The organism is Marinobacterium sp. YM272 (assembly GCF_050908845.1).
In the GTDB taxonomy this organism is placed as follows: Bacteria; Pseudomonadota; Gammaproteobacteria; order Pseudomonadales; family Balneatricaceae; genus Marinobacterium_D.
The window spans coordinates 840,001-897,671 of record NZ_CP194171.1 but is presented as its reverse complement, the minus strand read 5'-3'; the positions used below and the strand labels follow the sequence as shown (position 1 = coordinate 897,671).

Genomic DNA, 57,671 nt, shown 5'->3' with positions numbered 1-57,671 from the left:
GGCGCCTTGTCGCCTCCGGGTAACCAGTCGAGCTGAAAGCGGACCTTGTCCGCCGCCTGGGCATGCAGAGTCAGGCCCAGTAGACCGGCCGCGAGAGTCCCTCTCAGCAGTGTTTTTCCCAGCGCTTTCGGCATACGCATAGTGTTTTTCATGATCTTCGCTCCAACGCACTTGTGACATGAGTGACCGCCAAACCAGAAGGCAGGCAGTGGCAACAGCGACAGCACCGGGGTTGGACGAAGCGGAAAGGGCGAGAGGGACTGGGTACACAGGTACTGTTAAAACGGACCTGTCACTTCCCTTTCGACGCTCCACCACGGGGCCGCCGACGGGCAGTGAGCAATGTCCTTGCAGCAACGACTGGCGCCACCACATCACAGCTTCTACTCAATGCACCTGCACACCTGCCTGTTAGCAACTGGCAATTGCGGTGTGCCCGCTGAACAAAGCAAATGGTGGGCCAGCAAAGCCAAAGTACAGGAAGCATGGGGTCTGTGGGATACACAGGGCGCAAACATAGAATCCTTTGCCGCGAGACCCGCCCAATTTATGGGCACAAAAAATACATTTGCACCACAACTATTCACAAACCATATGAGTGAAACGAATGAATCACAGAGACTATCGCTAACGCCAGGGTTTGGAACACTCTTTGCTGCACAGGAGAGATCCCCGCAGGGATAACCTTATCGAACCCTAGAGTTTCAAGAGTAGAAGCGGTTTGCGCCCCCAGGGCCAGGACATTGCTCTTTGTATTCCGACGTCACAAGGAGCTTCAGATGCCAACCTCACAGGCACCCGCCGTTCTTATCCGTAATGCCAGCGCCATTCACTTTCCGGCCGGCGCCGATCAGAGCCAAGCCAGCGACCTGCGCCTGCGCGATGGCAAAATCAGTGAGATCGGTACCGGCCTGCTAGCCGCTGCCGATGAACAGATTATCGACGCCAGTAACTGCGTGATCTATCCCGGCGCCGTAAACACCCACCATCACCTGGCCCAGTCGATCCTCAAGGGGATTCCCGCCGGACTGAACCAGCCGCTGGGCGAATGGCTGGCCAGCGTCCCCTACCGCTTCTGGCCCGAAATCGATGCGCAGCTGATGTACGATGCCGCCCGGCTCGGCCTATACGAGCAGCTGCGATCCGGCGCTACCACCTGTGCCGATCACCACTACCTCTACCACGCCAACACCTCAGCGGAAGTGGAGGACGCCCTCTGGCAGGCGGCTGACGAGCTGGGTATCCGCCTGGTGCTTTGCCGGGGAGCTGCCACGGCAACCGGTAGCCACAAGGGGATGCAGGAACGCAATATCCAGCCGGAGACGCTGGAGCAGGCGCTTTCTCGCCTAGAGCAGAGCTACAGCCGCTACCACGACCCGGACCCCTTCTCCATGCGCCGACTGGTCGTAGCCCCCACCAGCCTGGTGCACACCTCGCCGCGCGAACATCTGCTGGCGTTCGCCCACTGGGCCCGGGAACGTGACCTTAAGTTGCACTCTCACCTGCTGGAAGTGAGCTTCGATGAGGAAAGCGCCCGTGCCAAGTACAGCATGAGTGCCGTGGACTATGCCGATAGCTGCGAACTGCTGGGTGAGGATGTCTGGTTCGCGCACCTGGTCAAGGCCGATGCCACAGCGATCGAAAAACTGGCGCGCAGTGGCACCGCAATCGCCCACTGCCCTACCTCCAACTGCCGCCTGGGCAGTGGCATCGCTCCGGTGATGGCGATGCGCGATGCCGGTATGCGGATCACCCTGGGCGTGGATGGTTCCGCCTCCAGCGAGTCCGCCTCGATGATGCAGGAGATGAACCTGGCCTGGCTTCTTCACCGCAGCCAGGCGGGTGCCGATGCCACCAGGGTAGAAGAGGTGATCGACTGGGGCAGCCGCAATGGCGCCGGGCTGCTGGGACTGAACACCGGGCGTATCGCGACCGGCTGTGCTGCCGACCTGGCGATATACAGTCTCGATTCCTTGCGCTTCAGCGGTATGCATTCAGCGCTAGAAACACCCCTGATGTGCGCTGAGCCGGTGAACCTCAAATACAGCTTCGTCAACGGGCGGATGGTCGTGAGCGACAACCAGGTACTGGGTGTCGATGAACAGGCGCTGCGGGCTTCGGTTCAGCAGGGAATCAGCAAGCTGCTGGCGCGGGCACCGCGGCACTGATACTGGCGCGGACTGAGGGGGCAGACTACCTTGCAAGGGTCGGATCGGTGCAGTTGCGACTCTCACCCAATCTGTATGTAACCCAACAGCATGCAAGGATATGGACGTTTGACTATGAAAAAACTACTCGCCATAACAGGACTCGCCGCCCTCCTGAGCACCAGCGCTTTTGCAGCCTCGTCACCGGAAGGGGCCGCGGCCTACATCATCTCGCCCAGCGATGGTGCCACCGTGCCGGCCACCTTCAAGGTTATCTTTGGCCTCAAGGGCATGGGCGTCGCACCTGCCGGCACAGACAAGGAAAACACCGGCCATCATCATCTGCTGGTCGATGGCGAGCTGCCTCCGATGGATACCCCCATGACCGACCAGGTAAAACATTTCGGTGGCGGCCAGACCGAAACCGAACTGACCCTGGAACCGGGTACCCACACGCTGCAACTGATTCTCGGCGATATGGCGCATCAGCCCCACGATCCGCCCGTGGTCTCGGACCAGATAACGATTACCGTGGAATAAGCACTACTGAAACGACTGAGACCCTATCGCCGCGGAAAAACAAACAGCCCGTCAGATCAGTGATGGGCTGTTTACGTTTGAAGCGGGGATGACGGCTCTGGCAGCGATGCACTCAACGGCTCGGTTTGGCCAGGCAGACCTGATCGCCGTAGTAGTTATCGCTGTAGTTGCAGCCGCTGCACTGAACTTCGGCGGGCGCGGCAGACGCGGTTGTTTCCCGGGCGGAAACGACTGATACGTAGCGGAAGATGTGATCCATGACTGTTCTCCTCATATCTGTTCACAGCCTCAGATTAATCAGTTTCAGCCAGCGCCGGAAATTGCATATCCCTCTGGATGCTATAGCTGACAACTATTAAACATGGTTAGGCTAAAGGCAGAGACAATCACTAAGGATCAGTCCGACAGATAATACTCCACCGTGGAGACGACCCTGAGTTTCTTGATCTGTGGATTGTTGGTGTCCCGGGCGCTGATGCTGAACTGGCCCTGGGAGGCCTTGCGGATCTTGCCCAGCGTGCTTTGCGAATCCTCGGCGAACTTTTCCGCCACTTCCCGGGCGTTGCGGGTGGCCTCTTCGATCATCGCCGGCTTCACCTCGTTGAGCCGGGTGAACAGGTACTGCGGTGTGACACCGTAGCCCATACCGGTAAACACTATGCCCTGCTTGCCCAGCTCAGAGATCGAATTCATCACCGCCCTGACCTGGTCGATCTGGTCCGAGTAGACGGTCACGCTCTGCTGTGCGGTATAGCGGAATTCGGCGTTACTGCTGTTGCCATAGGCCTGGGCTGACTTATCCATCAGTGAGGGCGGCGACGAGGAGATCGCCGCTTCGCTGATCCCCTGTGCCATGAGGAATTCACGAATCATGCGTGTATTCCGGTCGATCTCGTCGTACAGCGGCTGGAGCTGGTTACCGGCCACCGAAAACTGGATCGGCCAGATCACGATATCGGCGGGATACTCCCGCTCCGACAGACCTTTGACCACCACGGTACGATCAAGCTGCTTATAGCTGATCGCAGCCTGGCCCAACTGATAACCCAGGGCGGAAAACCCCAGCAAAATGCCGACGCCAAGCAGTAATGCCGCCAGTCGATTATTTCCCTGCATGCTGATCTCCCCGGGTCTGCAAAGTCTGAGGTTCAGCCGATACTGCAGCGCCGAACCTTAACCCTGGCTGATCGCCACCACCCTCAGAGTGCAGGCAGGGTCCAGTGGAAAATACCGGACTGTTTGCGCAGTATGCGGGCCGCAATGTGCTCATCGCAGGCTCGGCCAGCCATGCCGTAACAGACATGAATCGGCAGCAGATGTTCCTCGCGCGGGTGGCAGAAGCGTGCGTGGGGCGCCTTTTCCCAGCTCAGCAGACGCTGGTAGCGCTGCTCTTCACTGAGCTCTGCGCTGGCGGTGGTTTCCTCCAGCCAGTCCTCGAAGCCCTGGTTGGCCGCCTTGATCTCCTCCGTTTCCGGCGCGAAGAAGGCACGCATGTTGTGGAACGAGAAGCCGGAGCCGATCACCAGCAGATTGTCATAGTCCAGCGCCTGCAGCGCCTGACCGATCTTCAGATGCGTGTCCGGGTCCAGGCTGTTGACCAGCGACAGCTGCACACAGGGAATATCCGCCTGTGGATACATCAGCTTCAGCGGTACAAACAGGCCATGGTCGAAACCGCGCTGCTCATCCAGCTTCACCGGCAGTCCGGCCTCCTTCAGCGCAGCGTGGATCTGCTGCGCCAGCGCCGGCTCACCGGGAGCAGGGTACTGAATCTCGTAGGATTCCGGCGGAAAGCCGTAGTAATCGTAAATCAGTTCAGGGTTGGCGCCGGCGGTGACCGTTGCCACGGACTCTTCCCAGTGTGCACTGATCACCAGAATGGCAGACGGTTTTTTCAGCTTGCCAGCGATCTCTACCAGCCGGTCGACCATCTCCTTGTGGTCCGGATCACCGAGCAGCGGCATCGGACCACCACCGTGGGAGATATAGAGAATATCGGTTGCAGTGCTCATGAGTGTTTCTCCTGTATCGGCGACCAAACCTGTCGCACACCCTATCCTGTTAAATTTCCTGAGGCCCGACCGGTACTATGCCGCCCGGGTTCAGCGCCTTGACTGAATAGTAACCCGCCTTGATATGGTCCAGACGCACCGTGTCGGCAATCCCGTCCAGCGCCAGGACCCGATGCATATAAGCCTGGAGTCGGGGCATCGATTTCAGGGTATTGCGGTTGCATTTGAACAGACCATGATAGGCGGCATCAAAGCGCACCAGTGTTACAAAAAGCCGAATATCGGTTTCGGTCAGGCGCTCACCGAACAGGAAAACCCGTCCGTCGGACAGCCGCGATTCCAGCTCATCCAACACGCCGAACACGTTAGCGTAGGCTTCCTCGTAGGCCTGCTGGCTGGAAGCAAAGCCTGCCTGATAGACGCCGTTATTCAGGTTGGCATAAATATAGTCGTTAAGCGCATCGATCTCCCCGGCCAGATCCGCCGGATACAGGTCAGGCCCCTGATCAACGAGACCGGAGAAAGCACTGTTCAGCATACGCAGGATATCCGCCGACTCGTTGTTGACGATGCTGCCGGTGCGCTTGTCCCAGAGCACCGGGACCGTAGCGCGTCCGGAGATCTGAGGATCGGCGCGGGTATACAGCTCATGCATATAGCGGGCGCCATTGAGGCTGTCTTCATCGGCACCGGGGTAGCCACCAAACTGCCAGCCCTGATCGGTCATGACCGGGTTTACCACTGTCACATCGATCAGTCCCTCAAGCCCTTTCAGCTTGCGCACCATCAGCGCCCGGGAAGCCCAGGGGCAGATGTAGGCGACATAAAGATGATAACGTCCGGCTTCCGCCTTGAAGCCACCCTCACCGGTAGTGCCAGGCGAGCCATCCGGGGTTATCCAGTTGCGAAATGAGGAGGTCTGGCGAATAAACCGCCCCTGTTCATCCTTGGCCTGCACCGGCTGCCAGTTCTCTTGCCAAATACCGTTGACCAACATCTGCGTATACCTCCTCGGTTATTTCTGCCAAAGGGCGCAGGGGGCTTTGGAGCCACCCCGCCCGGACTACTCCGCTATCACCAGAGACGCTTGCTCAGCATGCTGTCCAGGGAGAAGCGGCCGCCGCCCTGAATCGCCAGCGCAGCGGTCATGGCAAACAGGGAAAGCGCGAACTCGTAACCGTTGTTGGACATGAACAGGCCGTTACCGATATGCACACTGAAGATCGCCACCAGCATGGCAAAGGCGGTGACCACAGCGGCCGGACGGGTCAGCAGACCAAGCACCAGCGCGATACCGCCGAAGAACTCGGCACTACCGGCCAGAAGCGCCATCAGGAAACCCGGCTCCAGGCCGATGCTCGCCAGCCACTGACCGGTGCCTTCCAGGCCGTAACCACCGAACCAACCGAAGAGCTTCTGAGAACCGTGAGCGGCCAGGATGATGCCTGTGGGCACACGCAGTACCAGAGAACCAAAGCCGCCGGTGGAGTTGAACAGGATTTTGGAAAGAGTTGCGTTCATGAATCTGTACCTCATAGGGAATTAACTGGATGCCGCTGAAGCGCATCGCTTCAAGTGATGAGGCCAGTCTACTATCATCAATAAGACAGATTAACCAAGCTAATATTGCGATAATATAAACACTATATTGATAATAAGATCGCAACACCGCTTTCAGGAGATCCAGATGGACCGTATCGATGCCATGCGCGCTTTCGTCACTGTTGCCGGCGAGGGTAGCTTCACCCGCGCCGCCGAGCGGCTGGAGATGTCGCCGCAGCTGGTCAGTAAATATGTCTCCCAGCTGGAGCAGCACCTCGGCACGCGACTGCTGAATCGTACAACCCGCCGGGTGCATCTCACCGAAGCGGGCACACGCTACTGGCAAGGCGCCCAGCAGATACTCGATGAGATCGATGATATGGAAAATCAGCTGGGGGATATGCACGAAAGTGCCCAGGGAAGGCTCAGGGTCAGTGCGCCGGTCTCCTTTGCCGCACGCCACGTGGCACCGCTATTGAGCGAGTTCCAGAAACACAACCCGGGCGTCAGCATCGACCTGCAGCTTAACGACCGCAAGGTCGATATTGTTGAAGAAGGCTTCGATGTGGCTCTGCGCATCGGCCACCTGCGCAGTTCCTCTCTGATCGCCAAGCGTATTGCGCCAGTGCGACTGGTGACGGTTGCTTCGCCCGCCTATCTGAAGGAGCACGGTGTTCCGACAACACTTGAGGAGCTGAGTGAACACCGCTACCTGCGTTACAGCTATGTGGAGAACGATGCCACCCTGCCGATGCACCGCTGGCTGAGAGAAAAGGGAAACTCACCCAAGGGTGAGATCGCCTGCAACAACGGCGACGTGCTGGTCCAGGCGGCGATTGAAGGCGCCGGTATTGCCGTTCAGCCCACCTTTATTGCCGGCCCGGCAATAAAGGTGGGGAAGCTGCAAGTGCTGCTTAAAGAATACGAGCCGGAACCTATGGGTCTCTACGCGGTGTATGCACATCGGCAGCTGATGGCCAGCAAGGTACGCCACTTTATCGATTTTCTCGATGGTTACTACGGCGAAGTCCCCTATTGGGACAAGTTCAGCGAATAAAGCCTGGGCCGCTAACGCCCGCCTGCCACCTCCAGAATGGCGCCGGTAACATAGGACGCCTGGTCCGACAGCAGCCAGGCGATGGCGTTGGCAACCTCTTCCGCGGTGCCACCCCTTTGCATCGGCAGCGTTGGCCCCAGGCGGTCGACCCGGCCCGGCTCGCCCCCATCGGCATGGATATCGGTATAGATCAGCCCGGGGCTGACCGCGTTGACGCGAATCCCCTCGGCCGCCAGCTCCTTGGCCAGTCCTTTGGTGAGCGAGTTTACCGCCCCCTTGGCGGCCGCGTAGTCCACGTACTCGAAAGGAGCCCCCAGTTGAGCCGCTATCGAGGACAGGTTAACGATGGCACCACCGGGCTGCATCCGCCGTGCGGCCTCGCGACAACAGAGAAAACAGCTGGTGGTGTTGGCCAGCATCACCCGGTTGAAGCGCTCCAGATCCATATCCACCAGGCGCGATTGGGTAAACAGCGCACCGGCATTGTTCACCAGGTGGGTCACCGGACCGAGTCGCTGCTCGATCTCATCGAACAGCCGTACCACCTCGGTTTCAATCGACACATCCGCCTGCACTGCAAGGGCCCGACCGCCGCTCTGCTCAATCTCTCCAACCACCCTGGCGGCAGATTCCGCCCGCAACCGGTAGTTGACGCCGACCGCGTATCCCTGGCGGGCCAGCAGCTTAGCTGTCGCAGCACCGATCCCCCTGCTGCCGCCAGTCACCAGTGCAACCCCTTTCATGACGTACCTCTCTGCCTTGGCTCAAATTCCTCGTTGCGTAAAGCATAAGACTGCCAGCCCAAAGGCGCACCTCAATAACTAACCGATCGGTCAGGATAGATGAATAAAACTTCATCAAATGGATATTTTTTATACTTTGATATTGCCTATAAAAACCGGGATCATCCACCGCATACAGATCCATAAAGCAGCACTAATAGCTGCATATAAAGCGATATACATAAAATATCGCCAATTATTTATAGAAAGGCCTCTCAAATGTCCACATTCGACCTGAATATCAGTGCGAGCGGTTTACAACATCCGTTCGATACCCAGTCCCAAAGTCCGTTCAGCCGCTTTCAGCAGGCGTTTTCCCTGCGATTTGCAGAGTGGAAACATCGCAGAACGCTGGTAAAACTCCTCGACCTGGAGGATGCGATCCTCGAAGATATGGGTACCCGACGCGCTGATCTGTTCGCCGCCCTGGAACTGCCGCTGTCACAGAGTGCCAGCAAAGCCCTGGCTCAATGGCATGCAGAACGCAAGGTCACCGGCTAAGTCACTGTGCGAAAAAGCCACCTGCCGGTTAAACCGGCAGGAACGAAAAAGGCCCAGCTCCTTGGGGAGCTGGGCCTTTTCTTTGCTCGATTCACAGCCTAGGGAAGCTATGAACAAGTTCATGGCATCTCAGGCTTACAGGCTGGTTCACTATCAAGGCGGGCTTTTGCAGGCGTAGTGTCGCTACGGCAAAAAAGTCCAACGCAGAGAGTGGACCAGCCTGTAAGCCCCGAAGGGCGCGGCATGAAGCACCCATCTACTGCGTTGAGCTTTTTGCCAAGGGCTACGGCCATTGGCTGCAAAACTCGCCTTGTATCTGGGCACATCATGCCACGCTGAGACGCTATAGACTTAATCATAGCTTCCCTAGGGGTGCAATCGACGCGCTCTATTCCCTGCGGGGAGCGCACCGCTTGCAGCGGTACTAGCTGCCGGCCCGCGCTGCGTGCAGCTTCTTGTAGCTTTCAATCAGGCGCAGGTGACGGTCCAGTCCTTCCAGTTTCATGCTGGTCGGTGTCAGACCGTGGAAGCGCACTTCACCACCGACCGAGCCGACAACCGCAGCCATAGTCTCCTCACCGAACATCCGGCTCAGGTTGGGCAGGAAGTCATCCAGTTCAAGCTCATCGTCCAGCACGATCTCCAGCACCGCGTTAACCGCCTGGTAGAACAGGCCGCGCTCGACGGTGTTGTCGTTGTACTGCAGGAAGGCTTCAACCAGCTCCAGCGCTTCGTCATGGCGCTCAAGCGCCAGGTAGATCAGCAGCTTCAGTTCAAGAATAGTGAGCTGACCCCAGACGGTGTTTTCATCAAACTCGATGCCGATCAGGGTTTTGATATCGGTATAGTTATCCAGCTGACTCTCTTCCAGGCGCTCCACCAGGTCCGCCAGAGCATCATCGTCCAGGCGGTGCAGATTGAGGATATCCTCGCGGTAATCCAGCGCCTTGTTGGTGTTGTCCCAGACCAGATCCTCCACCGGATAGACCTCGGAGAAACCCGGCACCAGAATACGGCAGGCCGGCGCGCCCAGCTCTTCGAAGGTAGCCATGTAGGCCTCCTTGCCGAGGGATTCGAGGATCCCGTACAGGATGGCGGTTTCATGCTCGTTATCGCCCGACTCTTTATCTCCAGACTCTTTATCTCCGGTAAAGTCCCATTCACAGAACTCGAAATCGGCTTTGGCGCTGAAGAAGCGCCAGGAGACCACACCGGTGGAATCGATAAAGTGCTCGACGAAGTTGTTCGGCTCGGTCACCGCCATGGAGTTGAATGTCGGCGGTGGCACATCGTTCAAACCTTCAAAGCTACGCCCCTGCAGCAGCTCGGTGAGGCTGCGCTCCAGCGCCACATGGAAGCTCGGGTGCGCACCGAAAGAGGCGAACACACCGCCGGTGCGCGGGTTCATCAGGGTGACGCAGGCCACCGGGAACTGGCCGCCGAGAGAGGCGTCCTTCACCAGTACCGGGAAGCCCTGGGCCTCCAGCGCTTCGATACCCTCGACAATACCGGGATATTTCGCCAGCACTTCGGCGGGTACGTCCGGCAGCGCCAGCTCCTGCTCCAGGATTTCGCGCTTCACCGCCCGCTCGAAGATCTCCGACAGACACTGCACCTCAGCTTCGTACAGGGTGTTGCCGGCGCTCATGCCGTTGCTGAGAAACAGGTTCTCGATCAGGTTGGACGGAAAGTAAACCGTCTCGCCATCGGACTGGCGCACGAACGGCAGTGAGCAGATACCGCGATCGATGCGCCCGGAATTGGTATCGATCAGGTTGGAGCCGAACAGCTCCCCTTCCGGGTTATAGATCTCCAGGCAGTGCTCATCGAGAATCTCCGCCGGCAGCTCGTCATTGGGGCCGGGCTGGAACCACTTCTCGTTCGGGTAGTGTACGAACTCGGCGTTGGCGATCTCCTCGCCGAAGAACTGATCGTTATAGAAGAAGTTGCAGCTCAAGCGCTCGATAAACTCACCCAGTGCCGAGCAGAGCGCGCTCTCCTTGGTGGCGCCCTTGCCGTTGGTAAAACACATAGGAGAAGCCGCATCGCGGATATGCAGGGACCAGACATGGGGCACGATATTGCGCCAGGAGGCGATCTCGATCTTCATCCCCAGATCCTGAAGGATGCCGGTCATATTGGCGATGGTCTGCTCCAGCGGCAGATCCTTGCCCTCGATCCAGGTCGCCTCCCCCCCTTCACTCTGGCCGATCAGCAGCGCCTGGGCGTCCTCGTCGAGGTTTTCCACCACCTCAATCTGAAACTCCGGCCCGGTTTGCACCACCTTTTTCACCGTGCAGCGATCGATGGAACGGATAATCCCCTGGCGGTCCTTGTCGGAGATATCCTCCGGCAGCTCCACCTGGATCTTGAAGATCTGGTTATAGCGGTCATTCGGGTCGACGATATTGTTCTGCGACAGGCGGATATTTTCGGTCGGAATATCCCGCGCGTTGCAGTACACCTTGACGAAATACGCCGCGCACATGGCGGAAGAAGCCAGGAAGTAATCAAACGGACCCGGTGCGGAGCCATCGCCCTTGTAACGGATCGGCTGATCGGCGATGACGGTGAAGTCATCAAACTTGGCTTCCAGGCGGAGGTTGTCGAGGAAGTTGACCTTGATTTCCATGGATGGTGTACCGGATTGGGTGGATTGCAGCGGGGCTGGCGTTGAAGGACGCTATTATCCAGATTTTTGGACTCTTCGTCTTGAGTGTCCGCGGTTAATCGCATGACACGCGGTAATGAATCCTGGCGCCGATGGATGCCCGTCTATTGGGGATTTAACGGTCGCCATCGATCTGCTTGTGGATATCCTTGAGCTCCTGAATCAGCCTCTGGTTTGCGACACGCTGCTCGAAAAGCTCCGCATCACACTGCTCGAATTTACTTTTCAGGCTGGCAAGTTCGGCCCTGTGCTTCTCAATCTCCTTTTTCTGCAGTTCGATCCGCTCCTGTAACTCACTGATAAAACTGTACTCACCGCCTCCTTCACTGGCCTGTCTTGCGGCTCTGTCCGCGGCTTCCGAACTCCCAAGCTCAGTGAGGATGTGGCTGTAAAGCGCTTTAAGATCACGTTTTTCACGATCACTGTAGCCAACACAACACTCGACCACCCGGTGAGCGCTGGCCGCCCCAATGGCACCGGAGAGCCGCGCTTCAAGCAACCGGTGAAACTCGACCAGTTCGATAATGGTGATACTGTCCTTCTCCTGCCCCTGCAGCAGACTCACAATCTGATCGACCTCATAGGCGGCCTTGTGCTCCGGCAGATAACGGCCAAGCAGCCGGACCGCCTCTCTGCGCCTCTCCGGGAAGGGAATATAGGCTTCCAGCCCCGCGGGACGGCCTGAATGAATCTGACCGCCGCCCGCCAGGGCGCGGAAGAACTCCACCAGCTGCATACGCTCTTCCTTGCCCGGGGAGTGAAGCCAGGATCCGGCGATAAAGAACAGCAGGTTAAGCCCCAGCGACCAGAAAACGCTATGGCTCAGTGGCGACAGCGTATCGATCTCCAACAGTGCCTCCGGCTTCAGCCAGCTGATCTGCCAGGGTCCATAGATCAATATCTCATCAGCCCCCCACCCCTGCCGGACAAGCGCCGGAATCACCAGTGTGTAGAACCAGGTCAGCAGACCGGCCAGAAGCCCGGCAACAGCGCCATAACGATTGGCACGACGCCAGAAGATGCCGCCAAACATCGGCGGGGCAAACTGTATAACCGCCACAAAAGCAAAGGTTCCCATCGCAATAAGCATATAGCTGTCACTGAAAATCCAGGCGACCAGGTAGCTGCAGAAGATGATCAGCGCGATCAGCAGCCAGCGCAGCTGCAACAGGTAGTGGCGAAGAAAGTTAAACGCGCGCACCTCTTCGATAACGGGCAGCATCAGGTGGTTTGTCAGCATGGTCGACAGGGTCATGGTGCTGATGATGATCATGCCGCTTGCCGCGGAGAAGCCGCCTATGAACACCAGCAGCGTCAACCAGGATTCACCGGCGATATGGGGCAGGAGCAAAACAAACTCGTCGGCCTGCTCCGGTGGCAGCCCCTGGAGCAGGCCGGCGGCCGCGATCGGTATCACGAACAGGTCAAAAACCAGGTAATAGATCAGGAACAGCCAGACCGCCTTCACTATATCGCGCTCATGAGAGTTCTCCACCACCAGCAGATGAAACTGCCGCGGCAGACATTGAACGGCGACCATCCCCAGAATGATCAACGCCATCCACTCAGCCGTGAGAGACCCCGTGGGGTTGCTGGCCGAGGTCAGGTGATCCAGGCCCGCCGCCTCGATGCGATCAAAAAGAGCGCCAAAGCCATCGTACTGGACATAGGTGATAAAAATGCCTATCGCCAGGATAGCGCCGAGTTTGACCAGCCCCTGCAGAGCCAGTACCACAAGAACCCCCGGATGACGTTCGGTCGGGTCCAGGCGCCGGGCTCCAAACAAGACGGTAAACAGCACCATCGCCAGCATCATGATCAGCCCCATGCCTGACCAGTCCTCTTCAGGTAGCGGCAGAACAATGCTGATAGTGGCAACAATCGCCTTAAGCTGCAGTGCGATATAGGGAACGACGCCGCACAGGGCAGTCAGAGTGACCAACGCAGCAACCGTCTGGGAGCGGTTGTAACGTGCCGAGATAAAATCAGCGATGTTGGTGATGCGGTAGCGCTCTTTGACTCTGACGATACGCTTGATGGTGTACCACCAGAAGATAATAGCCAGAACCGAGCCGATCTCCGTGCCGAGATAGAGCAGCCCTGACTCGGCAGCAAAGCCGACATTGCCGTAGAAGCCCCAGGAGGTGAAGTAAACAGTCAGGGAAAGCGCGTAGACATACGGAGTGAAAACAGACCTGCCGACCGGGCGTTTCTCGGCCACCTGCGCCGCGATAAACAGGAACGCCATGTACAACGTCAGGGTGACGATAACCAGGCTGGTACTGAACATGATGATAACTGCCTACCAGCATTGATTTTTTTGCCGGACTAAATTCGTTATAGACAGCTAAACGGGAGTTGGTCAAACCACGGAGGCTCGCCGGCAAGCGATCTCCGAAGTTAAACAGGGTGTTGATACAGGCGGGAAAACAGCTGCCGGGCTTGCGCGCTTTGCAGCTGAAACGTGCAAGCCCCGGATACAGACAGGGGGCGGAGCCGCCCCCTGCGAATAAATGGATCAGTAACGGTACTGCCAGGCCAGGCCTACGATATCCTGGGACATGGTCAGATCTGCATCACCACCACCGAAGTTGGCGGGGATTGAATGCTTACCCTTCACGGTTTCCTCGAGCGCGTGGGTATAGGAAACGGTGACGCTCTGTTCGGAGCTGATGTCCCAGCTCGCCCCAATACTGACATGGTCCTGAATCACGCCCGGCGCGAGAATATTCAGGAAGGTCTGGCTGGCCGGGATCGGCTGTTCCGCGTGGCTGACACCCGCGCGCAGGGTCAGGCGCGGGCTTGCCGCATAGATCACGCCCAGCTTGTAGACATCGATATCGTCCCAGCCAAAACCGGCACCGTTATCGGCACCCAGCGGCGCGTTCAGGGAGAGTGAATTCCCTACCGAGCGCACTTCGCTGTATTCGATACGCTCCCAGTCACCGGCCAGGGTCCACTGCGGGTTGATCTGCCAGGCGAAGCCCAGACCGTAACTTTCCGGCACGTCGAAACCGCCCTGCTCGGCGAACAGTCCGCTGTAACGGTTGAACTCGTCCATGTGAACACGGGATGACCAGCTCGCGCCCAGTGTCAGTGCATCGGTCACCTGGCCCTGCCAGCCCAGCTTCAGCCCCCAGCCATTACTGCTGTCGTGGCCATTGTTGCTGACGGCACCACTGTCGCTGCTCATGCCCGCGAAATTCTGAATACCTTTGGCCTCAAAGCGCTGGTAAACGTAGGTCACGCCCAGACCCAGGCTGTTTGTCTCATTGAGCTTGTAGGCGACGGAGCCGGTCAGAAACGCCTGAGACAGATCGACACCCGCCTCGCCTGAACCGAATACCATCGGAGCCACATCGTAGGAGGTATTCATACCACCGTTGGCGTAGAACGCCAGGCCGTAGGCAATACGGTCGGAATACATGTGCGAAAAGCCGCCTTCGGGCAGCCAGAAATCGCGCTCGCCGTTGCCATTGTAGTGGCCATCCAGGCTGTATCCGTTGCCCAGGTCATTACCACTGATATCAGCGCTACGTTCCGGCTTGAAGTAGGTCAGGCCCAGATCGTACTGGCTCCCCAGCGCAATCAGTGAAGCCGGGTTACTGGCGGCCTTGATGCTGTCGTGAGCCAATGCAAAGCTGACGCCGGCCATACCCTGTGCTTTCACGCTGCTGCCGTGCATGAAATAGCCGTTGGTAGCCTGGGCTGCCAATGGGAAAGCGGCGAGTGCGAGAGTCAGGGCGGTGCGGGTCTTGGGAGTCATTTTGGCTCTTTTTTAAACAGTTGATGCATATTTGAGCCGCGCATATTAGAGCAACAAAATATAAAAATTAACTAACTTATAGTAATTAAGATATAACTAATTAAGATCTTTGCGTTTATTCCGCCGGGGAAGGATAATCCCAGACCTCAGTTACACCTCTCAGTTAAAGGTCTACGGGACTCATGACAATCGTTAACTTCACTCCAGTGCCAGCCCTGATCGGCGGCGCACTGATCGGTCTTTCGGCCGCATTTCTGTTGCTTGCAAAGGGACGCGTTGCGGGCATTTCAGGTATTGCAGGAGGCATCATCTACCCGGAACAGACCAGTGATATTAACTGGCGCATCCTGTTTGTACTTGGCCTGGTGCTGGGTGGCTTTATCTACCAGTGGCTGGGGTTTGGTGTGGGCGTCGAGCAGATTCAGGCGATGGTCAGCAAACCGCTGCTGATTCTGGGCGGGCTGCTGGTCGGCATCGGCACCCAGATCGGCACCGGCTGTACCAGTGGCCATGGTATCTGTGGTCTGGCCCGTCGCAGCCCCCGTTCACTGGTCGCCACGCTCTGCTTCATGGGCAGCGCAATCCTCACCGTGTTTGTGGTTCGTCATCTGCTGGGGGTTGGCGCATGAGCAACAGTCTACGCCTGATCGCGGCACTGGTTGCCGGTACACTGTTTGGATTCGGTCTGGCGGTCGCACAGATGATCGACCCGGCCAAGGTGCTTAATTTCCTCGACCTGACCGGTACCTGGGACCCCTCGCTGGCGTTTGTGATGGCCGGCGGCCTCGCAGTCAACGCGCTGCTGACGCCGTTTATCCTGAAGCGCGGCAAACCACTGCTGGCGGAATTTTTCCAGCTGCCGAAAAAGGTGCAGATCGACAAGCGTATCGTCTTCGGTGGCATTATTTTCGGTGTCGGCTGGGGGATCGCCGGCTACTGCCCGGGCCCGATGATCACCTCCCTGAGCTTCGCCAACAGCGATATTCTGACGGTGTTTGCGGCGTTTGTGGTAGGTACCTTCGGTACGCGCTGGTTCCTGGCGCATCGCGGCTGATTTGTATGCACTGCTAAGCCGCTGCAGATAAAACAAGGCCTGCCGGGAAACCGACAGGCCTTTTTGCTCCTTTAATGCGCTCCTGGCAGGTAGACCCCAACGTTCAGCGCCGGGCCAGCCCCTCCAGCGTCACCTCATAGCGTTTGCCCATCTTGTCAAAACGGATGCCGTAGCTTGTCGGATAGGCAAAGCCCTTTTCATAGGCTGCAGGCTGTTTCACCGGTATCGACTCGTCCGGTCGGGACGCCAGGTAGTCCAGCGTCATCATCGGCTCAACGAAGATCACCTTGCCGTCATAAAAGCCGTAGATAAAGGTCTTGGTGAACGGCTCGCCATTGAACTCGCTGCTGGAAGGATCGATGGCGTGGGCACCCATTTTCGGCACTTCCGTGCCGGGCGGCAGGGCATAGCCTTCGGGCATATAGTCTGTCTCCGGAGCCTTGCGCGCCCGCTCCAGGCTGGCAGCGTCCAGTGTGATTTCGTCACGCGCCGAGTGGTCGATGGCATAAAAATGGAAGTCAAAGTGTGGGCTGTCGTATACCCCCTCGGGAATGTGGCCATGCGGGTTCCAGTCCAGGGTCACATGATCGTAACCCAGTGCTGCCGCCTCGGCCGGCAGCTGCAGGTCATATTCCCAGGCACCGCTTGGCGGCACATCAGCGGGCAGCCCAGAGAGAGCTTCTTCGCTGAGACGGATGCCCAAAGTTTGGGCCTTACCCTGCTCGTCCAAGGTCACGAAGGTCCAGGCCTGGCCCTGGCCGATCGCCACCGGCGGCCCTTCAAAGGTGCCACTCATCTCTGCGTCTTTGGAGGATGTGGCGCAACCGGCGAGAAGAGCCACTGCAAGTGCAAGGGCCACCGGCACCAGGCCGGGAGCGGGTAAACCAGAACGGATCATTGGAGAACCCTCTTATTTTTCTTGGAAAGGCGATAGGCAGGTGCGTCGCTTCCATGGATACCGGTGCCAGAGAAGCCCGCCGGCAGGCTCCGTCAAGCATGGTCGCTAATGGTAGATTGCGCCAGCTGCGGCAACAGTGGCATTAAAAAAGCGACCCCGTTTCCGGTGGCCGCTTCCTGGTGGATCAGGCATCGCCGCTTAAAAGATCCAGGCGATCATCAGCCAGAAAATAAGGAAAAACGCGAAGAACCCGACCAGCATGAACTGGAGCTCACCCAGCAGGCCATCGCCGGAGGCAAAGGCAAATACCAGCAGCGTCACCACCGTGACAAAGAAGGAGATCACCGCAGAGGTTTTCAGCCCCAGGCCCGGTTCAAAATGCACGGCGATAATATCCGCCAGCGCCGGTAGCATCAGCAGGATCGCCACACCCACCAGCAGCAACAGCGAGATCAGGACTATCGCGATCTTGCGGGATTCGTTCTTGTCCTTGTTATCGGTTTCGCCAACCATCGCAATCACCCACCGTTCTGACGGGCCTTGATCAGTTCCCGCACCCTGTTCGGATCGGGCAGGCCCTTCACGGAAATTTCCGGATCATCACCGGCTGTGAATATCTCGATCGCCCCCACACCGAAGATGCGATTAAAGAACGACTGCTTGACGGTAACCGTACGCACACCGGAGATACCGACCTCCGATCGTTCCTTACTCAGCAAGCCTTTCTCATAAAGAATATCGTGCTCGGTAACCGACAGCTTGGACGCCTTGGTCTGAAGATACCAATACAACAGAATGATAATACCGATACCAAAGGCCGGAATTAACAGGATAGAAAGAATGAACCCGAGCGGATTGTTCTTGAACATCACCGGATTTGCGGAGTAAAGCTCACTCATCTTGATCTCCTTGAGCGCCCATGTCTGTGTTCCCCGACAAAGTCTGTCCCTGAGGAACCCACCCTGAGAGTGGCAAGCCAATACTGTCCGAGTTCCGGGCGCTTGTCACGCCGCAACTGTCCCAGCGCCGCTGACAAAACCGCTGTTTTTTACTTTTTTGCAGTCGCGTAATACCGCTTTGATCAGGCTGGTCTAAAGTCAAAAGGGTGCCACCGGAACCGGCACCGAAACACACACCATTTTTCGCATGACATCTTTGACCTACTCAGAAAGGGACGAAACGATGGCTTATGTAACCATTGATGGAAACAAGTACGAAAAAGAGCTGCTTGAGCTGGCAAAAGCCCACACCACAGGTCGTGGTGAAGGCAAGATTTCCAAGGACGAAGCAGCGGACCTACTGAAGTCGGCCAGTGACGGCCAGGGTGTAACCGAAACAGAGATGGCGACTCTGAAATATATTCGTGAAACCTTTGAGTTCACCGATGCGGCGGCCAGCTATTTCGACGACGAAGTGGCGAAACTCTGATCCTCCCCCAAGGCCCGGGGTGTCCTTCCCCGGGCCTCTCCTTTGCAAATAAACTCAAGCATTCGAGGTGCGGTATGAGCCTGATCAACCTGGCGGCGCAGCTGTTTATCAGCAAGCTCGGCAGCAGCGGCGAGCAACTGGAGCAGGGCGGCGTTGTATCCGCCCTGCAGAACCTGCTTCCCACTGAGGGCGGCGAACTCGACCTGGGCGCACTGGTCTCTATGTTTACCGAGAACGGCGCAGGGCTGGCCAGCCTTGCCAGCTCCTGGCTTGGTGGCGGCGATAACGCCTCCATCTCCCCGGCCTCCATACTGGAATTGCTTGGCAGCGATCAGGTAGCCGAGTTTGCCGGCAACCTGGGCCTGGGGCAGGACACCGCCGCCGAGGGTCTGGCCGAGATGATCCCTGAGCTGATCGACAGCAACAGCGAAGATGGCGCCCTGGCGATGGGCGATATGGCGAAGGGATTGCTGGGTAAGTTGTTTTAACCGCGCGACAAACATAAAGAGCCCGCCGATCGCTCGGCGGGCTCTTTATCTTCCAGGCTACTACAGCCTGATTCGGTAGCAGGGGAGATTAGCGGAACACGAACTCCCCGGCTTCCACATCTACGCCGACTTCGCTGCCCGGCGCGTAATCGCCGGAGAGGATCTTCTGCGCCAGCGGGTTCTCGATCCACTGCTGGATCGCACGCTTGAGCGGACGCGCGCCGTAGATCGGCTCGAAGCCCACCTCGACCAGCTTGTCCATGGCGGTGCTGGTCAGGCTCAGGGTCAGATCGCGCTCGGCCAGACGCTTGCGCAGGCGCTCCAGCTGGATGTTGGCAATACCCGCCACCTGGCTCTTGCGCAGGCTGTGGAAAACCACCACCTCGTCGATACGGTTGATCACTTCCGGACGGAAGTGAGTACCTACCGCCTCCATCACAGCGTTCTTCATCAGGCTGTAGTCATCATCCTCGGTGAAGTTCTGGATCAGATCCGAACCCAGGTTGGAGGTCATGACCACGATGGTGTTGCGGAAGTCCACGGTACGGCCCTGACCATCGGTCAGGCGGCCATCTTCCAGCACCTGCAGCAGGATGTTGAACACATCAGGATGCGCCTTTTCCACCTCGTCGAGCAGCAGCACTGAGTACGGTTTGCGACGCACCGCTTCGGTCAGGTAACCGCCCTCTTCGTAACCGACATAGCCCGGAGGCGCACCGATCAGGCGAGCCACGGAGTGCTTCTCCATGAACTCCGACATATCGATGCGTACCATCGCCTCTTCGGTATCGAACAGGAAGCTGGCCAGCGCCTTACACAGCTCGGTTTTACCCACACCGGTGGGGCCGAGGAACAGGAAGGAACCGTTCGGCCGGTTCGGATCGGCAAGACCGGCGCGGGAGCGGCGTACCGCGTTGGACACGGCGGTGATCGCTTCCTCCTGACCGACAACGCGCTGGTGCAGCGCATCTTCCATGCGCAGCAGTTTTTCACGCTCGCCTTCCAGCATTTTGGCTACTGGAATACCGGTCCAGCGGGAGACGACCTCGGCCACCTCCTCTTCGGTCACCTTGTTACGCAGCAGCGTGGTTTCCGCCTGGCCTTTCTCGGCACTGTCGGCCGCCTCAAGCTGTTTTTCCAGTTCGGGGATCTTGCCGTACTGCAGCTCGGACATCTTGCCGAGATCACCGGCACGACGCGCCTGTTCCATCTCGACACGAGCCTGGTCAAGCTGCTCTTTCACCTGGGCAGCGCCCTGCAGGGTGGCTTTCTCCGCTTTCCAGATCTCTTCGAAATCGGAGTACTCTTTTTCAAGTTCGCCGATATGTTCTTCCAGCTCGCCAAGGCGCTTGCGGGAGGCCTCGTCCTTCTCTTTCTTCAGCGCTTCGCGTTCCATCTTCAACTGGATCAGGCGGCGGTCGAGACGGTCCATCTCTTCCGGCTTGGAGTCCATCTCCATGCGGATGCGGGAAGCAGCCTCGTCGATCAGGTCGATCGCCTTGTCCGGCAGCTGACGGTCGGTGATATAGCGCTGGCTCAGTTTGGCTGCCGCGATGATCGCCGGATCGGTAATAGTTACAGCGTGGTGCACTTCATAGCGCTCTTTCAGGCCACGCAGAATCGCGATGGTGTCCTCTTCGGAGGGCTCATCGACGATCACCTTCTGGAAGCGGCGCTCCAGTGCGGCGTCTTTTTCCACATACTGGCGGTATTCATCCAGGGTGGTGGCGCCGACACAGTGCAGCTCGCCGCGCGCCAGCGCAGGTTTGAGCATGTTACCCGCATCCATGGCGCCCTCGCCCTTACCGGCGCCGACCATGGTATGCAGCTCGTCAATAAACAGGATGATCTGGCCTTCCTGCTTCGCCAGCTCGTTAAGCACGCCCTTGAGGCGCTCCTCGAACTCACCACGGAACTTGGCACCGGCGATCAGCGAGCCCATATCCAGCGCCAGCACGCGCTTGTGCTTCAGGCCTTCCGGCACCTCACCGTTGACGATACGCTGCGCCAGCCCTTCAACGATGGCGGTTTTACCCACGCCGGGCTCACCAATCAGTACAGGGTTGTTCTTGGTACGGCGCTGCAGCACCTGGATAGTGCGGCGGATCTCTTCGTCACGGCCGATCACCGGATCAAGCTTGCCGGACTCGGCCCGCTCGGTCATATCGACGCAGTACTTATCCAGCGCCTGGCGGGTTTCCTCGGCGTTGGGATCGGTCACTGCTTCACCGCCGCGGACATTCTCGATAGCCGCCTGCAGCGACTCTCGGGTCACGCCGGATTCTTTCAGTACCTTGCTGGCATCGCCCTTGTCTTCCAGCATTGCCAGCAGCACCAGCTCGCTGGCAACGAACTGGTCACCGCGCTTCTGCGCCAGCTTGTCGGTGAGGTTGAACAGGCGCGCCATGTTCTGGGACAGGCGGATCTCGCCATCTGGGCTGGAGACCACCGGCAGGCGGTCGATCGCCTCGCCCACCTTACGTGCCAGCGCACCGGTCTCGGCGCCAGCCTGCTTCAGTAGCGGACGTACGGAACCACCGCGCTGCTCAAGAAAGGCAGCCAGCAGGTGGATAGGTTCAATCATGTTGTGGTCTTTGCCGATCGCCAGTGACTGGGCATCGGCCAGGGCTTCCTGGAGTTTGGAAGTGAATTTATCGGGACGCATAGAATCTCCTTCTGAAACCATCTGCGCCGGAGGACTCCGGTGTTTCTGTTACCTCATTAAATGAGGGTGTTTTTTCCGGGTTCAAGAGTCTGACGATCAAAAATTAGACAGCACTTATATAAAGAATCGAGAACACACCCACACACCGCGCTAAACTTGGGACTAAGTTTAGACCAGCAAGGAGTCCGCAATGAGTCAGGCGATTCACCCGTTTCATCTGGCGTTTCCGGTACGGGATCTGGAGCAAGCTCGACGTTTCTACGGCGAGGTTTTGGGCTGTAGCGAGGGTCGCTGCGCGCCGGGGAAATGGTGCGATTTCAATTTCTACGGCCACCAGATCGTTGCCCACGTGGCGCCGGAGGAGTGTGGCTGCGAGGCATTGAGCAATGTGGATAACCATAAGGTGCCTGCCAAGCACTTCGGCATCGTGCTGCCGATGGATGAATGGCAGGCGCTGGCGGACCGTCTGGTGGCCGCGGGCACAAAGTTCGTCATCGAACCCTATATCCGCTTCAAGGGAGAAGTGGGCGAACAGGCCACAATGTTCTTCCTCGATCCCTCCGACAACGCCATCGAGATCAAGGCGTTCAAGCACATCGAGTCGCTGTTCGCCAAGTAAGGTGGGAAAAGCAGATTTAACCCTTGATATACCAGCCCCAGGGGCCGCCGTGATAGCTGGTGATCTGCTTGGTTTCAAGGTACGCCTCGAAGCCCCAGCGACCCAGCTCGCGGCCGATCCCGGAGCGCTTGTAGCCGCCCCAGGGCACCTCGATAAAAGTAGGCTGTGAACAGTTGATCCAGACGATACCGGCGCGCAGCCCTTCCGCCACCCGGTCGCAGCGTTCCAGGTCCTTCGACATCACCGCCGCACCCAGGCCGAACTCACTGTCGTTAGCTTCGCGCAGCGCTTCCTCTTCGCTGTCGAAGGGGTTGATGCAGACCACCGGGCCGAAGATCTCCTCTTTCCAGATGAAACTGTCGGTGGGAACATCGGCAAAAATTGTCGGTTCGATGTAGTAGCCCTCAGACGGGTACTCCGGCACTTTCCCGCCATAAACCAAACGAGCATCGCTGGCTTTGCCCTTTTCGATGGCATCGAGGATCTTACGATGCTGCGCCTCGTTGACGATGGCGCCCAGCAGCACATCCTCGTCCATGCCGTAGCCGATCTTCAGCTTGGCGCACTCTTCGGACAACCGCGCCAGCAAGGGTTCGTACATATCCCGCTCCACCAGAACCCGCGATGTGGCCGAGCAGACTTCGCCCTGGTTCCAGAAGATGCCGAACATGATCCACTCCACCGCCGCTTCCAGATCGCTGTCGGCAAAGACAATAAACGGCGACTTGCCACCCAGCTCCAGGGAAATGGTTTTCACATCCTGGGCGGCGGCCTGCATGATTTTGCTGCCGGTGGGCACCGAGCCGGTAAAAGCGACTTTATCCACCAGCGGATGTTCGCTCAACGGCGCGCCTACCTCAGGACCAAAGCCGGTAAGTATATTCAGGGCACCGGCCGGCAGGCCCGCCGCCTCGGCGATTTCGCCATACACCAGCGCCGTCATCGGCGTGACTTCCGAGGGTTTGAGCACCACCGTGCAACCGGCCGCCAGCGCCGGCGCGACCTTCCAGGCCGCCATCAGCATCGGGAAGTTCCAGGGCACGATGGCGCCGACCACACCCAGCGGCTCCTTGCGCACCCGGGAACTGAAGTTGTCATCGCCCACTGTCACCGGCTGACTCTGCTCAGAGGCGAAGCCCTCCGCCGTATCGGCGTAATACTCGAAACAGCCGGCCACATCCTCGATATCCCAGCGCGCCTCCGGCAGCGGCTTGCCGTTATCGCGCACTTCCAGCTCGGCCAGCTCATCGATCCGCTCATTAATCAGAGCCGCCATCTTGCGGAGCACCGCACCACGCTCGGCAAAACTCAGCCTTGGCCAGGGGCCCTCATCAAACGCTTTGCGTGCCGCCTTGACCGCCAGATCCACATCCGCCGCACCGGCCCGGGCCACCTCGGCAAAAGGCTTGCCGTTACCCGGATCGATCACCTCAAACGTCTCGCCACTGGCCGGCGCCACCCACTGACCATCGATAAAGAGCCGAGCTGTCATTCAAGCCTCCTGGACTGTCCGTTTACGATCATTTCAATCTACGTGGAAGGCGGAGAAACATAAACCCTGAGGAGAATTTTTATTTCCTGTTACTAAATGCTCTTGGCAGACATAAAAATTTAAACAACTCTCTATTGAGGTAAAACAAGCGCTTACATAAAACGTCATCGCCCCTTAGCCTTTCTGTCATAAGCGGCTGCTACTTAGTCCTGCGTCAAAGCACTCCCGCTTCCAAGTATTCAGGACAGAACAATGACTCAGAACGATCGCTATAACGAAGATCATCCGGAGATCGAACAGACTCAGTTCGACAGCATCGTGCAGAAAGCAATGAGCCGTCGCGGTTTCATGCAGGGCAGCAGCCTGACCGCCATGGGCCTGTTCCTGGCCGCCAATCCGCTGGCAAAAGCGGTGGCTGACGCAACTCCCGCGCCCCTGCTGGGCTTCACAGCAGTACCGACCAGCACGGCGGATACCTTTGTTGTCCCGGAAGGTTACATTGCCGAGCCGATGATCTCCTGGGGTGATCCCCTGCTGCGCGGTGCAGCTGCATTCAACCCGTCCGGCAAACAGGGCTCTCACGCCCAGGAAGGCCAGTTTGGTGATAACACCGACGGCATGAGCTTCTTCCCGCTGAATGACCGCGGCGACCGGGGGCTACTGGCGGTTAACAACGAGTACACCAATAACGAGTTCCTGTTCGAACACGGCGCGGAACAGCCGCTCACAGCCGATGAAGTGCGCAAGTCCCAGGCTGCTCACGGTGTGTCCATCTTCGAGGTACGCCGGAATGCCAAGGGTATCTGGCGCTATGTTCGCCTGTCCGATTACAACCGTCGTATCACCGCTTATACACCGATGGAGCTGACCGGCCCGGTTGCCGGCGACGACCTGGTCAAAACAGAAGCGGATTCCTCCGGCCGCAGGGTGCTCGGCACCTGTAACAACTGCGCCAACGGCCAGACGCCCTGGGGTACCTACCTGACCTGCGAAGAGAACTTCAACGGTTACTTCAGCTCCAGCGACGACACTCTTGAGCTGACCGAGCGTGAAGCTCATTACGGCCTGGGCCTGAGCGACTGGGGTTACCAGTGGGGCTCTCAGGACGACCGTTTCGACCTGTCCAAGCAGCGCAACGAACCGAACCGTTTCGGCTGGATCGTCGAGATCGACCCGATGGATCCGACCTCCACGCCGAAAAAGCGCACCGCCATGGGCCGCTTCAAGCATGAAAACGCTGCCGTTGTCATCGACGAAAGCGGTCATGTGGTCGTCTACATGGGCGATGACGAGCGCGGCGAACATATCTACAAGTTTGTTTCCCGCGGCAAGTACAACCCGGACAGCACCAGTTCCAACTCTGACCTGCTTGAAGACGGTACCCTGTATGTCGCCCGCTTCAACGATGACCTGAACGGCAACGGTACCGGTGAGTGGATTGAGTTGAGCTACGGCAAGAACGGCCTGAACGCAGCCAACGGCTTCAACAGCCAGGCAGAAGTACTGGTTTACGCACGTGCTGCTGCCGACGTGGTCGGCGCTACCACCATGGACCGTCCGGAATGGATCGCCGTGCACCCGAATGGCCAGGACACCTACTGCACCCTGACCAACAACTCCCGTCGTGGCACCAATGACGCACAGCCGCTCAACGATGCCAACCCGCGTCCGGTCAACAATTACGGCCATATCATCCACTGGTGGCCGAACAACGGAGACCACACGGCTACAGGTTTCGAATGGAACTTCTTCGTGGCCGCAGGTAACCCGACCGTTGCACTGACCGACGAAAACTTTGCTTATAATGGCAGCAGCAACATCAATGCGGACAACATGTTCAACAGCCCGGATGGCCTGGGCTTTGATGCCGCTGGTCGCCTCTGGATTCAGACCGACGGCAACTTCTCCAACGCGGGCATTTACGAAGGACAGGGCAACAACCAGATGCTCTGTGGCGACCCGAGCACCGGCGAGATCCGCCGCTTCGCTACCGGCCCGGTCGGCTGCGAGATCACCGGTCTGAGCTTCGCACCTGACTACCGCACGGTCTTCATCGGTGTCCAGCACCCGACCGCGCATTTCCCGACGGGTGGCAATAGCAAACCGCGCTCCACCATCATGGCGGTGCGTCGCAAGGATGGCGGCGTTATCGGCAGCTAAGCGGTAACTCCTGCGTCAAACAGCCCGGTACTGCCCCACGCAGATACCGGGTTTTTTATGTCGCTTTCTTATTGGTGTCATAAACCGCTGATAAAAAATGCGCATCTGTTTTCGGGTAGCTAATCAGAAAGGAATTGAACATGAGCCATCACGACATGCTTGAGGATGAAGATCGTATCGAGCTGGAGCACAGCGATTTTGACCGCATGGTACAGAAAGGCCTGAACCGTCGTGGCTTCCTCAAAGGTAGCGCCACTGCAATGAGTCTTTTCCTGGCAGCGTCCCCGCTGGCCAAGGCCGTTGCTGCCGCTACCGAGAGCAAAATGATCGGCTTTAACGCGGTACCGGCCAGTACTGCAGACACCTTCGTGGTACCTGCTGGCTACGTGGCCGAGCCGCTGATCTCCTGGGGCGATCCGATTCTGGCGGGCGCACCGGAGTTCGACGAATCCGGCATGCAGGATGCCAACGCCCAGGCTGGCCAGTTCGGTGACAACACCGATGGCATGAGCCTGTTCCCGCTGAGCGCTGATCACGCGGTGCTGGCGGTGAACAACGAATACACCAACTACGAATACCTGTTCGCGCATCAGGGCAAACAGGCACTGACCGCTGATGAAGTAAAGAAGTCACAGGCCGCTCATGGTGTCTCCATTTTCGAGATCAAGCGTAACGCTAAAGGCCAGTGGCAGGTGCAAAAAGGCGCGCAGCTGAACCGCCGCATCACCGCCTACACACCGATGGAACTGACCGGTCCGGCGGCCGGCCACGAGCTGCTGAAAACCGCTGCCGACAGCACCGGACGCAAGGCGCTGGGTACGTTCAACAACTGCGCTAACGGCCAGACCCCCTGGGGCACTTACCTGACCTGTGAAGAGAATTTCCACGGCTACTTCGGTGCCACCGGTGCAATTGACCTGCCGGCTCGTGAAAAACGCTACGGTCTGAAGGAAAAAAGCAGCTACCAGTGGTTTACCCAGGACGAGCGCTTCGACCTGTCCAAGCACCCGAACGAACCTCACCGTTTCGGCTGGGTCGTCGAAATCGATCCGATGGACCCGACCTCCACACCGAAGAAGCGCACCGCACTGGGCCGTTTCAAGCATGAGAACGCTGCCGTCACCGTCGACAACAGCGGCCATGTAGTGGTCTACCTCGGTGACGACGAGCGTGGCGAGCATCTGTACAAGTTCGTCTCCAGGAACACCTACAACCCGGACAACCAGGCAGCCAACCGTGATCTGCTCGAAGATGGCACCCTGTACGTGGCGAAATTCAACGCCGCCGATGGTGAACTGAAAGGCCAGGGTGAATGGCTGGAACTGAGCCACGGCAAGAACGGCCTGAGCGCCGAAAACGGCTTCAACAGCCAGGCTGAAGTGATGATCTTCGCCCGTGAGGCTGCCACCCAGGTAGGCGCTACCACCATGGACCGCCCGGAGTGGGTTGCGGTACACCCGGACGGCAACACCGTCTTCTGCACCCTGACCAACAACAAGAACCGCGGCGTCGAAGGCAAGCATCAGCCGGTGGGCGGCCCGAACCCGCGTGCCAAGAACAACTACGGCCAGATCGTCCGCTGGTGGCCGCGCGGTGGTGACCATACCGGTGCCCGCTTTGACTGGGATCTGTTCGCAATCGCCGGCAACCCCACCGTCGCTGAAGGCCTGTACCAGGGCAGCAGCAACATCAACGCCGACAACATGTTCAACAGCCCGGATGGCCTCGGCTTCGACGATGCCGGCCGCATGTGGATCCAGACCGACGGCAAGTACTCCAACGAAGGCGAATTCGCCGGTATGGGTAACAACCAGATGCTCTGCGCCGACCCACAGAGCGGCGAGATCCGCCGCTTCGCAACCGGCCCGATCGCCTGCGAGATCACCGGCCTGGCGTTCTCTCCAGATCAGCGCTGTGTGTTCATCGGCGTGCAGCACCCGGGTGAAGACCTGGCACCGTCTCACTTCCCGGCCGGCGGCAACAGCAAGCCGCGCTCAACCATCATGGTTGTGCGTCGCCAGGACGGCGGCGTTATCGGCGCCTGAACCTAGAAGATAGAGGTCAAGGCGCGTAACGGGACCACTACGCGCCGCACAGGACGTGCACTACACAGGGATGTCCTTTTTCAGGGCCCGCCTCCGCAAGGAGTGCGGGCTTTTTTTCATCTCCGGGCATCGCTCCTGACAGCCGCAGGGCCAGCCCCTAGTCCCACTCCAGAATCACCTTGCCAGCCTCGCCCGAGCGCATGACATCAAACCCCTGCTGGAACTCCTCGATCGGAAAACGGTGGGTGATGATCGGCGTCAGATTCAGGCCCGACTGGATCACCGAGGCCATCTTGTACCAGGTCTCGAACATTTCGCGGCCGTAGATCCCCTTGATGATCAGCCCCTTGAAGATCACTTGGGTCCAGTCGATCGCCATCTCGCCGGTGGGGATACCAAGCATCGCCACCTTGCCGCCATGGTTCATGGTCTCCAGCAGGCTGCGAAACGCCGACTCCGCGCCGGACATCTCAAGCCCAACATCGAAGCCTTCACTCATCTCCAGCTCAGCCATCTTATCTGTCAGCGACTGCTCGGCCACGTTGACGGTGTGGATAACGCCCATGCGCCGCCCCAGCGCCAGCCGGTAGGGATTCACGTCGGTCAGCACCACATGACGGGCGCCCACATGGCGTGCAATGGCAGCCGCCATAATGCCGATGGGTCCCGCCCCGGTGATCAACACGTCTTCACCGACCAGGTCGAACGACAGCGCCGTGTGCAGTGCGTTGCCGTAGGGGTCGAAGATCGATGCCAGATCGTCCGAGATATTCTCCGGTATCCGAAACGCATTGATCGCCGGAATCACCAGGTACTCGGCAAACGCCCCGGGTCGGTTGACGCCGACACCGACGGCGTTGCGGCACAGGTGGCGCCGACCAGCTCTACAGTTGCGGCAGTGACCACAGGTGATATGCCCCTCACCGGAGACCCGGTCTCCGACGCTGAACCCTTCCACTTCGGAACCGATATCGACCACCTCACCGACATATTCATGACCCACCGTCATCCCCAGCGGGATGGTCTGCTGCGCCCACTCATCCCAGTTGTAGATATGCACGTCGGTGCCGCAGATCGCCGTTTTGTGGATCTTGATCAGCAGGTCGTTGTGACCCAGCTTCGGCCGCTGCGTGGTGTGCAGCCAGATCCCCTCTTTTGGGTGGAGCTTTGCCAATGCACGCATCAGATCCTCCCTTCAGATAATGCCCAGCTCTCGACCTATACGGCCGAACGCTTCCACCGCACGTTCCAGCTGAACAAGGGTGTGTGCGGCGGACATCTGGGTGCGTATACGCGCCTGCCCCATAGGCACCACCGGGTAGGAAAAGCCGATTACATAAATATCTTCGGCCAGCAACCGCTCGGCCATCTGTCCCGCCAGCGTAGCATCGCCGATCATTACCGGGATAATCGGATGCTGCCCGGGCACCAGCGTAAAACCGGCACTTTGCATTTCGTGACGGAAATAGGCGCTGTTTTCAGCCAGACGCTCGCGCAGCTCGGTGCCATGCTTTTCCACCAGTTCCAGTGAGGCCAGGGTTGCCTGGACGATGGGCGGAGCGAGAGAGTTGGAGAACAGATAGGGGCGCGAACGCTGCCGCAGCCAGTCGATGATCTCGCGCCGCGCCGCCGTATAGCCCCCGGAAGCGCCACCCAGCGCCTTACCGAACGTGCCGGTGAGTATATCGACCCGATCCATCACGCCGTGAAACTCCGGCGTGCCCCGCCCCTGCTCACCGACAAAACCCACGGCGTGGGAGTCATCCACCATCACCATGGCGTCGTAGCGTTCGGCCAGATCGCAAATCGCCGGCAGGTTGGCGATGGAGCCATCCATGGAAAACACACCATCGGTGGCGATCAGTCGCATCCGGCACTCCTGCGTATCCTTCAACTGCTGCTCCAGTTCGGCCATATCGCTGTTGGCATAACGGCAGCGCCGCGCCTTGCTGAGCCGCACGCCATCGATGATGCTGGCGTGATTCAGCGCATCGCTGATCACCGCGTCCTCCTCGCCCAGCAGCGTCTCGAACAGACCGCCGTTGGCATCGAAACAGGAGGAGTAAAGAATCGCATCCTCCATACCGAGAAACCCGGCCAGGCGCGCTTCAAGCTGCTTGTGGATATCCTGGGTGCCGCAGATAAAGCGCACCGAAGCCATACCGAAGCCGTGCTGATCCAGGCCCTGTTTCGCCGCTTCGATTAACGCCGGATGGTCAGCCAGCCCAAGGTAGTTGTTGGCGCAGAAGTTGATGAGGGTATGCCCGTTCTCCAGGACAATATCCACCGACTGGGGCGAGGTGATCCGGCGCTCCTGCTTGTACAGCCCCTGCTGCCTGAGCTCGTCGCCCTGCTGTGCCAGCGTTGCCAAAAACTGATCAGGTGTCATAGCCCGACTCCCGCGTTTGCCTTTTCTTTCCCCTAAAGATAGTGGCTATTTCGGCGTCGGCGACTTTCTGCCCCCCTGCTGCATCTCCAACGAGCACAGCTCTGCTGAGAACAGGACCGCACACCTGAACCGGGACACTGAACTCCGCTGAGCCCGGTCAATAAACCGATAAAAACAGACAATACCAGTCATATATGAATTTCCATATATACATCAAGACATATACAATTAATCGTATGGATAACCGAACGGACAGGCCCGAATGAAACCCCGTGTGCTTTTTCTTTGTACCGCCAACTCGGCCCGCTCGCAGATCGCCGAGGCGCTGCTGCGGGATCAGGCAGGTGAGCGTTTCGATGTGTTCAGTGCCGGAACCGCGCCGGATGAGATCGCCCCCGGTGCACTGGAGGCGCTGCGCAGCTATGGTGTGGAACCGGTCGGGCTGGAATCCAAGGCGATAGACAGCTTCGCCGGCGAGCATTTCGACTACATCATCACCCTGTGCAGCAGGGCGCAGCAGGAGTGCCAGAACTGGCCGGGACACGGCGTGGTGATGAACTGGGATTACGACGATCCCCGCGAAAGCAAGGATCCCAAGGCGTATATCAAGACCCTGCAGGCGATCCAGCAGCGGATCAAGCTGTTTATCGAGGTCAACAGCAAGGCAGGCAGCACCCTCTCCACATCGCTGACCGCGGTGGATTTTTACAAGGCACTGGCGGACGAAGTCCGTCTCACCAGCCTGCTGCTGATTCTGCAAAACGGCGAGCTATGCGTCTGTGAGCTGACCGCCGCACTGGAACAGTCCCAGCCCAAAATCTCCCGCCACCTGGCACAGCTGCGTAAAAGCGGCCTGCTACTGGATCGGCGCCAGGGGCAGTGGGTGTTTTACCGGCTGCACCCGCTACTCAATGACTGGATGCTGAGGGTGTTGCAGGAAACCTCAGAGCACAGCCCTGAGCTGCTGAAAGACGCAACAGTGCGGCTGGAACAGATGGCCGACAGGCCCTCTACCGGCGGCAGCGCGTGCACTTACACGACCAAGGCAGGTTGAAATGAACAATCACGAACTACCCAACCTACGCAGCGACGTCTTTAAGGTGCCTGAACCCAGCGATAACGCTGAACAGCCCCGCATCCTGCTGCTTTACGGCTCGCTCAGGGAGCGCTCGTTCAGCCGCCTGGTCAGCGAAGAGTCCGCCCGTCTGCTGCAGGCGATGGGCGCCCAGACGAGGACCTTCAACCCCAGTGGCCTGCCGCTGCCGGATGATGCGGATTCCAGCCACCCGAAGGTGCAGGAGTTGAGAGAGCTGGTGCAGTGGTGCGATGGCATGGTCTGGTGCTCGCCGGAGCGGCACGGCGCGATGACATCGATCATGAAGGCGCAGATCGACTGGATTCCGCTCAGCATTGGCGCGGTGCGCCCGACCCAGGGCAAGACCCTGGCGGTGATGCAAGTCAGCGGCGGCTCGCAGAGTTTCAACGCCGTTAACCAGCTGCGCATTCTCGGCCGCTGGATGCGCCTGCTCACGATCCCGAACCAGTCATCGGTACCCAAGGCGTTCATGGAGTTTGACGATAACGACCGTATGAAGCCCTCGCCCTACTACAACCGCATCGTTGATGTGATGGAGGAACTGGTCAAATTCACTCTGCTGACCAGAGACCGGAAAGCCTACCTGACCGACCGTTATTCCGAGCGTGTAGAAACAGCAGACGAACTTTCAAAACGGGTTAACCAGCGCTCGATATAAGGCTTGATCTAACGACGCTTTATCGAGGCATTTACCAAGGAAGCAAGAGCATGGGCATTTTTGAGCGCTATCTCACCCTCTGGGTCGGACTGTCGATCCTCGCCGGCGTGCTGCTCGGCAACCTGGCGCCGGGCCTGTTCGCCAGCGTGGCCGGACTGGAGTTCGCCCATGTGAACCTGGTGGTGGCGCTGTTTATCTGGGTAATGATCTACCCGATGATGGTGCAGATCGACTTCAGGGCCGTGAAGGATGTGGGCAAGCGACCCAAGGGGCTGATACTGACACTGGTGATCAACTGGCTGATCAAGCCGTTCACCATGGCGCTGCTGGGCTGGCTGTTCTTCCGCGTGCTGTTTGCCGACTGGGTCGACCCACAAAGCGCCAGCGAATATATCGCCGGCATGATCCTGCTCGGCGTGGCGCCCTGTACCGCCATGGTGTTCGTCTGGAGTCAGCTGACCAAGGGCGATCCGAACTACACCCTGGTACAGGTCTCGATCAACGACATCATCATGGTGTTTGCCTTTGCGCCTATCGCCGCCTTCCTGCTCGGTGTCAGCGATATCCAGGTGCCCTGGCAGACCCTGCTGCTGTCGGTGGTGCTCTATGTGGTGCTGCCGCTGGCCGCCGGTATCTGGACCCGTCACCGGCTGGAACGGGGCGGTAATGGTGAGCGCGTTGAAGCTTTTACCCATCGACTCAAGCCCTGGTCGATCCTGGGTCTGCTGGCCACCGTGGTGCTGCTGTTTGGCTTCCAGGCCAACACCATTCTGAGCCAGCCGCAGACCATTGTTCTGATCGCCATCCCGCTGCTGATCCAGACCTACGGTATCTTTGCCCTGGCCTACGGCGCCGCCCGCTGGTTGAAACTACCGCACAATATCGCCGCGCCAGCCTGCATGATCGGCACCTCCAATTTTTTCGAGCTGGCCGTGGCCGTAGCGATTTCACTGTTCGGTCTGCACTCCGGTGCGGCGCTGGCCACCGTGGTTGGTGTATTAGTTGAGGTACCGGTGATGCTGTCACTGGTGGCCTTCGCCAACCGTACTCAACAGTGGTTTAAGGATTAGGGTTCGGGAGATAGGACATGTTTGAGATCTTCACCCGCCTGGCCGACTGGCTGGTTTACCAGTTGATGGGACTGTCACCCGATACCAAGCTCGGTGACGCACTGCACTTTTTTGTCGAGGACGTCAGCAAGATTTACGTCCTGCTGGTGGTGATGATTTATGTGATTGCCCTGGCCCGCGCCTCGCTCAATGTGGAGCGGGTCCGCGATTTTCTCGCCGGCCGTCATCGCGGCATCGGCTACATGCTGGGTTCGGGTTTCGGCGCCATCACGCCGTTCTGCTCCTGCTCCAGTATCCCGGTGTTTCTCGGCTTTACCTCCGCCGGCATTCCGGTGGGCATCACCATGGCATTTCTGCTCACTTCGCCGCTGATCAACGAGGTGGCGGTACTGCTGCTGATGAGCCTGCTGGGCTGGAAGTTCACTCTGCTCTACGTGGTCGTTGGCATGGGCGTGGGCATCCTCGGCGGCGTATTTCTTGACCAGATCCGCGCCGAGCGCTGGCTGCAATCTTTCGCGCAGAAGGCGCTTGAAAGAGGCCGTCAGAACTCCTCACAACAACAGCCAGTTCAAAGCGGCCCGGTTGAAAAGCTCAGCTTCGCGGAGCGTCACCAGTTTGCCAAAGGCGAAACCGGCGAGATCTTCGGCCGCGTCTGGAAGTGGGTAATTATCGGTGTCGGCCTAGGCGCCGCGCTGCACGGTTTCGTGCCGGACGGCTGGATCGAATCCCACCTGGGCGATGGCCAGTGGTGGTCAGTACCGGCAGCGGTGGCGCTGGGCATTCCGCTCTACTCCAACGCCACCGGCGTGATTCCGGTGATGGAGAGCCTGATCGTCAACGGCCTGCCAATCGGCACAACACTGGCGTTCTGTATGAGCACCGTGGCGGCCAGTTTCCCGGAATTCATTTTGTTAAAGCAGGTGATGCAGTGGCGCCTGCTGGCGATTCTGTTCGCGGTACTGCTGGCGGCATTCACGCTGGTGGGCTGGATTTTCAATCTGCTGACGCCCTTTGTCTGAGCGCCAACAGCAACTAACTGAGGGTTAAGAACATGAAACAGGTCAAAGTACTGGGCAGCGGCTGCAGCAAATGCATCAAGACCGCAGAGATCATCGCCAAGGTGGCTGCCGAAGTCGGCGCCGAGGTGGAGGTCATTAAAGAGACAGATCCGGAAGCGATCATGAACTACGGCGTGATGAGCACACCTGCCGTCGTCATCGATGACCAGGTTGTCCACAGCGGGAGTATTCCCAGCCAAGACGCCATTCGCGGATGGCTGAAGAAATAAAAAGTCAGGACACCATTCGCGGATGGTTGAGCTGATAAAAAGCAGTCCTGATTAAACAACAGCGTTAAAAAAGAGTATCTGTAATGGCAAAGATCAAGATCGGTATCAACGGGTTCGGGCGGATGGGGCGGCTCAGTTTCCGAGCCGGCTGGGAACAGTCTGACATCGAGTTCGTCCATATCAACGACCCGGCCGGCGATGCCGCCACCCTGGCGCACCTGCTCAATTTCGACTCGGTGCACGGTCGCTGGAACCATGAGGCCAGCACCGAGGGCGACCGTATTCTGATCGATGGTCAGGCAATCACGACCAGCCGCAATAAAAGCATCGACGATACCGACTGGTCCGGCTGTGACCTGGTGATCGAGGCCTCCGGCAAGATGAACAAAAAGGCGCTGCTGCAGGCCTACCTGGATCAGGGCGTAAAGCGCGTCGTCGTCACCGCACCGGTCAAGGAGGAAGGCGTCCTTAATATGGTGATGGGCGTTAACGACGACCTGTACGACCCGGCGCTGCATCCGATCGTCACCGCTGCGTCCTGCACCACCAACTGCCTGGCACCGGTGGTGAAGGTGATCCACGAAGCCCTCGGCATCCAGCACGGTTCGATGACCACGATTCACGACATCACCAACACCCAGACGATCCTCGACGCGCCGCACAAGGATCTGCGCCGGGCCCGGGCCTGCGGTATGAGCCTGATTCCGACCACCACAGGCTCGGCCACCGCGATCACGCACATTTTCCCGGAGCTCAAGGGCAAGCTGAACGGTCATGCCATTCGTGTGCCGCTGGCCAACGCCTCGATCACCGACTGTGTGTTCGAGGTTGCCCGCGAGACCAGCGCCGAGGAAGTGAATGCGCTGTTCAAGGCCGCATCGGAAGATGAGCTTAACGGCATTCTCGGCTATGAGGAGCGCCCGCTGGTCTCCATCGATTACAAGACCGATCCGCGCTCCAGCATTATCGATGCACTGTCGACGATGGTGGTGGATGGCACCCAGGTGAAGATCTACGCCTGGTACGACAATGAATGGGGCTACGCCAACCGTACGGCGGAACTGGCGTTGAAGGTGGGACGCCTCGACCTATGCTGAGCCAGCTCTCCCCGGCGATTCGCCAGTACCTGGTCGTCACCGGTAATTACTGGGCGTTCACGCTCACCGATGGCGCCCTGCGGATGCTGGTGGTGCTGCATTTCCACGCGCTGGGCTATTCACCGCTGGAGATCGCGCTGCTGTTCCTGTTCTACGAAATCTTCGGCGTCATCACCAACCTGGTGGGCGGCTGGCTCGGCGCGCACCTGGGCCTTAACCGGACCATGAACATCGGCCTGGGGCTGCAGATCGTCGCCCTGGCGATGCTGCTGGTACCGGCGGCAATGCTCAGCGTACCCTGGGTGATGGCAGCCCAGGCGCTCTCCGGCATAGCCAAGGACCTGAACAAGATGAGCGCGAAAAGCTCCATCAAACTGCTGGTTCCCGCCGATGCCCAGGGGGCGCTGTACAAATTGGTCGCGCTGCTCACCGGATCGAAGAACGCACTCAAGGGTGTGGGCTTTTTCCTCGGTGGCGCTTTGCTGATGGCACTGGGCTTTGCCGGTGCGATCGCTGCCATGGCAGGGGCGCTGACGCTGGTCTGGCTGGCCAGTCTTGTGCTGCTGAAGAAAGACCTGGGCAAGGCGAAATCCAAGCCCAAATTCCGCGATATTTTCTCCAAAAGCCGGGCGATCAATATTCTCTCGGCCGCGCGCCTGTGCCTGTTCGGCGCTCGCGACGTATGGTTCGTGGTCGCCCTGCCGGTGTTTCTGTCGCAGACCCTGGGCTGGGATCACTGGCAGACCGGCGGCTTTCTCGCCCTCTGGGTGATCGGTTATGGTCTGGTACAGGCACTGGCACCGAGGATCACCGGCAGGGCCAGCGGCCGGGTGCCGGATGGCCGCACGGCACTCACCTGGGCCACTCTGCTCTCCGCCGTGCCGGTGCTGATTGCACTGGGCCTTGGCACCACTTTCGACCCGGCCGTTCTGCTGATTGCTGGATTGCTGCTGTTCGGCGTGCTGTTCGCGATCAACTCCTCGCTGCACAGCTACCTGATTGTCAGCCTTGCGCGGGCCGATGGTGTCTCACTGGATGTGGGCTTCTACTACATGGCCAACGCGATGGGACGACTGCTGGGTACCCTGCTTTCCGGCTGGGTATTCCAGGCCGCAGGGCTGGGTGCCAGCGGTCTGGCTGCCTGCCTCTGGATCTCGGCGGCTCTGTTACTGCTCACTGCCTTGATTTCACTGGCCCTGCCCCAAGCCTCTGACTAAGCGCAAACTTTTGCGTAACGGACATTGGCACAACTGGCATTCCCCCGGTGCTGACATATCCTTGAGGTAGAAATACCGCCACCGCGCCACGGCAAAGCCAGTGGCGCGGGGCGAGTCTCAGGATCCTGTGAAGGAGGCAAGCATGCAGATCGATACGTTTCGCGACATCATCCACTGGACGCGAGGCTACCACCAGCAGTTATCCGAATGGCTGCGTAACAGCAGTGAATCCCAGCAAGATGAAAGGGCCCGGATGCTGCTTGATTACCTGGCGGACCATGAGGCCAAGCTATCCCGGGCGATCACCGCGTTTGAGGCAACAGATAACCTCAACGCCCTGGATACCTGGGTAATGGAGTTCCTCAACAAGGAACCCTTACTGCCTTCAACAAACCTGGATGCTCCCTTTGCCGAAATGACCGCGGAACAGATCATTTCCAAGGTTGAGGAAGAGCACAACCAGATTGTCGAGCTATACAAGTTCCTGGTCAGTCGGGCCAGTGCCACACCGGCCGCCGACCTGCTTGAGGAGCTGGCCGACCTGGAAAAACATGAGGCGATGCGCCTGTCTCAGGCGTGGAATCGGCTCACCGATATTTAACAGCCTTTCCGACTGCTAACGGCGGGTTTGTCCGGTTTATTGAGCCAGGGCAGAGCCGCCGCTTTCTTTCCGGCGCCGGTTCACTGATCACCTATACTCAGTGCGTCTTTCGGTAGCAGAAGCGAAGGAGTCGACCATGGACAAAAAGAATACTTTCCGCCTGGCAGCACTGCTCTTCGGCGCCATCAGCCTTGGAGCTCTGGCTGCGGGTCCCGGCAGCGGGCCAAAAAATCCAGGCCAGGGTATGGGCCAGGGAATGGGTTCAGGGCAGCAAAGTCAGATGCAGCAGGGCCAGATGCAACAAGGCGGAGGCCGTTACGGCGATTTTGACCGGATGAACCGGTTGATGGAGCAGATGCACCGTACCGATGATCCACAGAGCCATTACGAACTGATGCGCCAGCACTGGCGTGAAATGGAGCGCTCGATGGAACAGCTCGGGCGTGAACCTTCAATGGACCTGCCCCGCGATCGATTGCGTGACCGTGACCGGACCATGGAGCAGCTGCGTGATCAGATGCGCCTGCATCAGGAAGAGTTCGATCGCCTGGAATATCGTCGTGGCATGATGCGTTAAGGCCAACACGGGCTATACTTGGGTTAGTCGGCGGTTGCAAAGCTCACCCGGCTTCGGGGTCCCCAGGCGATACTGAGGGGAACAGCAGCAACCGCCACTTCTATTTCTATCCTTCGTCCTCTTTTCCTGTCTCTGCCTGCATACTGAACGGCTCCCGCAGCCAGAGTTTTTGTCAGTGAAAATCCCGTGAGCGGGTCTGCAGCCCTTCCCACTCGGCGCTGATATCGGTCAGCCGGCCGGCTATCACATGGATCAGGCTGCCCTCCCTTTCAAGAATGCCATCCACCTGCAGAATACGACTGCCGAGCAGCGCCTTGCGCTGGGCCCGGGCGGTGGCCTGCCAGACCACCAGGTTGATCTGGCCAAACTCATCCTCCAGGGTGACAAAGGTGATGCCGGTGGCGGTGCCCGGGCGCTGCCGGTTGGTCACAAGGCCCGCCACCCGCACCGGACGCCCGGATTCGACGCCATCCAGCCGGTTGGACGCTACCACCCGCGGCAGTCGTCCCTGCTCACGCAGCAGCGCCATGGGGTGGCGGCCAAGGGTCAGACCGAGATGCCGGTAGTCCGCTTCCATCTCGGCGCATTCATCCGGGGCAGGCATCTGTACCACCGGCTCATAGGCAGTACTGGTATCGGTTTCCGCCGGCACATCACCCAGCGCCAGCTCGATCTCCTCACGCAGCAGTTCCCAGCGCGCCTGATGCCGATGTCCAGCCACCGTCGCCAGCGCGTTGGCCGCCGCCAACGCATCCTGATCGCCACGGCTGAGCCTTGCCCGGCTGCGCAGATCCGACACCGACGCAAAGCCGCCCGCCGGTCGCGCGGCTACCAGCCGTTCGGCCCCCTCCCGTGACAGGCCTTTGACCAGCCGCAATCCCAGCCTCAACACGCCCTGAGTACCTCTACGCGCTGCGCCCGCGTCATACTCCAGCGAACAGTCGTAACCGCTGGCGTTGATACAGACCGGCCGTACTTTGACACCGTGACCGATCGCATCCTGTACCAGCTGCGAAGGCGAGTAGAATCCCATGGGCTGGCTGTTAAGCAGCGCACAGCAAAACGCCGCCGGTTCGTGACACTTGAGCCAGGCAGACAGGTACGCCAGCAGCGCAAAACTGGCGGCGTGGGATTCGGGAAAACCGTACTCGCCAAAGCCTTCTATCTGGCGACAGATGCGCTCGGCAAACTCGGCCGTGTAGCCCCGCGCCGTCATCCCCTCACGCAGCTTCTGCTGGTACACCGCGATGGTACCGCTACGGCGCCAGGCCGCCATGGCCCGGCGCAGCTGGTCCGCCTCGCCGGCGCTGAACCCGGCAGCCACCATCGCCAGACGAATCACCTGCTCCTGGAAGATCGGTACACCCAGGGTGGGTGCCAGCACCTCACGTACCTCGTCGCTGGGATACTCCACGCTCTCTTTCCCCTGCCGGCGCAGCAGATAGGGGTGCACCATATCGCCCTGAATCGGTCCCGGCCGCACTATGGCCACCTGCACCACCAGGTCGTAATACTTCGCCGGCTTCAGCCTTGGCAGCATGTTCATCTGGGCACGGGACTCCACCTGGAACACCCCCATGGAATCAGCCTCGCTGAGCATGGCGTAAACCTGCCCATCCTCACGGGGAATATCCTGCATCCGCCAGGGCCGCTGATCACGTTCACCGAGCAGGTGCAGGGTCCGGCGCAGGGCACTGAGCATCCCCAGCGCCAGGATATCGATCTTCAGCAGGCCCAGGGCCTCCAGGTCATCCTTGTTCCACTGAATCAGGGTTCGGTCCTGCATGGCAGCGTTCTCCACCGGCACCAGCTGATGCAACGGGCCGGAGGACACCACAAAGCCGCCCACATGCTGGGAGAGATGGCGGGGAAAGTGCAGAATCTGCGGCACCAGCGCCAGCAGATGGCGGAACGGCAGCGCCGGATTTTTACCACCCAGTGCGCGTAGCTGCTCCAGCCAGGGCTGTTCGGTATCGCGCCGATCCAGCTGGCTGATCAGCCAGCCCAGGTAAGCCTCATCAAAGCCCAGCGCCCGCCCCACATCACGGATCGCGCTGCGGCTGCGGTAGCTGATCACGGCGGCGGCCAGCCCCGCCCGTTCGCGGCCGTAGCGCCGGTAGATATACTGGATCACCTCTTCACGACGCTGATGCTCGAAATCCACATCGATATCGGGCGGCTCGTTACGCTCCTTCGACAGGAAACGCTCGAATAGCAGGTTTACCTGGCGCGGGTCTACCTCGGTGATCCCCAGGCAGTAGCAGACCACCGAGTTGGCCGCCGAGCCTCGTCCCTGGCAGAGAATATCGTTCTCGCGGGCAAAGCGAACGATATCCTCAATGGTCAGAAAATAGGGCTCGTAGCGCAGCTCCTCGATCACCTTAAGTTCATGCTCGATCAGCTGGCGGACCTTCGCCGGCTCGCCCTGAGGAAAGCGACGCTTGACGCCAGCCTCGGTCAGATTCCGCAGATGCGACTGGGGAGTGAGGCCAGGCGGTACCAGCTCGGCGGGATATTCGTAACGCAGCTCATCCAGGGAAAAATCACACAGGGCGGCGATCTTCAGCGTCTGCTTGCGCAACGTCTGCGGATAAAGCTGCGCCAGCCTGGCCAGCGGTCGCAGGTGACGCTCGGCGTTAGCGCCCAGCTGCCAGCCCGCTTTCATCACTGTGGTCCTTAGCCGGATCGCCGTCAGCAGATCCTGCAGCGGCTGGCGCCCCGGCTCATGCATCCGCACATCGCCGGCACAGACCAGCGGCAGTTGATAGCTCTCCGCCTGCTCCAGTAAACGCTGGTAGCGCCAGCTGTCGTCGCTGTCGAGCAGACGTTCCAGCAGCAGCCAGCTGCGCTCATCGTGATGCCGCTGCAGCCACTGCAGATCACTCTCCAGCCGCGCTTCATCCGGCCCCGGCTGATACAGCAGCAGACAGCGATCCAGCCCGGTTTCAAAATCCTCCAGCGTCAGCGAGTACTCACCTTTTTTGGCCCGTCGCCTCCCCGTGGTAATCAGCGAGCAGAGCTGGGCATAGCCGGTACGGTCCCGCGCCAGCAGCACCAGCAGCCGGCCATCTAGACGAAACTCGCTGCCGATCAGCAGCTTGAGCCCCAGCTCCTTCGCCTCCTGATGGGCACGCACCACGCCAGCCACCGAACACTCGTCGGTCAGCGCCAGCGCCCGGTAGCCCAGCGATGAGGCCTGGGCGACCAGCTCCTCCGGATGGGACGCGCCACGTAGAAAACTGAAATTGGAGATCGCATGCAGCTCGGCATAACCGATCTCAGAATCTTCTCTGACCACCTGAATAGACCAATATACTGTTTATATATACAGTATATTGGCGCAAAAAAATGCCCGTCTCAAGTGCCCCATTGATGCTGGTTGCACGCAGGTCGAGCCTGGCTGTGAGGGCAGCGAACCGACCGAAGCGATGCCGCCACCACAACATGAATGTGGCCTGACTGACAGCCTGCCAGGGGCCCGGGTTCAACCAAACCAGCCGTGAATAAACCAGTCTCCGCTTGAGTCATTGAACACCCAACCGCAGCGTCCGTCGGGCCAACGGGCCACGTAGTAGTCACGCTGTACCGGCCCGTCCCACCAGCCGCTGCAGATCCGTTCCGGCCCGCGCAGCCAGTGAAGGGTGCGCTGCTCACCGGGTGATAGACGCCTGGGGGTGGCAAGCAGCCAGCCGGGCCGGGCCAGTCCGGTGGGAGGCCTCTCTCCCTTGCCTGTTTCTGTAGTGCAGGCACGTTCAGGCCGGTGATCGGCACACCAGCCCAGCGGCTGTACCGCATCCTTACCCAGGCGACTGCGCAACCGGCTGATCAGCTCCGCCGGGGTTGTCTGCGCCTGGGTCGGCGCAAACAGGTCGGCGTTATGCACCTGCTGTCCCTGGCCCTCCTCCGCATCCAGCTGCAGCGCCAGTACCGGCGCCCTGAGCTTTTCCCGCTCCAGCTGCAGGCGGCAGAGCTCCAGCCAGTGCGCCGCCGAGGCGGTGCCGCCGGCATGGCCGATTGTCAGCTGTTGTTCACCGCTGTCACGCTGAAATAGCGAGATATGCAGTTGTGCCACCTGCTGCTGGCGGATACGCAGAAATCCTTCCAGCGCCTCCAGCAGACGCCGCAACGGAAACAGCAGTCCCTGGCTGTGGATAATTTCAGCGGCCAGATCGACACGCTGACTGAAGCGTTCCGGCGCAATGAACGGCTCCGGCAGCGCCGCGCCCGGCTCGACGATTTTTTCCAGCTCCCGCAGCAACGACTGGCCAAAGCGCTGCGCCAGCTCGTTACGCGGCAGTCTGAGTAGATCCCCCAGGCTGCGCAATCCCACGCCCCGCAGCTGTTCGCCAGGCTTGGCCGGCAGCCCCAGTTGGTCAATGTTCAGTGCATGTAAGCGCGCCCACCAGCGCTCGCTGTCACTCTCAATACACGAGCCGACCCGGGCCAGCAGTTCCGCGCCCCTGGCGGTTTCACCCACCGCCAGCTGTGCGCTATAGCCGCTGCGCTGTATGCTGCTGTTGATCTGCTCAAGCAGCGCCTCCAGGCCACCGAAGTAATGCAGCATGCTGGCGATCTCCAGCAACAGGGACTGGGGCGGACAGAGACTGATGCGGGCACTGAAACCGCCGGCCCAGAGCGCCAGTTGTTCAAGGCTCTGGCGCAGCTGCTGTGCGCTTGTTTCCAGCAGCGTCAGCTCCGGGCTCAACGCCAGCGCAGTGGCCAGCGCCTGGCCGGCTTTGACACCCTGAGCCTCTGCCGCAGGATTAGCCAGCAGAATCCGCTGGCGGTTATCCAGCAACGCCTGCGGGGAGTCCTGCGGCAGAACATGCAGCTCCAGCGACAGCCAGGGAAAATGCAGACAGAGCCAGCGCATCTCAGAGTACCGCCGGCAGATCCAGCGATGCGGCGGGCAGAGGCCAGCCCGCACGACGTTTCAGCAGCGCAACCTCGGCACCGGCAGCGCCGGAGTCAAGGTGAAGACGGTAGGCCGCCGGAGAGGACTGGGCACGAACGCTGTCGGGTCTCAGGATTATCCCCAGCCCACCACCGGTCTGTGCCGCCAGTTGCAGTCGCCTTAACGCCGCTGTGGCTACCTGGGCATCAAGCCAGCCCAGTACCAGCGGCGCACAGCCGCTTTTCAGCGCCTGCTCGATCGCCCAGAGCCGCTCCTTGAGCGAGTGGGTACGCACCAGTTGCTGGGCTTCCGGCCGGATATCAGCCTGCAGCAATGCCAGCGCATAGGGTTGATGGGGCGGATCTATCCAGAACACCGGGCGCTCCGGTGCCGCGCGGCGCAGCAGCGGCCAGATCAGACGCAGCTCGCCACGCCCTTCGCCGGCATGCAGCAGTTCGATCAGTTGCCCTTTCAGCCAACCACCACCCAGACGGGCATCCAGCTCAGGGTAGCCGCTGGATTCCAGCGCCTGCGCCTGAATTCCGGCGTCCTGAGTGCCGCGCCATAGCTGTCCCTGCTCCATCAATTGAACCAGAGCCATCATCAACACCTCAAAATACTGTATATATACACAGTATTTTGGGACAAAAACGGCGGCTTCTCAAGCGGGTCGATAGATCGACAGCGACTCTCCGGCTTTACCTCTGATTGAGCTGCTGGCTCAGCCAGCTGTGAAACTGCTGAATCCCCTGAGTCCCGCTGCGGTAAGGCGGCACCAGAAAATAAAAGCCGTATCCACTGTGATAGCTGATCCCCAGCGGATTGACGACCTCACCGGCAGCCAGTGCAGCAGCCGCCATGAAATCCGGCACCAGGGCGATGCCCTGACGCTGCCGCGCGGCTTCCAACGACATGTAGAAATGTTCGAAACCGTGGTTATAACGTAGTTGAAGCTCGCGCGGCTCCTGACCGGTGACCTGCTCCAGGAACTGACGCCAGAGCTGAGGCCGGGTCGTGTGCTGCAACAGCGGATGCGCCAGCAGATCCATCGGTTTCTCTATCGCCGCCTCCCGCAGCAGGTCGGGATGAATCACCGCCAACAGCTCTTCCTCCCGCAGTAGCACGGAATGCTCATGGCTCAACGACAGCGGCAGACAGCGGATCGCCATATCCGCTTCGGAGTCGCGGAAATGGAACTCGCCATCGCCACTGAGCATCGTCAGATTCAGCTCAGGCATCGCCTGCCACAGGGCATCCAGCCGTGGAATCAGCCAGAGGTTGCTGAACGAAGGCGTCAGATTCAGTGTCAGCGAACTGGACTCATGAGCACGCTGCTGCAGGATGGCGGTGGCGGTCTGGATTTTTTCGATCGCCTGAGAAATAGCCGGCAGGTACAGGCGCCCCGCTTCGGTCAGTACCAGGCCTGAAGGCGCGCGATCAAACAGTGGCTGTTCCAGATACTGTTCCAACAGCTGGATCTGTTTACTGACCGCGCCCTGGGTTACACACAGTTCCCGGGCCGCGCGCGAAAAACTCAGCCGACGCGCCGCCACTTCGAAAGTGCGCAGGGCATTGAGTGGTGGTAATGAACCCGGCATGACCATACCCCCTGTGGAAAAGTCCGGATGTGATCCGGCAAGCCAGATATGCACACCCTATGAGTTTTATTCATACCTTCTGAGAATATATCGTTTGTTGCCCGATCGTAATCTACCTTTAATGCAACAAACGCAATAAATAGTCAGGTGCATCGTGACCCAGGTATTTCACCGCCACTGTCACTCCGATCTACCCTTCGCCAGCCACGGCGACGGCCCCTATATCTATGACCAGAACGGCAAGGCCTATCTCGACGCCAGCGGTGGCGCGGCGGTTTCCTGCCTCGGGCACAACCATGCGGGTATCAGGGCCGCCCTGCATGCGCAGATCGATCGGCTCGCCTACGCTCACAGCTCGTTCTTCACCACCGAGGTGGCAGAGAATCTGGCCAGCCGTCTGACAGACAGCGCGCCCGGATCGCTCAACCACGTCTACTTTGTCAGCGGCGGTTCTGAAGCGGTGGAATCAGCACTGAAACTCGCGCGCCAGTATTTTGTTGAGACCGGCGAGCCACAACGCACCCGTTTTATCGCCCGGCGCCAGAGCTACCACGGCAATACCCTGGGCGCCCTGGCCGTGGGCGGTAACGCCTGGCGCCGCGCGCCCTTTGCGCCCCTGTTGATACCCGCCGAACATATCGCCCCCTGTTACCCCTATCGCGACCAGCAGCCGGGCGAATCCCTCTACGATTACGGCCAGCGCGTTGCCAACGAACTGGAGCAACGGCTGCTCACCGTGGGCCCGGAAACGGTGATCGCCTTTATCGCAGAGCCGGTGGTCGGCGCCACTGCCGGAGCACTGGCGCCGGTGGAGGGCTATTACAAACGTATCCGCGAGATCTGCGACCGCTATGGCATTCTGCTGATTCTTGATGAGGTGATGTGCGGCATGGGCCGCACCGGAACCCTGTTCGCCCATGAGCAGGACGGCATCGAGGCGGATATCGTCACCATCGCCAAGGGCCTCGGCGCCGGTTATCAGCCGATCGGTGCCATGCTGGCCTCGGACCGGATCTACGACGCCATCGCCAGCGGCTCCGGCTTTTTCCAGCACGGCCACACCTACATGGCCCATGCCACGGCGATGGCAGGCTCCCTGGCGGTAATGGATGCGTTCGAGCAGGAGGGCATCCTGGCGCGCGTTACTCCCATGGGTGAAGCCCTGAATAACCGTCTGCAGGAGCGCTTTGGCGGGCACGCCCATGTGGGGGATATCCGCGGACGCGGCCTGTTCAGAGCGCTGGAACTGGTGCACAACCGGGACAACAAGCGTCCTTTCGATCCAGGCTCGAAACTGGACAAGCGGATCAAGGCCGAAGCGATGAAGCAGGGCCTGATGTGCTACCCAATGTCCGGTACCATCGATGGCCATCGCGGCCACCATATTCTGCTGGCACCGCCGTTTATCATCACCGAGACACAGCTCGACGAACTGACCGATAAGCTCTACCAGGCCGTAGACAAAATCACCGCCGAGGTACTGAGGGAGTATCCGGATGCGGGATGAACGCCTGATCATTGTGGCGCCCAACGGCGCCCGTCGAACTCACAGCGATCACCCGGCCCTGCCGGTCAGCCCCGAAGAGATCGCCGATACGGTGGCGGCCTGCGTCGAGGCCGGTGCCGCCATGGTGCACCTGCATGCACGCGATCAGCTGGGCGGACACTCCCTGGAGATCAGCGACAACGCGGCGGTGATGGAGGAGGTGCGCAGACGGGTGGGTGATCGCGTAGTGGTTCAGCTCACCACGGAAGCGGTGGGACGCTACCAACCCGCCCAGCAGATGGCGCTGATTCGAGCCCTGGAGCCGGAGGCCGCTTCTTTCGCTTTACGGGAGCTGATCCCGTCCCCCGAATATGAATCGGACTCAGGCAATTTTTTTCACTGGGTGGCCGAGCGCAATATCCTCGCCCAGTACATTCTCTATTCCGAGCAGGACCTGCGCTATTACCTGGATCTGCTCGAACGCGGCCTGCTACCGTCCCGGCGCCACCATCTGCTGTTCGTCCTAGGACGCTACTCGGCAAACCAGCAATCAACCCCTGAGGATCTTGCCCCCTTTATCGAGCTACTACCGCGTCTGAATGACCGCCGCTGGGCGATCTGTGCCTTTGGCGCCCGGGAGCAGGAGTGCCTGTTGGCTGCTGCTCAGAAAGGCGGCGATCTGCGTATCGGTTTCGAAAACAACCTGCTGAAACCCGACGGTGACCTGGCCGCCAGCAACGCGGATCAGGTCCGTGACCTGGTCGCAGCGCTGGAAAAATCAGGCTATACCCCGACCGGCGTCAGCACTCTGCGTGCCGAATCGGATTTCCAATAACAACAACTCAAAAAACCTGAACTAGACTGAAATTCATACTCAGTGGAACCAACCAATGGAGCGTGACATATGAAGAAGATCAAATCAGCCCTGATCGGCGCCGGCCTGACGGCCATGCTTGGCGTCACATCTGTACAGGCGCAGGATTTCATCACTATCGGAACGGGCGGTGTAACCGGCGTTTACTACCCTACCGGTGGAGCGATCTGTCGACTCGTGAACAAGGATCGTTCAGAACACGGTATCCGCTGCTCGGTAGAAAGTACCGGCGGTTCAGTTTATAACCTGAATACCATTCGTTCCGGTGAGCTGGATATGGGCGTGGCCCAGTCCGACTGGCAGTATCACTCCTACAACGGTACCAGCCAGTTTGAAGAGGCCGGTCCGTTCAAGGAGCTGCGCGCCGTATTTGCCATTCACCCAGAACCGTTCACCGTGGTCGCCCGCGCCGATGCCGGCATCAAGACTTTCGATGATCTCAAGGGCAAGCGCGTCAACGTAGGTAATCCCGGCTCCGGCCAGCGCGGCACCATGGAGGTACTGATGGAGGCCAAAGGCTGGACCGAGGATGACTTCGCCCTCACCTCCGAGCTGAAAGCCGCCGAGCAGTCCAAGGCGCTGTGCGACAACAAGATCGATGCCATGGTCTACACCGTCGGTCACCCGAGCGGCTCCATCAAGGAAGCCACCACCTCCTGTGACGCTGTGATTGTCGAAGTGGCAGGCCCGGAAGTAGAGAAACTGATTGAGGAGAAACCTTTCTATCGTGTGGCCACTATCCCCGGTGGCATGTATCGCGGCAGCGATGAAGACGTCAAAACCTTCGGTGTAGGCGCGACCTTTGTCACCTCATCCAATGTGGATCCGAACCTGATCTATCATGTAGTAAAGGCGGTCTTCGACAACTTCGATACCTTCAAGAAGCTGCACCCAGCCTTCGCCAATCTGAAGAAGGAGGAGATGGTCCACGATGGCCTGTCTGCGCCTCTGCATGAAGGCGCCATCAAGTACTACAAGGAAGCGGGCCTGATGTAAATCGTCTGCGAACATCCTTCGCAACGGGAAACAGGGACAGGGCTCAACCTCAGCCCTGTCCCCTCTCGTGTCTGTTCTTAAAAGGAGCTGCGCATGGCAACGGAAAGTACATCAGATACCGATAACAAGGCGATAGAGGAACTGCTGAACTCCGAAACCGGCAGCCGCGTGCTGTCAGGTTTTATGAACAAACTGGTGATTGGGCTGCTGATCGCCTGGTCGCCGTTTCAGCTCTGGTACGCTTCGCCGCTGCCGTTTATCCTCAATTTCGGTACTCTGAACGAAGACCAGGCGAAGTTTATTCACCTGGCGTTCGCCTCGTTACTGGCCTTCTCGCTGTTCCCCGCCACCAAGCGCTCCAGTCATACGTCGATCACGCCCTTCGACATGTTGTTTGGCATCGGCGCTGCAGCCTCCTGTCTGTACCTGCTGGTGTTTCGCGATACTCTGGCACAACGTATAGGTGCACCGACTACCACCGATGTGGTCATCGCGGTCATCGGTATGCTGACTCTGCTGGAGGCCACCCGCCGGGCTCTGGGTCCGCCACTGCTGGTCGTCGCCGTTGTCTTTCTGGCCTTTACCTTCGGCGGCCAATACATGCCCGATGTGATTGCCCATAAGGGTGCCAGCCTTAACAAGGTAGCCTCTCACCAGTGGCTCACCACTGAAGGGGTCTTTGGTGTCGCCCTCGGCGTATCCACCGCCTTTGTCTTCCTGTTCGTACTGCTCGGCGCCCTTCTCGACAAGGCCGGTGCCGGTAACTACCTGATCAAGGTCTCTTTCTCACTGCTCGGTCATATGCGCGGCGGCCCTGCCAAGGCAGCTGTCGTGGCATCGGGACTGAGCGGTATTATCTCCGGTTCATCCATCGCCAACGTGGTGACCACCGGTACTTTTACCATCCCGTTGATGAAGCGAGTGGGCTTCCCCGCCACCAAGGCGGGTGCCGTTGAGGTAGCCGCCTCAACCAACGGCCAGCTGACGCCGCCGATCATGGGTGCCGCCGCATTCCTGATGGTGGAGTATGTGGGCATCCCCTACATTGAGGTGATCAAACATGCGATTCTGCCCTCGCTGATCTCCTATGTAGCGCTGGTCTATATCGTTCACCTGGAAGCACTCAAGCTGAATATGAAGGGCATCGAGCGGCTACATAAACCGACCGTAGCGCAGCGCATGCTCTCATGGATGACAACGACGATCATCATGCTGGTACTGGCAGCGGTGGTGTATTACGGTTCCACCTTCCTGGAGTCCACCCTGGGTGGTATCGGCTACCTGCTGATGCTGGCGGCGATCATCATCGGCTACTTCCTTCTGCTCAAGCTCTCGGCCAGCTACCCGGACTTGAAAGAGGACGACGCCAGTATCGAGCTGGATCACCTTCCCGAGCCGAGACCCACAATCTTCTCCGGGCTCTATTTCGGCCTGCCGATCGTGGTACTGCTCTGGGCCCTGGCGGTTAAGCAGTATTCACCACAGCAATCCGCCTTCTATGCGGTGGCATTCCTGATTGCCGTGGTACTGACACACCGGCCGATCAAAGCTTGGTTCCGTGGTGAAAGCGACTGGGCCGGTCAGTTCAAGGTCTGCTGGAATGACTTTATCGCTGGCCTGATCGCCGGTGCGCGCAACATGGTCGGTATCGGTATCGCCACTGCGGCGGCCGGTATCATCGTCGGCACTGTGACACTGACCGGGCTGGGTCAGATGATGACCGAGTTCGTTGAGTTCATCTCCGGCGGCAACCTGATGCTGATCCTGATCTTCACCGCGATCATCTGCATCATTCTCGGCATGGGGCTACCAACGACGGCAAACTATATCGTCGTATCGACCCTGATGGCGCCGGTGATCGTCTCCCTGGGTGCCGAAAACGGGCTCATCGTACCGTTGATTGCGGTGCACCTGTTTGTGTTCTATTTCGGCATCCTGGCGGACGATACGCCCCCCGTGGGGCTGGCGGCCTTTGCCGCGGCGGCGATCGGCCGGGCAGATCCGATCAAGACCGGTATACAGGGTTTCACCTACGATATCCGCACCGCCATTCTGCCGTTCATGTTTATCTTCAACACCCAGCTACTGCTGATCGGTATCACCTCGGTGTTCGACCTGATCGTCACCGTGGTCAGCGCAGTGATCGCTATTCTGGTGTTCTCCGCGGCCACCCAGGGTTACTGGTTCGTCAAGACCCGAATATGGGAGACCGCCGCCCTTCTGCTGATCGCTTTCAGTCTGTTCCGGCCCGGTTACTGGTGGGATATGATCTACCCGCCCTCAGTAAACCTGCCGCCATCCCAGCTGGAAACCCAGATCTCGGAGCTGAACCCGGGCCAGTTTATCCAGCTAAATGTTGAAGGGATGACGATCGAAGGCGATCAGGTCAGCAAGACCGTTTCTCTGCAGCTCGACAACCCGAACGGCGACGCCATGCAGCGTCTTGAATCCCTGGGGCTGATGCTGACCCGGGATGGAGAGCGCTGGATGGTGGACCTGGTGGTATTCGGCAGCCAGGCGGAACGCGCAGGTGTCGACTTCGGCTGGGAGATCACCGGTATACAGCAACAGTCCGACCGACCGCCGAAGGAGCTGGTATTCATTCCGGCCCTATTGCTGCTGATTTTTATCGGCTGGTTACAGAAACGTAGAGAGCGCAGCCTGGCCGCAGCCTGAAGGAGAGAGAAAATGTACAAGACCATTCTTGTGCCCGTGGACCTGTCCGAAGAGGGCTATTCCGACAAAGCGGTTATGCATGCCCTGGAAGTTCTCGCTCCCGGCGGCAAACTGGTACTACTGACCGTGGTCGCCGGCTACCAGATGCCGCTGGTAGGTTCCTACTTCCCACCAGGGACCTTCGACAAGGCGATCAAGTCGATACGCCATCAGCTTGAGGAGTTTGTCGACGAGAAACTTCCGTTCGACCGCAAAGACTGTGTCATTCAGGTGGAGGAAGGCAAGCCGGCAGACAGGATACTGAGCGAGGCCAAACAGCAGGGTGCGGATTTAATCGTCATGGCCGGTCACAAGCACTCTGCTGTTGAGAGAACCGTCCTCGGCTCGGTGGCTAACAAGGTTGTCAGCCGTGCTCAAATCCCGGTGCTGGTGATCAAGGGTTAGCATCAATCCAGATCAGGCTGGCCATACGGCCAGTCTGCCCATCTCGTCGATAGGAATAGAAGTAATCGCTTTCGGTAAAGGTACAGAAATCCCCGCCCGTAACCTCTTTTACACCCGCTGCCTGCAGTCGCAAACGCGCAAGCTGATAGATATCCGCAAGCCACTTGGTGCTGTCCGTGGGACTGACCTTGAACGCGGCTTCGCAGGCAGGCAGTGCACGCACAAAGGCTTCCCTGACTTCACCGCCCACTTCGAACGCCAGAGGGCCTATTGCGGGCCCTATCCAGACCAGTAGATCTTCAGGGTCCGGAAAATGGGCCAAGGTCGCCTCAAGCACACCCGAGGCCAACCCACGCCAGCCGGCATGGGCTGCCGCAACGCGGGTTCCCTTGCGGTCAGTGATCAGCACAGGCAGGCAATCCGCGGTCATCACAACGCAGGCCTGCCCCGGCGTAGCACTCCAGCAGCCGTCCGCTTCACGTACCTGGCCATCCGGCTGCGCCTCGACAATACGTATACCATGGACCTGAGACAACCACTGCGGCGCGGAGCTCAGGCCCAGGGCTTTCAGCAGCATCTGCCGGTTTTTTGCCACCGAAGCCGGCTGATCGCCTACATGATCGCCCAGATTAAGGCCGTCGAAAGGCGCCTGACTCAGGCCATCAAGCCGCGTCGTGGTCAGGGCGTGGATATGCTCAGGCGCGTCCCAATCGGCTCGGATCAGCTTCATAGTTCGTAGTCGTAGGTCTCGGCATCGCGTTTGAGAACGGCCAACAGGCGCTGCATATCTTCAGGCAGGTCTATCTCCCAGGCCATGGGTTCACCGCTGGCAGGATGCCATAACTCCAGCCGCTTGGCATGCAGTGCCTGGCGCTTGAAGTTCTTCAGTACCTCACGCATGGCGCCACTGCACCCCTTGGGTAGCTGGAACCGGCCACCGTAAAGCGGATCTCCCACCAGCGGATACTTGATATGCGCCATGTGTACGCGGATCTGATGGGTGCGCCCGGTCTCAAGTTTCAGTCGAATATGGCTGTGGGCGCGGAATTTCTCCAGCAGGCGGTAATGGGTCACCGCCTCCTTGCCAACACCGACAACAGCCATCTTCTGACGGTGACGCGGATGCCGCCCCATCGGCTCATCGACACAGCCGCCACCGGTCATCAAACCATTCACAACCGCCTCATACTCCCGCCCCATGCTGCGCTCCTGAAGCTGGGCAACCAGATCGGTCTGAGCAGGAATCGTTTTGGCAACGACCATCAACCCGGTGGTATCACGATCCAGACGATGAACGATACCGGCACGCGGTACCTGAGCGATGTCAGGGCAGTGATGCAGGAGTGCGTTCAGCAACGTACCGTCCGCATGTCCAGCCGCTGGATGCACTACCAAACCTGCTGGCTTGTTCAACACCAGGATATGTTCATCTTCGTAAATGATGTCGAGGGGAATTTCCTGGGCGATATGGTTTTCCATCACCTCAAGCTGAGCCTCGACACGCACGGTCTCACCACCGTTAAGCTTGTCGCGTGGACGGCGCACCTCGCCATCAACGGTCAGCGCACCGTCTTTAATCCACCCCTGAAGGCGGGAGCGTGAGTAATCGGGAAAAAGCTGAGCCACGGCCTGATCAAGCCGTAATCCATACATTTCCTCTGGCACTTCGGCCTGCAGTTGTACCTGTTCTGACATCGACTCGCTTCTCATCCGGACGGATGTTTTGGTTGGGTTCGCGTTGTGTTTAAATACGACTCTATTTTTACCGATTATACCCGAATCCGGCACGCTCCGCCGAGCGCGCCCCTGTGTCAGGATTGATAAACATGCGACTCGTAAAAACCTGCGCTGCGCTGGTACTCGTCAGCCTACTCTCTGCCTGCACCTGGTGGAGCGAGAATGCGGACGTCGAGCCAGATATCCCGGAACAGCAGCTGTACGAAGAAGCACTCAGCGCCATGGACGACGGCAACTACTCTCTGGCAGTGGATAAGCTTCAACTTCTGGAAGCGCGTTATCCATTCGGGCGCTACTCGGAGCAGGCTCAGCTGGAACTGATCTACGCCTACTTCAAGACATTCGAGCCCCAATCTTCAGCCGCTGCCGCTGACCGTTTTATCCGCCTTCACCCCAATCACGATAACATCGATTACGCTTACTACATGAAGGGGCTGACAGCGTTCGAGCAGGATCGCTCTTTCCTGACCCGTTATCTGCCACTGGACGAAACCCAGCGCGATCCGGGTGCTGCCCGCGACTCCTTCGATAGCTTTTCAACACTGGTCAGCCGTTATCCGGAAAGTGAATATGCCCCGGATGCCCAGAAGCGCATGCAGTATCTGAAAAACCGCCTGGCAACCTATGAGATTCATGTAGCAACCTACTACATGAAACGCCAGGCCTGGATCGCGGCAGCCAACCGTGGCCGCTATGTGGTCGAAAACTACCAGGAAACTCCCGCGGTACCGGACGCTCTGGCAATAATGTACGAAGCCTACACCCAGTTGGCGATGACCGATCTGGCCGATGATGCATTACAGGTACTGACTCTGAACTTCCCGGATTATGAGATCCACTCTTTCAGGGAAGGCAGCTACAGCCTGCTTTATACCGCCAGCTTCGGCTTGTTTGGTGAGGGAGAAGAGGTCGTGGCACCGGTACGCCCGACTCAGTCCCTGGGGGAGACCCGCGCAGAAGAGCGCGAGAAGGAAGATTCGAAGGAAGAACGTTCCTGGTTTGACCGCGCAACCTTCGGTATCTTCGAATAAATTCGAACACAGCGTTACTACTGACAAGGCAGCTTTTATAGCTGCCTTTTTATTGGCTAAAAACCGGAGCGGCCCAATCCGGAAAAGCCTGACAGGTTCTGGGTAGCATTGATACCAGTGCCTGTAATTGACTCGTCCCTCAAAAAGGCGGGGCCCGCACACATCCGTGTAACGGGCCCCTGGTTCGCAGCATCCTTGCTGCCCCCACCACGCTCCCTGCGGTGGGATGAGGTTCAGCATCCAGCTGTTATCTACGCATCCCTGCGTACCTCGTCGAGTATCATCTCTTAAGTGGTGAACGGGTGATATAGGAGTTTTTCCTAAATTTCCATATAAAGTGAGTGGGTATAGTCAGGGGCTGTGTCTGATTAGACCGCCGGGATCTGTCTGTGTTGTTTGAATAGGGGATATAGCTGGCTCGTTCTGTGCGGGGTGCTTCATGTTTGTAACTTGCCCAGATATTTCTGTGAGGGCTGAATCCGTCTTGGAATTCGTGTTGGGAGAGGCCTGCAGGGATCAAGAGCGTTGCTTCTGGGTCTGCGGGTTTCGGTGGGAAAGATCGAGTGGTTTGGTGTGGGGTTGACCTGCTTTTCCGGTAACGGTCGCTGTTTCGGTTATTTCAGGCCGGGGAGTGCTTGAGGGCCTTTCTGGATGCGGGAATATCCGGAGAGATGACCTACAGTGATCAGAAGCGCTGCTTCTGAACCTTCTGACATGGACGGCTGGGGTAGATCGGTCTGGCGCGGTGTGATGACCTACTTTAGGTGACGAGCGCTGCTCGTCATCCCTTCGGGACGCCTGCGGCGCCTATCCGCCGTACCTACGGTACAGGCGTATTCACATGGGCCTGTGTAGTGCACAGAAGTTCACACCACCCCAATACGAAAAAACCCCGATACCTTTCGGTACCGGGGTTATTTCATATTAGGTGCCTGGCGATGACCTACTCTCACATGGGGAAGCCCCACACTACCATCGGCGATGACGCGTTTCACGACTGAGTTCGGCATGGGATCAGGTGGTTCCACGTCTCTATTGTCACCAGGCAAAACTGGAACAAACTGAGATCTAAAAGCTTTTTAGTAGAAGACCCGCTTTCGCTTATCTCCTATCTGATGTCTTGTCGTTCGCTACAAGCTACAACCGCGATACGATCTATATATTCAATGCTCAAACGCCTTTGGCGTTATATGGTCAAGCCTCACGAGCAATTAGTACTGGTTAGCTCAACGCCTCACAGCGCTTACACACCCAGCCTATCAACGTCCTGGTCTTGAACGGCTCTTTAGGGACCTCAAGGGTCCAGTGAGATCTCATCTTGAAGGAGGCTTCCCGCTTAGATGCTTTCAGCGGTTATCCCGTCCGAACGTAGCTACCGGGCAATGCCATTGGCATGACAACCCGAACACCAGAGGTTCGTTCACTCCGGTCCTCTCGTACTAGGAGCAACTCTTCTCAAATCTCAAACGCCCACGGCAGATAGGGACCGAACTGTCTCACGACGTTCTAAACCCAGCTCGCGTACCACTTTAAATGGCGAACAGCCATACCCTTGGGACCGGCTTCAGCCCCAGGATGTGATGAGCCGACATCGAGGTGCCAAACACCGCCGTCGATGTGAACTCTTGGGCGGTATCAGCCTGTTATCCCCGGAGTACCTTTTATCCGTTGAGCGATGGCCCTTCCATACAGAACCACCGGATCACTAGAACCTACTTTCGTACCTGCTCGACGTGTCTGTCTCGCAGTCAAGCACCCTTATACTCTTACGCTCAATGCATGATTTCCGACCATGCTGAGGGTACCTTCGTGCTCCTCCGTTACACTTTGGGAGGAGACCGCCCCAGTCAAACTACCCACCACACAATGTCCCTGGTCCGGATTACGGACCTAGGTTAGAACCTCAACAGTACCAGGCTGGTATTTCAAGGTCGGCTCCACTCTAACTGGCGTCAGAGTTTCAAAGCCTCCCAGCTATCCTACACAAGTAATGTCAAAGTCCACTGTGAAGCTATAGTAAAGGTTCACGGGGTCTTTCCGTCTAGCCGCGGGGACGCTGCATCTTCACAGCGAGTTCAATTTCACTGAGTCTCGGGTGGAGACAGTGTGGCCATCGTTACGCCATTCGTGCAGGTCGGAACTTACCCGACAAGGAATTTCGCTACCTTAGGACCGTTATAGTTACGGCCGCCGTTTACCGGGGCTTCGATCAAGAGCTTCGCTTACGCTAACCCCATCAATTAACCTTCCGGCACCGGGCAGGCGTCACACCCTATACGTCCACTTTCGTGTTTGCAGAGTGCTATGTTTTTAATAAACAGTCGCAGCCACCTGGTATCTTCGACCGGTGTCAGCTTAGGGAGTAAATCCCATCACCAACGCCGGCGTGCCTTCTCCCGAAGTTACGGCACCATTTTGCCTAGTTCCTTCACCCGAGTTCTCTCAAGCGCCTTGGTATTCTCAACCTGACCACCTGTGTCGGTTTCGGGTACGGTCACACATAACCTGAAGCTTAGAGGATTTTCCTGGAAGCTTGGCATCAACCACTTCACTCCACATGGGAGCTCGTCATCAGGTCTCGATCTTAAGGAACCGGATTTGCCTAGTTCCTCAATCTACACCCTTAAACACGGACAACCAACGCCGTGCTGGCCTAGCCTTCTCCGTCCCCCCGTCGCAGTTATGCGCGGTACAGGAATATTAACCTGTTTCCCATCGACTACGCTTTTCAGCCTCGCCTTAGGGGCCGACTCACCCTACCCCGATTAACGTTGGATAGGAACCCTTGGTCTTCCGGCGAGGGGGTTTTTCACCCCCTTTATCGTTACTTATGTCAACATTCGCACTTCTGATACCTCCACGGTGCCTTACAGCTTCCGCTTCAACGGCTTACAGAACGCTCCTCTACCATGCGTAAAAACGCATCCGCAGCTTCGGTGTCTAGTTTGAGCCCCGTTATATCTTCCGCGCAGGCCGACTCGACTAGTGAGCTATTACGCTTTCTTTAAAGGGTGGCTGCTTCTAAGCCAACCTCCTAGCTGTCTAAGCCTTCCCACATCGTTTCCCACTTAACTAGAACTTTGGGACCTTAGCTGGCGGTCTGGGTTGTTTCCCTTTTCACGACGGACGTTAGCACCCGCCGTGTGTCTCCCATGATTGCACTCTTGGGTATTCGGAGTTTGCATCGGGTTGGTAAGTCGGGATGACCCCCTAGCCGAAACAGTGCTCTACCCCCCAAGGTGAGACATGAGGCGCTACCTAAATAGCTTTCGAGGAGAACCAGCTATCTCCGGGCTTGATTAGCCTTTCACTCCGATCCACAGGTCATCCGCTAACTTTTCAACGGTAGTCGGTTCGGTCCTCCAGTTGATGTTACTCAACCTTCAACCTGCCCATGGATAGATCGCCCGGTTTCGGGTCTACTCCCAGCAACTAAACGCCCTATTAAGACTCGGTTTCCCTACGGCTCCCCTAGACGGTTAACCTTGCTACTGAAAGTAAGTCGTTGACCCATTATACAAAAGGTACGCAGTCACCGTCCGAAAACGGCTCCCACTGCTTGTACGTACACGGTTTCAGGGTCTATTTCACTCCCCTCACAGGGGTTCTTTTCGCCTTTCCCTCACGGTACTGGTTCACTATCGGTCAGTCAGGAGTATTTAGCCTTGGAGGATGGTCCCCCCATATTCAGTCAAGATAACACGTGTCCCGACCTACTCGATTTCACTGTAAACGCACTTTCGCATACGGGGCTTTCACCCACTATGGCCACACTTTCCAGAGTGTTCTGCTAACACGTAAACAGCTTAAGGGCTGTTCCCCGTTCGCTCGCCGCTACTGAGGGAATCTCAATTGATTTCTTTTCCTCCGGGTACTTAGATGTTTCAGTTCCCCGGGTTCGCCTCTCTAAGCCTATGTATTCAGCTAAGAGATACCCGCAAGCGGGTGGGTTTCCCCATTCGGACATGTCCGGATCAAAGTCTGTTTGCCGACTCCCCGAACCTTTTCGCAGGCTACAACGTCCTTCATCGCCTCTGACTGCCAAGGCATCCACCGTGCACGCTTATTCACTTGA

Annotated in this window: 49 protein-coding genes and 2 rRNA genes (2 of these 51 only partly in view); 26 read left to right on the top strand and 25 right to left on the bottom strand. The window is 58.7% G+C overall.

Annotation, left to right across the window (positions count from 1 at the left end; all coding sequences use genetic code 11):
* Nucleotides 1–152: the 5' end (the start) of an ABC transporter substrate-binding protein gene (locus ACQUQP_RS04205; protein ID WP_432697561.1), read on the bottom strand. The gene continues 871 nt to the left of window position 1, outside the view; 152 of the gene's 1,023 nt are visible here — the first part of the coding sequence; it begins with the start codon at nt 150–152; its stop codon lies beyond the left edge, outside the window.
* A 627-nt stretch (nt 153–779) separates the two neighbouring features.
* Here ACQUQP_RS04205 and ACQUQP_RS04200 point away from each other — a divergent pair.
* Together ACQUQP_RS04200 and ACQUQP_RS04195 are read left to right on the top strand one after the other, a co-directional pair.
* The gene (locus tag ACQUQP_RS04200; protein WP_432697560.1) at nt 780–2,168 is read left to right on the top strand and encodes an amidohydrolase family protein; all 1,389 of its coding nucleotides are present in this window, start codon (nt 780–782) and stop codon (nt 2,166–2,168) included.
* A 114-nt stretch (nt 2,169–2,282) separates the two neighbouring features.
* Complete coding sequence (locus ACQUQP_RS04195; RefSeq protein ID WP_432697559.1) at nt 2,283–2,687, top strand: DUF4399 domain-containing protein; 405 nt, start codon at nt 2,283–2,285, stop codon at nt 2,685–2,687.
* A 112-nt stretch (nt 2,688–2,799) separates the two neighbouring features.
* Here the strand turns inward: ACQUQP_RS04195 and ACQUQP_RS04190 are convergent, their stop codons facing one another.
* The 5 genes from ACQUQP_RS04190 to ACQUQP_RS04170 form a co-directional block, all read right to left on the bottom strand.
* Nucleotides 2,800–2,946: a hypothetical protein gene (locus ACQUQP_RS04190; protein WP_432697558.1), complete on the bottom strand. Its 147-nt coding sequence runs from the start codon at nt 2,944–2,946 to the stop codon at nt 2,800–2,802.
* A gap of 137 nt (nt 2,947–3,083) precedes the next feature.
* Nucleotides 3,084–3,803: an SIMPL domain-containing protein gene (locus ACQUQP_RS04185; protein ID WP_432697557.1), complete on the bottom strand. Its 720-nt coding sequence runs from the start codon at nt 3,801–3,803 to the stop codon at nt 3,084–3,086.
* 83 nt (nt 3,804–3,886) lie between these two features.
* Nucleotides 3,887–4,699, bottom strand: coding sequence for a DODA-type extradiol aromatic ring-opening family dioxygenase (locus tag ACQUQP_RS04180; RefSeq protein ID WP_432697556.1), 813 nt, complete (start codon nt 4,697–4,699; stop codon nt 3,887–3,889).
* Nucleotides 4,700–4,748: 49 nt separating this feature from the next.
* Nucleotides 4,749–5,696 carry a glutathione S-transferase family protein gene (locus ACQUQP_RS04175; protein ID WP_432697555.1) on the bottom strand — a complete coding sequence of 316 codons (948 nt, stop codon included), beginning with the start codon at nt 5,694–5,696 and terminating at the stop codon, nt 4,749–4,751.
* Between the two features lie 77 nt (nt 5,697–5,773).
* Nucleotides 5,774–6,220, bottom strand: a complete 447-nt coding sequence (locus ACQUQP_RS04170; RefSeq protein ID WP_432697554.1) for a DoxX family protein — start codon at nt 6,218–6,220, stop codon at nt 5,774–5,776.
* 166 nt (nt 6,221–6,386) lie between these two features.
* Between ACQUQP_RS04170 and ACQUQP_RS04165 the strand changes: the two genes are divergently transcribed.
* A complete protein-coding gene (locus tag ACQUQP_RS04165; RefSeq protein WP_432697553.1) occupies nt 6,387–7,298 on the top strand; it encodes a LysR family transcriptional regulator in 912 nt (303 codons plus the stop codon).
* 11 nt (nt 7,299–7,309) lie between these two features.
* Here the strand turns inward: ACQUQP_RS04165 and ACQUQP_RS04160 are convergent, their stop codons facing one another.
* Entirely contained in the window at nt 7,310–8,041 is a 732-nt protein-coding gene (locus ACQUQP_RS04160; protein ID WP_432697552.1) for an SDR family oxidoreductase, read from the bottom strand.
* A 258-nt stretch (nt 8,042–8,299) separates the two neighbouring features.
* Between ACQUQP_RS04160 and ACQUQP_RS04155 the strand changes: the two genes are divergently transcribed.
* Nucleotides 8,300–8,581 (top strand): hypothetical protein, encoded by a 282-nt coding sequence (locus ACQUQP_RS04155; RefSeq protein WP_432697551.1) that lies wholly within the window; start codon nt 8,300–8,302, stop codon nt 8,579–8,581.
* A 424-nt stretch (nt 8,582–9,005) separates the two neighbouring features.
* On the opposite strand, the gene ACQUQP_RS04150 is transcribed toward ACQUQP_RS04155, so the two are convergent.
* From ACQUQP_RS04150 to ACQUQP_RS04140, 3 genes are all read right to left on the bottom strand, one after another.
* Nucleotides 9,006–11,213 (bottom strand): OsmC domain/YcaO domain-containing protein, encoded by a 2,208-nt coding sequence (locus ACQUQP_RS04150; RefSeq protein ID WP_432697550.1) that lies wholly within the window; start codon nt 11,211–11,213, stop codon nt 9,006–9,008.
* Nucleotides 11,214–11,367: 154 nt separating this feature from the next.
* Nucleotides 11,368–13,542 carry a sodium:solute symporter family transporter gene (locus ACQUQP_RS04145; RefSeq protein WP_432697549.1) on the bottom strand — a complete coding sequence of 725 codons (2,175 nt, stop codon included), beginning with the start codon at nt 13,540–13,542 and terminating at the stop codon, nt 11,368–11,370.
* A gap of 228 nt (nt 13,543–13,770) precedes the next feature.
* Nucleotides 13,771–15,018 carry an OmpP1/FadL family transporter gene (locus ACQUQP_RS04140; protein ID WP_432697548.1) on the bottom strand — a complete coding sequence of 416 codons (1,248 nt, stop codon included), beginning with the start codon at nt 15,016–15,018 and terminating at the stop codon, nt 13,771–13,773.
* Nucleotides 15,019–15,200: 182 nt separating this feature from the next.
* Between ACQUQP_RS04140 and ACQUQP_RS04135 the strand changes: the two genes are divergently transcribed.
* Complete coding sequence (locus tag ACQUQP_RS04135; protein WP_432697547.1) at nt 15,201–15,647, top strand: YeeE/YedE family protein; 447 nt, start codon at nt 15,201–15,203, stop codon at nt 15,645–15,647.
* Nucleotides 15,644–16,072, top strand: a complete 429-nt coding sequence (locus tag ACQUQP_RS04130) for a DUF6691 family protein (protein WP_432697546.1) — start codon at nt 15,644–15,646, stop codon at nt 16,070–16,072. Before ACQUQP_RS04135 ends, ACQUQP_RS04130 begins: the two co-directional genes overlap by 4 nt.
* A gap of 103 nt (nt 16,073–16,175) precedes the next feature.
* Here ACQUQP_RS04130 and ACQUQP_RS04125 read toward each other — a convergent pair whose 3' ends face one another.
* From ACQUQP_RS04125 to ACQUQP_RS04115, 3 genes are all read right to left on the bottom strand, one after another.
* Nucleotides 16,176–16,970: a DUF5602 domain-containing protein gene (locus tag ACQUQP_RS04125; protein ID WP_432697545.1), complete on the bottom strand. Its 795-nt coding sequence runs from the start codon at nt 16,968–16,970 to the stop codon at nt 16,176–16,178.
* A 198-nt stretch (nt 16,971–17,168) separates the two neighbouring features.
* Nucleotides 17,169–17,483, bottom strand: coding sequence for a hypothetical protein (locus tag ACQUQP_RS04120; RefSeq protein WP_432697544.1), 315 nt, complete (start codon nt 17,481–17,483; stop codon nt 17,169–17,171).
* A 5-nt stretch (nt 17,484–17,488) separates the two neighbouring features.
* The gene (locus ACQUQP_RS04115; RefSeq protein ID WP_432697543.1) at nt 17,489–17,869 is read right to left on the bottom strand and encodes a PH domain-containing protein; all 381 of its coding nucleotides are present in this window, start codon (nt 17,867–17,869) and stop codon (nt 17,489–17,491) included.
* A 283-nt stretch (nt 17,870–18,152) separates the two neighbouring features.
* On the opposite strand from ACQUQP_RS04115, the gene ACQUQP_RS04110 reads away from it, so the two are divergent.
* Nucleotides 18,153–18,398 (top strand): hypothetical protein, encoded by a 246-nt coding sequence (locus tag ACQUQP_RS04110; protein ID WP_432697542.1) that lies wholly within the window; start codon nt 18,153–18,155, stop codon nt 18,396–18,398.
* A gap of 74 nt (nt 18,399–18,472) precedes the next feature.
* Nucleotides 18,473–18,886, top strand: coding sequence for a YidB family protein (locus ACQUQP_RS04105; RefSeq protein ID WP_432697541.1), 414 nt, complete (start codon nt 18,473–18,475; stop codon nt 18,884–18,886).
* An 88-nt stretch (nt 18,887–18,974) separates the two neighbouring features.
* Here ACQUQP_RS04105 and clpB read toward each other — a convergent pair whose 3' ends face one another.
* The gene (gene clpB / locus ACQUQP_RS04100; protein WP_432697540.1) at nt 18,975–21,551 is read right to left on the bottom strand and encodes an ATP-dependent chaperone ClpB; all 2,577 of its coding nucleotides are present in this window, start codon (nt 21,549–21,551) and stop codon (nt 18,975–18,977) included.
* A 190-nt stretch (nt 21,552–21,741) separates the two neighbouring features.
* Here clpB and ACQUQP_RS04095 point away from each other — a divergent pair, with 190 nt between their 5' ends.
* Nucleotides 21,742–22,170 (top strand): VOC family protein, encoded by a 429-nt coding sequence (locus tag ACQUQP_RS04095; protein ID WP_432697539.1) that lies wholly within the window; start codon nt 21,742–21,744, stop codon nt 22,168–22,170.
* Nucleotides 22,171–22,186: 16 nt separating this feature from the next.
* On the opposite strand, the gene ACQUQP_RS04090 is transcribed toward ACQUQP_RS04095, so the two are convergent.
* Nucleotides 22,187–23,662, bottom strand: a complete 1,476-nt coding sequence (locus tag ACQUQP_RS04090; RefSeq protein ID WP_432697538.1) for an aldehyde dehydrogenase family protein — start codon at nt 23,660–23,662, stop codon at nt 22,187–22,189.
* A gap of 252 nt (nt 23,663–23,914) precedes the next feature.
* Between ACQUQP_RS04090 and ACQUQP_RS04085 the strand changes: the two genes are divergently transcribed.
* Both ACQUQP_RS04085 and ACQUQP_RS04080 read left to right on the top strand, forming a co-directional pair.
* Entirely contained in the window at nt 23,915–25,822 is a 1,908-nt protein-coding gene (locus ACQUQP_RS04085) for a PhoX family protein (protein ID WP_432697537.1), read from the top strand.
* 140 nt (nt 25,823–25,962) lie between these two features.
* Nucleotides 25,963–27,867, top strand: coding sequence for a PhoX family protein (locus tag ACQUQP_RS04080; protein WP_432697536.1), 1,905 nt, complete (start codon nt 25,963–25,965; stop codon nt 27,865–27,867).
* 157 nt (nt 27,868–28,024) lie between these two features.
* On the opposite strand, the gene tdh is transcribed toward ACQUQP_RS04080, so the two are convergent.
* Together tdh and ACQUQP_RS04070 are read right to left on the bottom strand one after the other, a co-directional pair.
* Nucleotides 28,025–29,050, bottom strand: coding sequence for an L-threonine 3-dehydrogenase (tdh, locus tag ACQUQP_RS04075; protein ID WP_432697535.1), 1,026 nt, complete (start codon nt 29,048–29,050; stop codon nt 28,025–28,027).
* Nucleotides 29,051–29,062: 12 nt separating this feature from the next.
* The gene (locus ACQUQP_RS04070) at nt 29,063–30,256 is read right to left on the bottom strand and encodes a glycine C-acetyltransferase (RefSeq protein ID WP_432697534.1); all 1,194 of its coding nucleotides are present in this window, start codon (nt 30,254–30,256) and stop codon (nt 29,063–29,065) included.
* 262 nt (nt 30,257–30,518) lie between these two features.
* Here ACQUQP_RS04070 and ACQUQP_RS04065 point away from each other — a divergent pair, with 262 nt between their 5' ends.
* The 9 genes from ACQUQP_RS04065 (at nt 30,519) to ACQUQP_RS04025 (ending at nt 37,860) form a co-directional block, all read left to right on the top strand.
* Entirely contained in the window at nt 30,519–31,310 is a 792-nt protein-coding gene (locus tag ACQUQP_RS04065) for a metalloregulator ArsR/SmtB family transcription factor (RefSeq protein WP_432697533.1), read from the top strand.
* Between the two features lies 1 nt (nt 31,311).
* The gene (arsH, locus tag ACQUQP_RS04060; protein ID WP_432697532.1) at nt 31,312–32,010 is read left to right on the top strand and encodes an arsenical resistance protein ArsH; all 699 of its coding nucleotides are present in this window, start codon (nt 31,312–31,314) and stop codon (nt 32,008–32,010) included.
* 50 nt (nt 32,011–32,060) lie between these two features.
* Nucleotides 32,061–33,080 carry an ACR3 family arsenite efflux transporter gene (gene arsB, locus ACQUQP_RS04055; protein ID WP_432697531.1) on the top strand — a complete coding sequence of 340 codons (1,020 nt, stop codon included), beginning with the start codon at nt 32,061–32,063 and terminating at the stop codon, nt 33,078–33,080.
* 17 nt (nt 33,081–33,097) lie between these two features.
* Nucleotides 33,098–34,099, top strand: coding sequence for a permease (locus tag ACQUQP_RS04050; RefSeq protein WP_432697530.1), 1,002 nt, complete (start codon nt 33,098–33,100; stop codon nt 34,097–34,099).
* A 32-nt stretch (nt 34,100–34,131) separates the two neighbouring features.
* Nucleotides 34,132–34,368 carry a thioredoxin family protein gene (locus ACQUQP_RS04045; protein ID WP_432697529.1) on the top strand — a complete coding sequence of 79 codons (237 nt, stop codon included), beginning with the start codon at nt 34,132–34,134 and terminating at the stop codon, nt 34,366–34,368.
* An 83-nt stretch (nt 34,369–34,451) separates the two neighbouring features.
* A complete protein-coding gene (locus tag ACQUQP_RS04040) occupies nt 34,452–35,465 on the top strand; it encodes an ArsJ-associated glyceraldehyde-3-phosphate dehydrogenase (protein WP_432697528.1) in 1,014 nt (337 codons plus the stop codon).
* Nucleotides 35,459–36,682: an organoarsenical effux MFS transporter ArsJ gene (gene arsJ / locus ACQUQP_RS04035; RefSeq protein ID WP_432697527.1), complete on the top strand. Its 1,224-nt coding sequence runs from the start codon at nt 35,459–35,461 to the stop codon at nt 36,680–36,682. Before ACQUQP_RS04040 ends, arsJ begins: the two co-directional genes overlap by 7 nt.
* A 142-nt stretch (nt 36,683–36,824) precedes the next feature.
* On the top strand, nt 36,825–37,283 hold the full coding sequence (locus tag ACQUQP_RS04030; protein WP_432697526.1) for an ATPase: 459 nt from the start codon (nt 36,825–36,827) through the stop codon (nt 37,281–37,283).
* A 136-nt stretch (nt 37,284–37,419) separates the two neighbouring features.
* Nucleotides 37,420–37,860, top strand: coding sequence for a hypothetical protein (locus tag ACQUQP_RS04025; RefSeq protein WP_432697525.1), 441 nt, complete (start codon nt 37,420–37,422; stop codon nt 37,858–37,860).
* Nucleotides 37,861–38,032: 172 nt separating this feature from the next.
* Here the strand turns inward: ACQUQP_RS04025 and ACQUQP_RS04020 are convergent, their stop codons facing one another.
* From ACQUQP_RS04020 to ACQUQP_RS04005, 4 genes are all read right to left on the bottom strand, one after another.
* On the bottom strand, nt 38,033–41,158 hold the full coding sequence (locus tag ACQUQP_RS04020) for an error-prone DNA polymerase (protein WP_432697524.1): 3,126 nt from the start codon (nt 41,156–41,158) through the stop codon (nt 38,033–38,035).
* 186 nt (nt 41,159–41,344) lie between these two features.
* Entirely contained in the window at nt 41,345–42,733 is a 1,389-nt protein-coding gene (locus tag ACQUQP_RS04015) for a Y-family DNA polymerase (RefSeq protein WP_432697523.1), read from the bottom strand.
* A 1-nt stretch (nt 42,734) separates the two neighbouring features.
* Nucleotides 42,735–43,355 carry a translesion DNA synthesis-associated protein ImuA gene (gene imuA, locus ACQUQP_RS04010; protein ID WP_432697522.1) on the bottom strand — a complete coding sequence of 207 codons (621 nt, stop codon included), beginning with the start codon at nt 43,353–43,355 and terminating at the stop codon, nt 42,735–42,737.
* 97 nt (nt 43,356–43,452) lie between these two features.
* On the bottom strand, nt 43,453–44,352 hold the full coding sequence (locus ACQUQP_RS04005; protein ID WP_432697521.1) for a LysR substrate-binding domain-containing protein: 900 nt from the start codon (nt 44,350–44,352) through the stop codon (nt 43,453–43,455).
* A 154-nt stretch (nt 44,353–44,506) separates the two neighbouring features.
* On the opposite strand from ACQUQP_RS04005, the gene ACQUQP_RS04000 reads away from it, so the two are divergent.
* The 5 genes from ACQUQP_RS04000 to ACQUQP_RS03980 all read left to right on the top strand — a co-directional run bounded on the left by ACQUQP_RS04000 (nt 44,507) and on the right by ACQUQP_RS03980 (nt 50,828).
* Nucleotides 44,507–45,859 (top strand): aspartate aminotransferase family protein, encoded by a 1,353-nt coding sequence (locus ACQUQP_RS04000; protein WP_432697520.1) that lies wholly within the window; start codon nt 44,507–44,509, stop codon nt 45,857–45,859.
* A complete protein-coding gene (locus tag ACQUQP_RS03995; protein WP_432697519.1) occupies nt 45,849–46,673 on the top strand; it encodes a 3-keto-5-aminohexanoate cleavage protein in 825 nt (274 codons plus the stop codon). Before ACQUQP_RS04000 ends, ACQUQP_RS03995 begins: the two co-directional genes overlap by 11 nt.
* A 69-nt stretch (nt 46,674–46,742) precedes the next feature.
* Complete coding sequence (locus ACQUQP_RS03990) at nt 46,743–47,708, top strand: TAXI family TRAP transporter solute-binding subunit (RefSeq protein ID WP_432697518.1); 966 nt, start codon at nt 46,743–46,745, stop codon at nt 47,706–47,708.
* A 93-nt stretch (nt 47,709–47,801) separates the two neighbouring features.
* Complete coding sequence (locus ACQUQP_RS03985) at nt 47,802–50,384, top strand: TRAP transporter permease (RefSeq protein WP_432697517.1); 2,583 nt, start codon at nt 47,802–47,804, stop codon at nt 50,382–50,384.
* 12 nt (nt 50,385–50,396) lie between these two features.
* Nucleotides 50,397–50,828 (top strand): universal stress protein, encoded by a 432-nt coding sequence (locus ACQUQP_RS03980; protein ID WP_432697516.1) that lies wholly within the window; start codon nt 50,397–50,399, stop codon nt 50,826–50,828.
* Here ACQUQP_RS03980 and pgeF read toward each other — a convergent pair.
* Complete coding sequence (gene pgeF, locus ACQUQP_RS03975; protein ID WP_432697515.1) at nt 50,818–51,558, bottom strand: peptidoglycan editing factor PgeF; 741 nt, start codon at nt 51,556–51,558, stop codon at nt 50,818–50,820. The genes ACQUQP_RS03980 and pgeF overlap by 11 nt on opposite strands.
* Complete coding sequence (gene rluD, locus ACQUQP_RS03970) at nt 51,555–52,523, bottom strand: 23S rRNA pseudouridine(1911/1915/1917) synthase RluD (RefSeq protein WP_432697514.1); 969 nt, start codon at nt 52,521–52,523, stop codon at nt 51,555–51,557. The genes pgeF and rluD overlap by 4 nt, the downstream gene beginning before the upstream one ends.
* Nucleotides 52,524–52,654: 131 nt before the next feature.
* On the opposite strand from rluD, the gene ACQUQP_RS03965 reads away from it, so the two are divergent.
* Nucleotides 52,655–53,596, top strand: a complete 942-nt coding sequence (locus ACQUQP_RS03965) for an outer membrane protein assembly factor BamD (RefSeq protein ID WP_432697513.1) — start codon at nt 52,655–52,657, stop codon at nt 53,594–53,596.
* A 930-nt stretch (nt 53,597–54,526) separates the two neighbouring features.
* Here the strand turns inward: ACQUQP_RS03965 and rrf are convergent.
* Together rrf and ACQUQP_RS03955 are read right to left on the bottom strand one after the other, a co-directional pair.
* A 5S ribosomal RNA gene (gene rrf / locus ACQUQP_RS03960) occupies nt 54,527–54,642 on the bottom strand.
* Between the two features lie 144 nt (nt 54,643–54,786).
* Nucleotides 54,787–57,671: ribosomal RNA gene (locus ACQUQP_RS03955) — 23S ribosomal RNA — on the bottom strand; it runs 2 nt beyond the window's last position.

Bases quoted from the DNA above. Each gene is read 5' to 3' on its own strand.
- ACQUQP_RS04200 (WP_432697560.1), top strand. From the start codon at position 780: ATGCCAACCTCACAGGCACCCGCCGTTCTTATCCGTAATGCCAGCGCC.
- ACQUQP_RS04195 (WP_432697559.1), top strand. From the start codon at position 2,283: ATGAAAAAACTACTCGCCATAACAGGACTCGCCGCCCTCCTGAGCACC.
- ACQUQP_RS04190 (WP_432697558.1), bottom strand. From the start codon at position 2,946: ATGGATCACATCTTCCGCTACGTATCAGTCGTTTCCGCCCGGGAAACA.
- ACQUQP_RS04185 (WP_432697557.1), bottom strand. From the start codon at position 3,803: ATGCAGGGAAATAATCGACTGGCGGCATTACTGCTTGGCGTCGGCATT.
- ACQUQP_RS04180 (WP_432697556.1), bottom strand. From the start codon at position 4,699: ATGAGCACTGCAACCGATATTCTCTATATCTCCCACGGTGGTGGTCCG.
- ACQUQP_RS04175 (WP_432697555.1), bottom strand. From the start codon at position 5,696: ATGTTGGTCAACGGTATTTGGCAAGAGAACTGGCAGCCGGTGCAGGCC.
- ACQUQP_RS04170 (WP_432697554.1), bottom strand. From the start codon at position 6,220: ATGAACGCAACTCTTTCCAAAATCCTGTTCAACTCCACCGGCGGCTTT.
- ACQUQP_RS04165 (WP_432697553.1), top strand. From the start codon at position 6,387: ATGGACCGTATCGATGCCATGCGCGCTTTCGTCACTGTTGCCGGCGAG.
- ACQUQP_RS04160 (WP_432697552.1), bottom strand. From the start codon at position 8,041: ATGAAAGGGGTTGCACTGGTGACTGGCGGCAGCAGGGGGATCGGTGCT.
- ACQUQP_RS04155 (WP_432697551.1), top strand. From the start codon at position 8,300: ATGTCCACATTCGACCTGAATATCAGTGCGAGCGGTTTACAACATCCG.
- ACQUQP_RS04150 (WP_432697550.1), bottom strand. From the start codon at position 11,213: ATGGAAATCAAGGTCAACTTCCTCGACAACCTCCGCCTGGAAGCCAAG.
- ACQUQP_RS04145 (WP_432697549.1), bottom strand. From the start codon at position 13,542: ATGTTCAGTACCAGCCTGGTTATCGTCACCCTGACGTTGTACATGGCG.
- ACQUQP_RS04140 (WP_432697548.1), bottom strand. From the start codon at position 15,018: ATGACTCCCAAGACCCGCACCGCCCTGACTCTCGCACTCGCCGCTTTC.
- ACQUQP_RS04135 (WP_432697547.1), top strand. From the start codon at position 15,201: ATGACAATCGTTAACTTCACTCCAGTGCCAGCCCTGATCGGCGGCGCA.
- ACQUQP_RS04130 (WP_432697546.1), top strand. From the start codon at position 15,644: ATGAGCAACAGTCTACGCCTGATCGCGGCACTGGTTGCCGGTACACTG.
- ACQUQP_RS04125 (WP_432697545.1), bottom strand. From the start codon at position 16,970: ATGATCCGTTCTGGTTTACCCGCTCCCGGCCTGGTGCCGGTGGCCCTT.
- ACQUQP_RS04120 (WP_432697544.1), bottom strand. From the start codon at position 17,483: ATGGTTGGCGAAACCGATAACAAGGACAAGAACGAATCCCGCAAGATC.
- ACQUQP_RS04115 (WP_432697543.1), bottom strand. From the start codon at position 17,869: ATGAGTGAGCTTTACTCCGCAAATCCGGTGATGTTCAAGAACAATCCG.
- ACQUQP_RS04110 (WP_432697542.1), top strand. From the start codon at position 18,153: ATGGCTTATGTAACCATTGATGGAAACAAGTACGAAAAAGAGCTGCTT.
- ACQUQP_RS04105 (WP_432697541.1), top strand. From the start codon at position 18,473: ATGAGCCTGATCAACCTGGCGGCGCAGCTGTTTATCAGCAAGCTCGGC.
- clpB (WP_432697540.1), bottom strand. From the start codon at position 21,551: ATGCGTCCCGATAAATTCACTTCCAAACTCCAGGAAGCCCTGGCCGAT.
- ACQUQP_RS04095 (WP_432697539.1), top strand. From the start codon at position 21,742: ATGAGTCAGGCGATTCACCCGTTTCATCTGGCGTTTCCGGTACGGGAT.
- ACQUQP_RS04090 (WP_432697538.1), bottom strand. From the start codon at position 23,662: ATGACAGCTCGGCTCTTTATCGATGGTCAGTGGGTGGCGCCGGCCAGT.
- ACQUQP_RS04085 (WP_432697537.1), top strand. From the start codon at position 23,915: ATGACTCAGAACGATCGCTATAACGAAGATCATCCGGAGATCGAACAG.
- ACQUQP_RS04080 (WP_432697536.1), top strand. From the start codon at position 25,963: ATGAGCCATCACGACATGCTTGAGGATGAAGATCGTATCGAGCTGGAG.
- tdh (WP_432697535.1), bottom strand. From the start codon at position 29,050: ATGCGTGCATTGGCAAAGCTCCACCCAAAAGAGGGGATCTGGCTGCAC.
- ACQUQP_RS04070 (WP_432697534.1), bottom strand. From the start codon at position 30,256: ATGACACCTGATCAGTTTTTGGCAACGCTGGCACAGCAGGGCGACGAG.
- ACQUQP_RS04065 (WP_432697533.1), top strand. From the start codon at position 30,519: ATGAAACCCCGTGTGCTTTTTCTTTGTACCGCCAACTCGGCCCGCTCG.
- arsH (WP_432697532.1), top strand. From the start codon at position 31,312: ATGAACAATCACGAACTACCCAACCTACGCAGCGACGTCTTTAAGGTG.
- arsB (WP_432697531.1), top strand. From the start codon at position 32,061: ATGGGCATTTTTGAGCGCTATCTCACCCTCTGGGTCGGACTGTCGATC.
- ACQUQP_RS04050 (WP_432697530.1), top strand. From the start codon at position 33,098: ATGTTTGAGATCTTCACCCGCCTGGCCGACTGGCTGGTTTACCAGTTG.
- ACQUQP_RS04045 (WP_432697529.1), top strand. From the start codon at position 34,132: ATGAAACAGGTCAAAGTACTGGGCAGCGGCTGCAGCAAATGCATCAAG.
- ACQUQP_RS04040 (WP_432697528.1), top strand. From the start codon at position 34,452: ATGGCAAAGATCAAGATCGGTATCAACGGGTTCGGGCGGATGGGGCGG.
- arsJ (WP_432697527.1), top strand. From the start codon at position 35,459: ATGCTGAGCCAGCTCTCCCCGGCGATTCGCCAGTACCTGGTCGTCACC.
- ACQUQP_RS04030 (WP_432697526.1), top strand. From the start codon at position 36,825: ATGCAGATCGATACGTTTCGCGACATCATCCACTGGACGCGAGGCTAC.
- ACQUQP_RS04025 (WP_432697525.1), top strand. From the start codon at position 37,420: ATGGACAAAAAGAATACTTTCCGCCTGGCAGCACTGCTCTTCGGCGCC.
- ACQUQP_RS04015 (WP_432697523.1), bottom strand. From the start codon at position 42,733: ATGCGCTGGCTCTGTCTGCATTTTCCCTGGCTGTCGCTGGAGCTGCAT.
- imuA (WP_432697522.1), bottom strand. From the start codon at position 43,355: ATGGCTCTGGTTCAATTGATGGAGCAGGGACAGCTATGGCGCGGCACT.
- ACQUQP_RS04005 (WP_432697521.1), bottom strand. From the start codon at position 44,352: ATGCCGGGTTCATTACCACCACTCAATGCCCTGCGCACTTTCGAAGTG.
- ACQUQP_RS03995 (WP_432697519.1), top strand. From the start codon at position 45,849: ATGCGGGATGAACGCCTGATCATTGTGGCGCCCAACGGCGCCCGTCGA.
- ACQUQP_RS03990 (WP_432697518.1), top strand. From the start codon at position 46,743: ATGAAGAAGATCAAATCAGCCCTGATCGGCGCCGGCCTGACGGCCATG.
- ACQUQP_RS03985 (WP_432697517.1), top strand. From the start codon at position 47,802: ATGGCAACGGAAAGTACATCAGATACCGATAACAAGGCGATAGAGGAA.
- ACQUQP_RS03980 (WP_432697516.1), top strand. From the start codon at position 50,397: ATGTACAAGACCATTCTTGTGCCCGTGGACCTGTCCGAAGAGGGCTAT.
- pgeF (WP_432697515.1), bottom strand. From the start codon at position 51,558: ATGAAGCTGATCCGAGCCGATTGGGACGCGCCTGAGCATATCCACGCC.
- rluD (WP_432697514.1), bottom strand. From the start codon at position 52,523: ATGTCAGAACAGGTACAACTGCAGGCCGAAGTGCCAGAGGAAATGTAT.
- ACQUQP_RS03965 (WP_432697513.1), top strand. From the start codon at position 52,655: ATGCGACTCGTAAAAACCTGCGCTGCGCTGGTACTCGTCAGCCTACTC.